Genomic DNA, 55,186 nt, shown 5'->3' with positions numbered 1-55,186 from the left:
CGTGCTGCTCGGCGAGCTCGTCGACGGCACGCCAGATCTTACCGTGGGTCAGCATGGGAAAGACGTTCCTTGCTCGACGTGCCCTCGACAGCGATATGCGGACCGGACTCCCGTGCCACGCCGCGCCCCCCGACCGGATGAAGATATGAATTTGTTCCCCCTTTGTACAGGACTTCAGTCCGCATGCAACCATAAGGCGAACGCAGTTGCCCTTTCGTTCGTCCGGGCCTATGTGCGCGCCGTGCCCGTTCAAAGTCCCCGCGAGGAGCATCGCCCGTGACCGCCGCCACCCTCATCTACAAGATCGCCCCCGCCGAGCTCTGGGCGGCGGCCGAGCAGGCCGGCGCGTTCACCGGCGCGCCGGTGGACGTGGCGGACGGCTACATCCATTTCTCTACCGCCGCGCAGGCGCGCGAGACGGCGGCGAAGCACTTCGCCGGGCAGGCTGACTTGAAGCTGGTGGCGGTGGAGGTGGCGGCGCTCGGCCGGGCGCTGAAATGGGAGCCCTCGCGCGGCGGCGCCCTCTTCCCGCACCTTTATGCGCCGCTGCCGCTCACCGCCGTGAGCTGGGTGCGCGACCTGCCGCTCGGCACGGACGGGGCGCACGTCTTTCCGTCCCTCGACTGAGGCTCACCCGAACGTCCGCCGCACCAGCGCGGGCAGGCGCAGCGCCTGAAAGCCGCCGCGTGCCAGAAGAAAGGCGAGCATCGCGAGCCAAAGGCCGTGATTGCCCAGCGGCCGCAGCGCCAGGAACACGCCGAGATAGACGACGAGGGACGCGAGCATCAGGTTGCGCATGTCGCGCGACCAGAGCGCGCCGATATACACGCCATCGAAGGCATAGGCCGTCACCCCCGCCAATGGCAGCAGCGCGGCATAGAGCAGGTAGATGCGCGCCTCAGCCCGCACCTCCGGGCTGGTGCTCATGGCGTCCACGATGGCCGGGCCGGTGACGAGATAGACTACCCCCGCAAGCGCCGCGAAGACGAACCCCCACACGATGGAGAGCCGCACCCCGACGGAGAAGTCCGATTTGCGCCGCGCGCCCACGGCCGAACCGCAGATCTGCTCGGCGGCGGTGGCGAAGCCATCGAGGAAATAGGCCGCCACCATCACCATGTTCTGGAGCACGGCATTGGCGGCCAGCGTCACGTCCCCGGCCCGCGCGCCCTGCGCGGCGAAGAAGGAGAAGGCGAACATCAGCGCCGCGGTGCGGATCATGATGTCGCGATTGAGCATGACGGTCTGGATGAGGCGCGCCTTGTCGAGCAGCACCGCCTTCGCCACCCCGACCCGCCCGCCGAGCAGGCTGGCGCACACCACGACGCCCGCCACCGCGCCAGCGATCTCGGCCACCAGCGTGCCCGCGGCCGAGCCCGCGACACCCCATCCGGCCCCGAGCACGAGAGCGGCCGAGAGCACCATGTTGAGGGCGTTGATGCCCACCTGCAGCGTCAGAGCCCGGCCGGTGCGGCCGAGGCCCACCAGCCAGCCCAGCACCACATAATTGGCGAGGGTGAAGGGCGCGGCGAAGATGCGGATGGCGTAATAGTCGCGCACCGCCGCATTCACTTCATCGCTTGCCCCGGCCAGCGACAGGGCCGCGCTCTCGATGGGTGTGCGCAGGAGAACGATCAGGAGGCCGAGCGCACCGGCCACCAGCAAGCCGCGCGCCAGCACCGCCCGCTCCTCCACCGCATCGCGCCGCCCCACCGCCTGCGCGGCGAGGCCCACGGTGCCCATGCGCAGGAAGCCGAACATCCAGAACAGCATGTCGAAGATGACGGCGGCGAGCGCCACGCCGCCGAGCAGCGACGCGCTGCCGAGGCGACCCACCACCGCCGCATCCACCACGCCGAGGAGAGGCGTGGTGAGATGCGCCAGCGTCATGGGCAGCGCGATGGCGAGCACGCGGCGGTGGGTGACGCCCCCCGAGACAGCCGCGAGCGACACAGCCTCAGCGCCGGCCGAACACGCGCATCAGAATCCAGAGCGGGATGACGATGACGGCGCCGAGGAGGAAGTAGCGCCACATGCGCTCCACCGCCTCGAAGCTGAAGCTGAACAGGTTGCGGATGAGGCGCTGGAGGCTGTTGAGAATGTTCATCGGGTCGAGCCCGAGGGCGGCGAGAATCACGCCCACCACCACCGAGAGCAGAACGAGGCGCACCAGCACCCAGGCCGGCGAACCGCCGAAGAAGCGCGTGAGCTCGTTGTTCTCGGACATGGGTCCTCTCTCCTCTTGGTCCCGTCCTTTAACATAGCTCAAGGCGCGCCGGGAATGGCGCGGCTAGCAGGGTGGATGCGACACCGGCGGGGATCGACGCCGCCGGCCGGGTCTCTCAAAAGTCATTCCGCAACGGAATTTTCCCGCTCATGGGCACCGCCGCCTTCCTGTTCGCCATCTGGGGCCTGCTGCTGACGCCGGGGCCGACGAATACCCTGCTCGCGCTCTCCGGCGCCTCGGTGGGGCTCGGGCGGTCGATACGGCTGATGCCGGCCGAGCTTGCCGCCTACCTCATGGTGACGGTGCCCCTCGCCACGACCGGCGCGGACCTCCTCGCCGGCGCACCGTGGGCGGCCACCGCCGTGCGTTTGGCGGCGGCGGGCTGGATCGCCTATCTGGCGGCGCGGCTGTGGCGGCTTCCCGCGCCGGGGCAGGCCGGAGGCGAGGTGAGCGTCGCGCGGGTCTTCACCACGACGCTCCTGAACCCCAAGGCCCTCATCATCGGCCTGACCCTGCTGCCGCGCGGGTCGGAGCCCGAGTTCCTGCCGCACCTCGCCTTGTTCGCGGGCTCCGTCCTCGCCGTGGCGGCGATCTGGGCGGGTGGCGGCGCGCTCGCGCAGCACGGGGATGGCGGGCCGCGCCCCCTCTACCGGCGCGCGGCCGCCTTGTGGCTCGCCTTCCTTGCCGCCGCGCTGGTGGGCGCGGCGATCCGGGCCTGAGCCTTACTTCCCGTCGAGGAAGTCCGTCACCAGCGCGATGGTGGCGGCGGGGTTCTCCTCCATGATCCAGTGGCCGCTGCCGGGCACCACGTCGCCTGTCACGTCGGTGGCGGCGAAGCGCATGACCTCGGCCATGGTCAGGCCGAACGAATGCTCGCCGCCGAGCGCCAACACCGGCATGGCGAGCTTGCCCGCCTTGAGGAATTCAACATTGTCGACCGCATCCTGGTCGAAGGCCGCGAACTGGGCAAAGCCCGCATGCATGGCGCCGGGCTGGGCATAGAGCGCCGCGTAATGCTCCCGCGCGGCCTCGGAGAAATGGCTCGGATCGGCGGAGAATTCGTTCCAGAAGCGGTCGAGATAGATGCGCTCGCGCCCGGCGACGAGGCGTTCCATGTCCGGCCCGCCGAAGCGGAAATGCCAGAGCAGCGGGTTCTTGAGAATCTCCTCCCACGGGCCGACGCCCGGCAGCGGCGCGTCGATGAGGACAAACTTCGTCACCCGGTCGCGGTGGAGCGCGGCGAAGGCGAAGCCCACCATGTTGCCGATGTCGTGGGTGACGAGGGCTACCTTGTCGATGCCGAGGGCATCGAGCACGCCGGCCATGTCGGCGCCCTGGGTCTTCTTGTCGTAGCCACCCTCCGGCTTGGCCGAGAGGCCCATGCCGCGCAAGTCCGGCACGATCACGGTATGGGTGGGCGCCAGCGCTTGGGCGAGAGCGCCCCACATGTCGCCGGTCTCGCCATAGCCATGAATGAGCAGCACCGCCGGCCCCTGCCCACCCGTGCGGACATGGAGGGTGGTGCCGTTGGTGTCGATCTCCGCCACGCGGAAATCGGCGGGAAAGGGAACGATCTGGCTTGCTTCGGGGGCAGTCGAAGGCGTTTGGGGCATGGTTTCCTCCCCGCCAGTGGTCGGCGGATGCGCGAGGTGCGCTAAGGGAAACATGCGCTCTTCCGATGACGCCTAGTAGTGGCGTTCTCCGCAAACTTCGCTTTCGGGGCGAAACTTGCCGCAGCGGCGGCCCCGGCGCAGGATGCTGGTGCGCGATGTCATTTCCGCCTGGAAATTTGCCTCGCGGGCCCAAACCTGCTAACAGCCCCAGCTTCACACGGACGGCCATGCCGATCCCGCCGACCGGACCGAGAGCCCGGAGGCCCCCGCCCGACAGCGCGATGCGCCCTCGGGCGTGCTTTGCGTTGGCTTGATGCACCGGCATCGGGTTGCGCGCAGCGCGGGAGATCATAGCGGTCCGGTGTGAACCCTCAACGCATGGGTGCCCATGTTCGACAACCTTTCCGACCGCCTCGGCGGCATACTCGACAAGCTGAAGCGGCGCGGCGCTCTCACCGAGGCCGACGTCGGCGAGGCCATGCGCGAGGTGCGCCGCGCGCTGATCGAGGCGGACGTGGCGCTGGACGTGGTGCGGTCCTTCACCGACCGGGTGCGCCAGCGCGCCGTGGGCGTGGAGGTCATCAAGTCCGTCACCCCCGGCCAGATGGTGGTGAAGATCGTCCACGACGAGCTCGTGGCGACGCTCGGCTCCGACGCCGACCCTATCGACCTCAACGCCCCCGCCCCGGTGCCGATCCTGATGGTCGGCCTGCAGGGCTCGGGCAAGACCACCTCCACAGCCAAGATCGCCAAGCGCCTCACCGAACGCGGCAAGCGCAAGGTGCTGATGGCCTCGCTCGACACCCGCCGTCCGGCGGCCATGGAGCAGCTGGCCACCCTCGGCAAGCAGGTGGAGGTCGCGACCCTTCCCATCGTCGCCGGCCAGTCTGCCGTGCAGATCGCCAAGCGCGCCATCGAGGCGGCCAAGCTCGGCGGCTTCGACGTGGTGATGCTCGATACCGCCGGCCGCGTCACCCTCGATGAGGGGCTGATGGCCGAGGTGGCCGAGGTGAAGGCCGTCACCAAGCCGCACGAAGTGCTGCTGGTCGCCGACAGCCTCACCGGTCAGGACGCGGTGAACACCGCCAAGGCCTTCGACGGCCGCGTGGGCCTCACCGGCATCGTGCTGACCCGTGCGGATGGCGATGGCCGCGGCGGCGCCGCGCTGTCCATGCGCGCCGTCACCGGCAAGCCCATCAAGCTGCTCGGCACCGGCGAAAAGATGGACGCGCTCGAGGATTTCGATCCCCACCGCGTGGCCGGCCGCATCCTGGGCATGGGCGACGTGGTCGCCCTGGTGGAGCGGGCCGCCGAGAATATCGACATCGAGAAGGCGAAGATCACTGCCGAGCGCATGCGCAAGGGCACCTTCGACCTCGACGACCTGCGCGGCCAATTGGAGCAGATGTCCAAGATGGGCGGCCTCGGCGGGCTCATGGGCCTCATGCCCGGCGTCGCCAAGGTGAAGAACCAGATCGCCGCCGCCAATCTCGACGACAAGGTGTTCAAGCGGCAGGTGGCCATCATTAATTCGATGACCCCCAAGGAGCGCCGCGCGCCCAAGCTGCTCGACGCCTCGCGCAAGCGCCGCATCGCCGCCGGCTCCGGCACCAAAGTGGAGGAGATCAACCGCCTCCTGAAGATGCACCGCCAGATGGCCGACGTGATGAAGGCCATGGGCGGCGCCGCCGGCAAGCGCGGCCCGCTCGCCGGCCTCGCCGGCATGATGGGCTTCGGCGGCGGCGGCCCCTCCCCCGAGATGCTGCAGGAGATGGCGGAGAAGATGGGCAAGGGCGGGCCCGGCGGTGCCGGTGGCGGCCTGCCGCCGAATTTCCCCGGCCTGCCCGGCGGCGGCCTGCCGTCCAAATTCCCCGGCGGCCTTCCCGGCCTGCCCAAGGGCTTTCCTGGAGTGGGAGGGCCCGGCAAGAAGAAGTAAAGCCAACGCCCCCTGCCTGCCCGGGCGCCGGCAACAGAAATCAACCCGAATACCAAACGCAAGACACTGACTTAAAAAGGAAGAAGACCATGTCCCTCAAGATCCGTCTCGCCCGCGGCGGCGCCAAGAAGCGTCCCTACTACCGCATCGTCATCGCCGACGCCCGCGCCCCGCGCGATGGCCGCTTCATCGAGAAGATCGGCACCTTCAACCCGCTGCTGGCGAAGGATGCCGCCAACCGCGTGGTGCTCGACACCGAGAAGGCGAAGGCCTGGCTCGAGAAGGGCGCCCAGCCCACCGACCGCGTGGCCCGCTTCCTCGACGCCGCCGGCCTGCTGAAGCGCGAAGCCAAGAACAACCCGAAGAAGGCCGAGCCCGGCCAGAAGGCCCAGGAGCGCGCCAAGGAGAAGGCCGACAAGGCCGCCGCGGCCGCCGGTGGCGAAGCCGCCGAGTGAGGCTTCCCTTTCGGGAGCATGAGGAACGGGGGCGCCTGGCGCCCCCTTTTCTTTTTGGGACAACGGTTCACAACCGCGCCCCGGCACCTATCTAAGCCCCAGCCCCGAAAGCTCGGGCGCGGCGGCACCACCGTGACGCTGCGGGCGGTTTCCCCTGCCCGCCGGCCGGGCTAGAGAAGGGCGACGCATCTTTTGAATCCATTCTGCCCCCTTTGCTGCTTCTGGAGCGCCTGATGTCCGATCCCGTCACCGTCTCGTTCGCCCGGCTCACCGCCGCCGCCAAGGGCGTCCTCGTGGTGCTCACCGACGAAAGCCTCGCCTTCGGCACGCAGGCGCAGAAGCTGGTGAAGGGGGCGGACAAGGCGCTGACCCGCGCGTTCGATGCGGAGAAGTTCAAGGGCAAGGCCTGGAGCGGGCTGGACCTGCTCGCCCCCGCCGGCATCGAGGCGCCGCGCCTCATCGTCATCTCCGTGGGCAAGGCGGCGGACCTCAAGCCCAAGGACTTCCTGAAGCTCGGCGGCCTCATCGCCGGCAAGCTCCCCGCCTCCGCCCGCGAGGCGAGCGTGGTGCTCGACCTGCCCGGCACCAAGATTTCCGCCGATTCCGCCGCCGAGGTGGCGCTGGGCATCTCGCTGCGCAGCTACAGCTTCGACCGCTACAAGACCAAAAAGAAGGACGATGCCGCCGAGCCGGCCGCCCGCGCCGTCACCCTGCTCGTCTCCGACGAGGCCGGCACGAAGCGCGCCTATGCCGCCCGTCAGGCGGTGGGCGACGGCGTGCTGTTCGCCCGCGACCTCGTGAACGAACCCGCCAACGTGCTCGACCCGCCGGAATTCGCCCGTCGCGCCGAGGAGCATCTTTCCGGCGTGGGTGTCGAGATCGAGGTGCTGGACGATGCCGCCCTCGCGGAAGCCGGCCTCAAGGCGCTGCTCGGCGTCGGCCAGGGCTCCATCAAGGAAAGCCGCGTCGTGGTGATGCGCTGGAACGGCGGCCCCAAGGGCGAGGCGCCGGTCGCCTTCATCGGCAAGGGCGTCACCTTCGACACCGGCGGCATCTCCATCAAGCCGGCCGCCGGCATGGAAGACATGAAGGGCGACATGGGCGGCGCCGCCTGCGTCACCGGCCTCATGTATGCCCTCGCCGCCCGCAAGGCGAAGGTGAACGCGGTGGGCCTCATCGGCCTCGTGGAGAACATGCCCGACGGCGCCGCCCAGCGCCCCGGCGACATTGTGACCTCGCTGTCCGGCCAGACCATCGAGATCATCAACACCGATGCCGAGGGCCGGCTCGTGCTGTGCGACGTGCTCTGGTACGCCAAGGAGCGCTTCAAGCCGAAGTTCATGATCGACCTCGCCACCCTCACCGGCGCGATCCTGGTGGCGCTGGGCTCAGAATATGCCGGCCTGTTCTCGAACGACGACGAGCTGTCCCAGCGCCTCACCCAGGCGGGCCAGGAGACCGGCGAGCGGGTGTGGCGCATGCCGCTGGGCCCGGAATACGACAAGCTGATCGATTCCAAATTCGCCGACATGAAGAACACCGGCGGCCGTAACGCCGGCTCCATCACCGCCGCCCAGTTCCTCCACCGCTTCGTGGACAAGACCCCGTGGGCGCACCTCGATGTCGCCGGCACGGCCATGTCCTCGCCAGCGAGCGACATCAACAAGAGCTGGGGCTCGGGCTGGGGCGTGCGCCTGCTCGACCAGCTGGTGAAGGATCACTACGAGGGGTGAGGGCCTAGCTCTTGTCCGTCGCCTCTCTCGGACCTGTCGCTCTCTCATAACCGTCGCCCTCCGGCTTGACCGGAGGGCCCATCTCCCCGCCTGAGCTGCCGCGGGGAGAGAGGGGCAAACGGCACCCTGGGTCCTCCGGTCAAGCCGGAGGACGACGGCGGCTGCAGGCGATGGAATGCGGAAACGGCCCTATTCCGCCGGCCCGGCGTGGGGCGGGTGCTTGGGCTCGGTCAGGCGCACGGCGGCGTAGCCCATCGCGATCACGACGAGCGGCATCACCACATATGCGTAGAACCAGAGGCCGGTCATATCAGTCGTCCAAGCACGCTTCTTGCCATGAAATGTAGCACACCCGCAGCCGCCAGCCAAAAGACGCTGCCGAGGGCGATGAGCACGCCATGGGACGGCCCCGCCGCCCCCATCCCGCCGAGCCCATAGAGCGAGGCCACCGCCGGCCCCAGCGCACCCACCGTCAGGCAGGCGGTCGACGCCCGGTCGAGGGCGTTGGCGGTCAGCTTGGTGCGCTCGTTCTGGATGAGGCTCATGGCCGCCATATGGAAGGCTCCCACGGGCCGGTCAAGCCGGAGCGCGACGCGGTGCGAGCGCGCGTGCTAACCTTGCCCCGATGACCGAAATCCTCTTTTACCACCTAGAGCGCCGCCCGCTGGAGCAGGTGCTGCCGATGCTGCTGGAGAAGTCGCTGGAGCGCGGCTGGCGGTGCGTGGTGCAGTGCGGGTCGGCGGAGCGGCGGGACGCGCTCGATTCCCATCTGTGGACCTATAGCGAAGCCTCCTTCCTGCCTCACGGCACGGAGGCGCAGCCTTTGCCCGAGCGCCAGCCGGTGCTGATCGCCACCTCCGAGGCGAACCCCAATGGCGCGCAGGTGCGTTTTCTCGTCGATGCGGTGCCGCTCGCCGATGCCTCGCCCTATCAGCGCGTGGTCCACCTGTTCGACGGGCGTGACGACGAGCAGGTGGCCAAGGCCCGCGAACGCTGGCGCGAGGCCAAGGCGGTCGCCGGCAACGAACTCACCTACTGGCAGCAGGACGAGAACGGCCGCTGGGTGCGCAAGGCCTGAGGCCGGCAGGGCGCAGGCCGCACGGATAACGGCGCAGGACAGGCGATGGCGGGCCGGGCGCAAGCCGGTTCCGGGCAGAGCTTCGCCTTCGGCGGTGCGGGAAGGTTGACCGCAGGGTCTGTTTCTGTCCTAGTCCCGGCCGTTTCGACCCCTGACGGATCCATGACCGAAGATCGTATGCCGGAGCGTGCCGCCGAGCGCGCGCAAGATCGCTACAACGCCCGCGAAGCCGAGCCGAAGTGGCAGAAGACCTGGGCCGAGCGCGGCATCTTCCGCACGCGCAACGACGACCCGCGTCCGAAATTCTTCGTCATGGAGATGTTCCCCTATCCGTCGGGGCGCATCCACATCGGCCACGGCCGCAACTATGTGATGGGCGACGTGCTCGCGCGCTACAAGCGCATGCAGGGCTTCAACGTGCTGCATCCCATGGGCTGGGACGCCTTCGGCCTGCCGGCAGAGAATGCCGCCATCGAGCGCGGCATCCACCCCAAGGCCTGGACCTACGAGAACATCGCCTCCATGCGCGAGCAGCTCCAGCTGCTCGGCCTGTCGCTCGACTGGAACCGCGAGATCGCCACCTGCGACCCGTCCTATTACGTGGAGCAGCAGCGCATCTTCCTCGATTTCCTGGACAACGGCCTCGCCTATCGCAAGGAAAGCGAGGTCAATTGGGACCCGGTGGACAACACCGTGCTCGCCAACGAGCAGGTCATCGACGGCCGCGGCTGGCGCTCCGGTGCCATCGTGGAGCGGCGCAAGCTCTCGCAGTGGTTCCTGCGCATCACCCAGTTCGCCCAGGAATTGCTCGACGCCATCGACACGCTCGACCGCTGGCCCGACAAGGTGCGCCTCATGCAGCGCAACTGGATTGGCCGCTCGGAAGGGCTCGAAGTGCTGTTCGAGTTCGCCAAGGCCGGCGCCCAGAAGCTCCCGGCCGGCACCAAGGCGGTGAAGGTCTACACCACCCGCCCGGACACCCTGTTCGGCGCCTCCTTCCTCGCGCTCTCACCCGACCATCCCCTGGCCAAGCACCTCGCCGGCACGGACGGGCAGCTCTCCGCCTTCATCGCCGAGTGCAAGCGCGGCGGCACCTCAGCGGAAGAGATCGAGACGCAGGAGAAGAAGGGCTACGCCACGGGCCTCAGTGTCGTCCATCCGCTGGACGCCACGCGCACCGTGCCGGTCTATGTGGCCAACTTCGTGCTGATGGACTACGGCACCGGCGCCATCTTCGGCTGCCCGGCCCACGACCAGCGCGATTTCGACTTCGCCACCAAATACGGCCTCCCCATCACCCCCGTGGTGCTGCCCGAAGGCGCGGACCCCGCCACCTTCTCGGTGGCCGAGGGGCCCTATGACGGCGACGGCACCCTGTTCAATTCCGCCTTTCTCGATGGCATGCGCGTGCCCGAGGCCAAGGAGGCGGTGGCCCGCCAGCTGGAGCGCTTCCGCGTCGAGGGCGAGCCGCAGGGCACGCGGCGGGTCAATTTCCGCCTGCGCGACTGGGGCATCTCGCGCCAGCGCTATTGGGGCTGCCCCATCCCGGTCATCCATTGCGACGACTGCGGCCCGGTGGGCGTGCCCCGCGACCAGCTTCCGGTGGAACTGCCGGACGACGTCACCTTCGACCGTCCCGGCAATCCGCTCGACCGCGCCAAGGCGTGGCGCGACGTGCCATGCCCCAAGTGCGGCAAGCCGGCCCGGCGCGAGACGGACACCATGGACACCTTCGTGGATTCGTCCTGGTACTTCCTGCGCTACGCCTCGGACAACGTAGAGAAGCCGCTCGACAAGGCGGCGGTGAGCCACTGGCTGCCAGTGGACCAGTATATCGGCGGCATCGAGCACGCGATCCTGCACCTGCTCTATTCCCGCTTCTTCACCCGCGCGCTCAAGCATTGCGGCCGGGTGGACCTGGAGGAGCCGTTCGCCGGCCTCTTCACCCAGGGTATGATCGTCCACGAGACGTACAAGGATACCGAGGGCAAGTGGCTCTTCCCCGAGGAGGTGAAGCTCCTCGGCAACGGCAAGGCGGTGCGGATCTCGGACGGCACGCCCGTCACCGTCTCCCCGCCGGAGAAGATGTCCAAGTCCAAGCGCAACGTGGTGGCGCCCGAGGTGGTGGCGGATACCTACGGCGTGGACTGCGCCCGCTGGTTCATGCTCTCCGACACCCCGCCCGAGCGCGACAGCGAGTGGACGCAGGGCGGCATCGAGGGCGCCTGGCGCTTCGTGCAGCGCGTGTGGCGCCTGGTGAACGAGGCGGTGGAGCTGGGCGCCAAGCCGGGCGCAGCTTCCGGCGCCGCGCGCCCGGAGACGTTCAGCGAGCAGGCCCTCGGCCTGCGCCGCGCCGCCCATGGCCTCGTCGCCACGGTGGCCGAGGACATCGAGCGGCTGCGCTTCAACGTGGCCGTGGCCCATGTCCACGAGTTTGCCAACGTGTTCGGCTCGGCCATCGCCGCCGCCCGCTCGGCGCCGGAGGTGCCGGCAGACCTCGCCTTCGCCCTGCGCGAAGCCGCCGAGATGCTGACCGGCGTGGTAGCGCCCATGACGCCGCATCTGGCCGAGGAATGCTGGGTCGCGCTGGGCCACGGGTCTCTGGTGGCAGAGGCCCGCTGGCCGGCCACCGAGGCCGAGCTGCTGCGCCGTGACACGGTCACACTTCCGATCCAGATCAATGGCAAGAAGCGTGACGATATTGTCGTCCCGCGCGCGGCGACCCCCGCCGAGGTCGAGGCCGCCGTGCTCGCCCTGGAAAGCGTCCAGCGGGCACTCGACGGACGCGCGCCGAAGCGTATCATCGTGGTGCCGCAGAGGATCGTGAATGTCGTTGCCTGATCCTGCCCTTCCCATGCGCCCCGCCGGCCTTCTGGCCCGGCTGATGCTCGTGTGCGCCCTGTCCGGGGCGCTCGCTGGCTGCTTCCAGCCGCTCTATGCCGAGAATTCGACCACCGGCGGCCCGGCGCTGATGGACAAGATGCGGGATGTGGAGATCGTCCAGATCCAGGGGCGGCTCGGGAACGACCTGCGCAACGACCTGATCTTCGCGCTCACCGGCGGCGAGGGAAACCCCAAGGGCGCCCCGCTGCAGATGATCATCACGGTGGATTCTTCCACCTCCACGGCGCTCATCAATTCCGCATCGGGCCTGCCCGAGAACCAGATCGTCCGCGTCACCGCCAACTGGCGCATCATCAAGGCGGACGACAAGAAGAAGGCCACGGTGACCGAAGGCGCGGCCACCGGCTCCGCCACCATCGACACCAGCGACCAGCGCTTTGCCAACTACAGCGCGCAGATCGACGCCGAGAAGCGCGCCGCCCGCTCCGTGTCGGACCAGATCAAGGCGCAGCTCGCCGCCTGGTTCATCCGCACCGGCAACGCGCCGCCGGCCCGCTCGGCGAGCTGAGCGGATGGTCGCGGTCCGGCCCGGCGACGCCGACGCGGCGCTCGCCCGGCGCGACCGGTCCAAGAGCGTCGTCCTCATCTTCGGTCCCGACATTGGGCTCGTGCGCGAGCGCGCCGAGGGGCTGGTGCGGCGCGCCGTGCCCGACGCCCATGATCCCTTCGCCTTGGTGCGGCTGGAGGGCGACGAGATCGCCTCCGATCCCCGCCGGCTGATCGACGAGACCTCCACCATCGGCCTGTTCGGCGGCGAGCGGGTGGTGTGGGTGCGCGCCGGCTCCAAGAACATCGTGCCCGCGCTCCAGCCCGTGCTGTCCAGCGGTTCCGACACGCTGGTGGTGGTGGAGGCCGGCGACCTGAAGAAGGGCGCGCCGCTGCGCACGCTCTGTGAGAATGCGCAGAACGCCCTTGCCATCGCCTGCTATGCCGACAGCGAGCGCGACCTCGCCCGCCTCGTGGACCAGATGATGGCCGAAGCGGGCCTCGCCATCGACCGCGATGCGCGCGAACTGCTCGTCTCCCTCATCGGCGGCGACCGGCTGGCCTCGCGTGGGGAGATCGCCAAGCTCATCCTCTACGCCATGGGCACCGAGCGGGTGACGCTGGACGACGTGCGCCTCATCGTCGGCGATGCCTCGGCCCTCGCGCTGGACGACGTGGTGGATTCGGCGCTGGCCGGCGAGACGCGGGAGGCGCTGGCCGCCCTCTCCAAGGCCTTCGGCGCGGCCACGCGGCCGGATGCCGTGCTCGGCGCGCTGCTGCGGGCGCTGACGGCGCTGCATCCCATGACGCTGGCCGTGGCGGGGGGATCGAGCGCCGAGAGCGTGGTGGGCTCCGCCCGCCCGCCGGTGCATTTCTCCCGCAAGCCCAAGCTGGAAAAGGCCCTGCGCGGCCTTGACCCCGACCGCTGCATGAAGGCGCTGCTCGCCGTGGACGACGCGGTGCTTGCCGCCCGCCGCAACGCGACCCTCGCCCCCGCCATCTGCGAGCGCGTGGTGCTGCAAGTGGCCCAGCAGGCGGGGCGACGGCGGTAAAGGGCCGCTCTTTGCAGCGGTCGTTGGGGGCTTGTTCTGGCCACCGTCCCTTGGCGCCGTCATGGCCGGGCTTGTCCCGGCCATCCACGTGGGTCGGCCGGGAATAGGTCTGGGGACGCCTACTCGATCGGCCCGACGTGGATGCCCGGAACCCGCGTGTTCGCGGGTTCCGATCTCGGGAGCGGAAGTCGGCAACAGCCGACTTCCGGCACAAGGCCGGGTATGAGGGCAAGAGGGGCGTGGGAGCCGGCGCGAGACAGACAATGACGGCCGCCCTTCAGGCCATTTTCCGCCATCCGGTCCAGACGCGAGCGGTGCCATAAATCAGGATGGCGGCTTTGTCGCGCGTGCCGCCGTCCACGTCGCCCGTCCTCGCCTGCCCGGAGCGCCGCATGAGCTGGATCCTGCCGGACCGCATCGACAATCACTTCCCCGGTCACCGCGCGGTGGTAGGGGTGTTCGCGGTCATCACCGCCATGACCATCGGGCGCAGCCTGTTCCACATGCTCGCCCCGGATGGCGGGGCGCAGTCGGTGGCGCACATTCCGCTGGACACCTTCTCGCCGGTCCAGGCGGGTCAGGCGGTGATCTTCGTCTTCGCGCTGTGGGGCCTGTCGCAGCTCATCATGGGGGTGCTCTATGTGATCGCCCTGGCGCGCTATCGCGCGCTCATCCCGCTGCTGCTGGTGCTCATCGTCGTGGAATATACAGGCCGCTACCTGCTCGGCCACATGCGGCCGCTGGATGTGACCCACGCCCCGCCGGGCAAGATCCTGGACCACATCATGATCCCGCTCGCCCTCGTGCTGCTGGTCTTCAGCCGCCCCGTGTTCGGCCGGCGCTGAGCGCGCCGGTCAGGCCCTGTCCCGCGCCAGTTCGGCGAAGTGCCCCTTCATCTGCAGCCATCCGAGGGCGGCGAGGCCGGGCAGGCCGGCGACGGCGGTGAGGACGAAGAACAGCGGCCAGCCCGACGCCTCGGCGATGGCGCCGCTGGAGGAGCCGAGCAGGGTGCGACCCACCGCCGTGAGCGCCGTCAGCAGCGCATATTGGGTCGCGGTGTGCTCCCGCGCACCGCACAGGGCCGAGAGATAGGCGACGAAGATCACCGTGCCGATGGCGCTGGTGAAGTTCTCGATGAGGATGACGCCCGTCAGCACCGCCTCGTTCGGGCCCACATAGGCCTGGAGCGTGAAGCCGAGGTTGGAGGTGATCTGCAGGACGCCGGAGATCCACAGGCAGGTCACCAGCGGCCGCTCGCGGGCGATCCAGGCGCCCACGAAGCTGCCGGCGATGGTGCCGCCGAAGCCCACCACCTTCACGATCTCCACGTAGGTCGCCTTCGAGAAGCCGATATCGAGCACGAACGGCCCGGTGAGCACCCCGGCGAAGGCGTCGCAGAATTTGAACAGCATCACGAACAGGAGGATCATCACCGCCTGGTTGCGGCGGAGGAACTCGCCGAACGCGCCCATTGTGGTGGCGACGAGGCGGTGGCCGGTGCCTTCCTCCGGCGCGCGCACCGGCGCCGTCGGCTCCCGCGCGAATAGAGTGGCGCCGACACCGATCAGCACGCAGCCGGCAGCGATCATGTAGCCCCAGAACCAGCTCGTCCCGCGCGGCAGGTTCAGCGCCGTTTCCAGATAGGCGACCAGCGCGATGACGCCGGCGCCGGTGGCCAGCATGGCGATGCGATAGCCGGTGACATAGCCGGCCATGCCGGCCGCCTGCTCGCTGGCGCTTTCCAGCCGCTCCACGCGGAAGGCGTCCACCGCGATGTCCTGCGTCGCCGAGGCGATGGCGACGGCGAGCGCGCAGGCGGCGACGCCGAACGGTGCGGCAATGGGATCCTGAAGCGCCAGCGCGGCGATGGCGGCGATGAGCACGATCTGGCAGGTGAGCAGCCAGCCGCGCCGCCGGCCGAGCAGGCGGGAGAGGAGCGGCACGTCCACCGCGTCCAGCACCGGCGCCCAGAGGAACTTCAGCGTGTAGGGCAGGCCCACGAGGCTGAACAGGCCGATGGCGGTGAGCGTCACCCCCACGTCCTTCATCCACAGCGAGAGCGTGCCGCCCACCAGCGCCAGAGGCAGGCCCGAGGAGAAGCCGAGCAGGCTGACGGAGAGCACATCGCGCTGGGTATAGAGCGCGACCGCCTCGCGGATGGTGCGGCGGCGGGGGGCTTCGGTGCCGTTGGCGCCCAGGCTTTGCTCGGTCATCTCGATCCTTCCGCCGCGCCCGCGTGGGGAGCGTGCCGCCGCGGGATGCTGCGCGCGGCATCCCGGTCCTCGCTCTTCCTTATGAGCGTGACCGGTGAAGAGGTCCCTACCGTGGCAGGATGACCGGGCAGAACGGGCCGGCCCGCGCTCAGGCCTGCGGGTGGCTCCACAGGCCCTGTTCCACCTTGGACACCGCGATCACGGCCTGGGTGCGGCTTTCCACGCCCAGCTTCTGCAGGATGGCGGAGACGTGGGCCTTCACCGTCGCCTCGGAAACCGACAGCTCATAGGCGATCTGCTTGTTGAGCCGGCCCTCGGCCAGCATCATCAGCACCCGCACCTGCTGGGGCGTGAGGGTGGAGAGCCGGGCGATGATGGCGTCGGTCTCGGCGTCGGCCTTGGTGGTCACGCTGGTGTCGGGCGGCAGGAAGGTCTCGCCCTTCAGCACCTGGGCCACCGCATCGCGCATGTTGCCGACGCTCATGCTCTTGGGGATGAAACCGGAGGCGCCGAGATCGAGGCAGCGGCGGATCACCGCCGGCTCCTCGTTGCCGGAGACCACCACCACCGGGATCGCCATGTATTGGGCGCGCAGATAGATGAGGCCGGAAAAGCCCCGCGCGCCCGGCATGGTGAGGTCGAGCAGGATCAGGTCGAACTCGGGGTCGCGCTCAAGGAGCGCGGTCAGGTCATCGAAGGTGCCGACCTCCTCGATCCTGGCATCGGCGCTGCGGCCGAGCACCGCCTCGCGCAGGGCACCGCGGAACAGGGGATGGTCGTCGGCGATGACGAGGCGCAGTCCGTTCCCGGCATCTTCCACCATGCTTCCTCCCCCGCAAGGCTTGTGCCTCTTGTCGCGCGGCCGCCGCAACGCCCGCGCGAATCGATCCCGCGATCATCAATCCGTGGCGAAGCGGTGACAAGCCGATCAGGGAAATTGACCAAGCGTTCCGGTGAAAGTCAAAACCACCTCGCGCCGATGCGGCCGGTCGCGATGCTCCACGAGATAGATTCCCTGCCACGTGCCGAGCCCCGGCCGCCCGCCGCGCACGGGAATGGAGAGGCTGGCGTCGCTCAGCATGGTGCGCACATGGGCCGGCATGTCGTCCGGCCCTTCCGTGTCGTGGACCCAGCGGAAAGTGCGCGGCGCGAGGGTGCGCAAGGCGGTGAGGAGATCGGTCTGCACGTCCGGGTCGGCATTCTCCTGGATGGTGAGGGAGGCCGAGGTGTGCCGGCAGAAGACGGTGAGCACCCCGTCCCCGGCGGCGATCTCGCTGAGAAAGGCGGTGGCCTCGCGGGTGATGTCGGTGAAGCCCTCGCCGGGCGTCTCCACGGAAAGCGTCGCCTCGGCGTGGCGCACGGCCCCGCCGAGGCGCGCCGGGGTGCGGCTGGTGCGCGCCATGGTGATCTCTCCTCCTGCTTGCACGGCTCAAGCCCGCCACGTACGAGTTGGGACCTGTCGCGCCGCGCATTCCGGGCGGTTATTCCCGAACCATCAGGGTCGTTCAATGTCGAAGCTGGTTCTTGATCCCGCCGTGTTCTCCGCTGCGGCCGTCGCGCCCGACACGCGCATGGTCAACGACGCCATCGTGAAGGCCCTCTCCGCGATCCCGGACCGCTGGGCGTCGCCGCTGCCCGACATCCGCGCCGCCCGCCTCGCCGGCAAGGGCGTGTTTCCGCTGGCGCCGGAAAGCCCGCGCGCCTCGGTGGAGACCATCCCCGGCCCGCGTGGCCCGGTGCCGGTGCGCATTTTCATGCCGGACGGCGCGCCGAAGGGCGTCTATCTCCACATCCACGGCGGCGGCTGGACGGTGGGCTCGGCGCGCGAGAACGAGGCGCTGCTCGACCGCATCGCCGCCAATTGCGGCCTCGCCGTCGTTTCGGTGGACTATGCGCTGGCGCCGGAAGAGCCCTATCCCGCCGGCCCGGACGATTGCGAGGCGGCGGCGCTCTGGCTGGTGAAGGAAGGCAAGGCCCGCTTCGGCACCGAGCGCTTCGCCATCGGCGGCGAATCGGGCGGCGCGACCCTCGCCGTCGTCACGCTCCTGCGCCTGCGCGACCGCCACGGCATCGCGCCCTTCTCCGCCGCCGTGCTCACCGCCGGCTGCTACGATTTGCGCCTGACGCCCTCCGCCCGCAACTGGGGTGACCTGCCGCTGGTGCTGAACACGCGGGACATCACCTTCTTCGTCAACAACTACCTGCGCCTTCAGGGCAAGGCGGACGATGCGGACGTCTCGCCCCTCCTCGCCCCCCTCAAGGGCCTGCCCAAGGCGCTGTTCATCGTCGGCAGCCGCGACGCGCTGGTGGACGATACGCTGTTCATGGCCAATGCGTGGGTGGCGGCGGGCAACGACGCCGAGCTGGAGGTCTACCCCGGCGGCTGCCACGTCTTCATCGCCTTCCCCGGCACGATCTCCGACCAGGCGCTGAAGCGCATCGACGGGTATCTGGCGGATTTTTGAGGGGACGTCCTCGCGGTTTTCGACCTTCCCGCTCCTTCCAACCGTCGCCCTCCGGCGTGACCGGAGGGCCCATCTGCCCACCCGCGCTCGCTTCCGATGGCCGGGGCAAACGATGCCATGGGTCCTCCGGTCAAGCCGGAGGACGACGGCGGTTGGCGTCTGTCAGCCCTCTCACGTCTTGCCCCGCTGCGCGGGGACCCTCCCCTGGGCCCCGGATCAGCGCTCCGGCTCCGCCGTCGCTTGTCCGGGGCACGCTCTCCTCACAGCTTCTCCTGCCCGTTGGGCGCGCGGAATTCGTCGATCATTCCCCTGAGGCGGCGATAGAAGCGCTCGGCATAGGCGAAGGCGCGATCCATGTCGGAGGTGTCGGGGCCGGCGTTGGGGCCGGTGCTGGGCGGCAGAGGCGGCAGGGGTGGAAGCTGGGCCGAACGGCGCAGGCTCTCGTTTTCCGCCTGGAGCCGGGCGATCTCCGCCTCATAGGCATCGCGCGAATCCGGCACCGCCTCGCAGGTGAAGGCGGTGCCCCGCTTGGCGCACAAGGAGACGCGGCCGGTCTCCCGGTCGAGCTTCAGCGCGCCGCCCTCCACCGGGGCGAAGGAAAAGCGCGGCGCAACGGTGTCGCCGGGCGGCACCGGCACCTGGAGCGGCCCCTGCGCGAGGGCAGGCGCCGCCAGGAGAGTCGCAGCGAGGGCCGCCGCGAGGGGAAGCCCGGCCGAATGCGCCGGGGCTGCCGGGAAGACCATGCGCGCCTCCAAATCCAGCGTCCGCGTCCCGCGGCCATTCCGCGGCGTCACATCCGCTAGATAAGCACGCCGATCGGGGCCGGAAGGGGGCGGGAGCCTTCAGCCCACGTCCGGACGGTAGGGCGCCCGCCCGGAGGTGAGCGCCTCCTCCAGCAGGTCGATGCGGTCCTGCCCCCAGAACACCTCCCCGTCGAGCACGTAGGACGGCGCGCCGAACACGTCGGCGGCGAGCGCCTTGGCGCGGTTCTCCAGATAGAGCGCGGCGATCTTCTCCTCGCCCGCCGCGGCCACCAGTTCGGCGCCGGGCAGGCCCACGGCGTCGGCGCAGGCGGCGATGACCTCGGGCAGGCCGAGATTTTCCTGCCGCACCCAGACGCCGGAGAAGATGCGCTCCATCAGGTCGCCGGGGGCGTGGCCGGCCTCGATGGCGGCAATGATGGTGTGGTCGGCCAGCGTACCGTCGAACGGCCAGTGGACGGGGTGGACATTCAGCGCAACGCCGCGCTTCTCGCGCCAGCGCTGAAGCTCAAGGATGCGGTAGCGCTGGCGCGGCGGGGCGCGCTTGGACAGCGGCAGCCCGCCGGTCTCGGCGAAGACCGGGCCGAGGGACACCGGGTGGAACCGCACCTCCACCCCGTGGCGCGCGGCGAGGGCCATGACCGGGCGATGGCCGAGGAAGGTCCAGGGGCTCACGCTGGAGAAGAAATAGTCGAGGGTGCGCGGCGCGGCGGTCGGGCTCATTGGGGGCAGGCCTTCTTTGGGGGATCGCCCTTGGGCGGGAGGCGGATGCTAAAGCCTCTTTCCACCGCCTTGAAGCCGCGCACGCGGATCAATCGACCGATCCGGCAGTTGTTGCTTGCGCAGGGCGGCTTGACAGGGACGCGCACGGTGCTTCCCTCTCAGGCGGCCCGGAGACGATCCGGGAGGCGGCATGGGCGACGAACGGGAATCCGAGCTGGTCGGGCTCCAGAGCGAGCTGGCGGGGGTGGCGCTGAAGGCGGCCATGGCGAAGGACCCGCCGAGCGGACCTGAGGCGGCGGCCGCCGCCGGTGGCCGGACAGCGCGGCGAACGGTGCGGATGAACCCCTTGATGTGGATGGCGGTATCGTTTCTGGCCGGCACGGTGGCAGGCTCCCTGCTCCAGCCGGTCCGGTGGGTGCGCAGAGGAAGGGACGTGGGATGAACTTCGACCAGCTTTCGCGGAATCTGAAGATTCTGCTGCGCACCAACACCATCATCGCCGAAATCCACCTGCGCCACATCGCGGCGCGCACGGGCCTGTTCGCCTTCGCCGCCTTGGTGGCGAGCTTTGGCGTGGTGATGCTGGGCGTGGCGCTGTTCCTGGCGCTGGAGCAGTCCATGGGGCCGATCTGGGCAGCCGTGACGGTGGGCGGCGGTGGTCTCGTCCTCGCCCTCATCGTCGCCATCATCGGCGCCTCGCTGAAGCCGTCGCGCGAGCTGGCGCTGGCCAACCAGGTGAGCCAGTCCGCCATGGACGCGGTGGCCGCCGACCTGCGCGCCACCCAGGCCAACGTCGCGTCCTATGCCTCACTGGCCGCCGTGCCCGGCCTTGTGGTGCCGGCGCTGACCCTGCTGACGCGGCTGTTCCGCCGCCGTCCGCGGGCGTAGGCATCAAGGCGGCTTGATTCCGGCCCCCTCGGGCCGGCGAGGGCTGCGGCAGGCAACGGCGGGGGGCGGATGCCCGCGCGTCTGGCCCTGACCACGGTCCGCGCCCCAACCGCGGACCGTGCCGGCCGGTTTGGCCTTGCCACGTGGCAGCCCATCGTCCATCAAACTCCAGGCACAGCAATCTGGAGGGTGGCGATGATGGCGCCGGGTCGCGGGATGAGGGTCGCTTCGGGAGTTGCCGCAACACTCCTCCTGACCACCCTCACAGCCGCGCCGGCGCTTGCGGCCGACGGCGTGCCCAGCCTCAACGGCGCCACGCTGCCGTTGCTCTGGGGCATTCCCTTCGCCGGCATGCTGCTGTCGATCGCCCTCTTCCCGCTGCTCGCGTCCCACTTCTGGCACCACCATTACGGCAAGGTGGCGCTGTTCTGGGCGCTGGCCTTCGCGGTGCCCTTCTCGCTCACCTACGGCCCGTCCGCGACGGCGCATGAGGTGGTGCATACCGCGCTGCTCGAATACATCCCCTTCATCATCCTGCTGTTCGCCCTGTTCACCGTGTCCGGCGGCATCCTCGTCACCGGCAATCTCAAGGGCACGCCGCTGGTGAACACGGTGATCCTCGCCATCGGCACGGTCATCGCCAGCCTCATCGGCACCACCGGCGCCTCCATGGTGCTGATCCGCCCGCTGCTGCGCGCCAACGACAACCGGCGGCACAACGTCCACACGGTGGTGTTCTTCATCTTCCTGGTGTCGAACATCGGCGGCTCGCTGACCCCGCTCGGCGACCCGCCCTTGTTCCTCGGCTTCCTGAAGGGCGTGAACTTCTTCTGGACCACCACCCACCTGCTGCATGACACGGCGGTGATCGTGGCCATCCTGCTCGTCGCCTTCTACCTGCTCGACCGCTTCTTCTATTCCCGCGAGGACGAGATCATCCGCCATCCGCCGGACCCGACTCCCTCCACCGAGGGCCTCGGCCTGCGTGGCGCGCAGAACGTGCCGCTGCTGGGCGGCATCATCGGCGCCATCCTCATCTCGGCCCTGTGGAAACCCGGCATCAATTTCGACGTCTACGGCACCCATGTGGAGCTGCAGTGGGTGGTGCGCGACGTGCTGCTGATCGTGTTCGCGCTGATCTCGCTCGCCATCACCCCGGCGCTGGTGCGCGAGCGCAACGGCTTCGACTGGGAGCCCATCCTGGAAGTGGCGAAGCTCTTCGCCGCCATCTTCCTCACCATCATCCCGGTGATCGCCATCCTCAAGGCCGGCACCAGCGGCGCGCTATCGCCGCTGGTCAACCTCGTCACCGGATCGGACGGGCAGCCGGTGAACGTCTGGTATTTCTGGCTTACCGGCGCGCTCTCCGCCTTCCTCGACAACGCGCCAACCTATCTCGTGTTCTTCAACCTCGCCGGCGGCGATCCCCACCAGCTGATGGGGCCGCTGGCGGTGACGCTGGAAGCCATCTCGGCCGGCGCGGTGTTCATGGGCGCGCTCACCTATATCGGCAACGCGCCGAACTTCATGGTGCTCTCCATCGCCCGCCACCGCGGGGTGAAGATGCCTAGCTTCTTCGGCTACATGGCGTGGTCCTTCACCTTCCTGCTGCCGCCCTTCGCCTTCATCACCTGGCTGTATTTCGTCTGAGGGGTGGCCCGCATGTCAGTCTATCCACGACGCCCGCGCCCCGGACGCATGCAGCGTTAGCGGAATGCGAGCCGGGGCCCAGCGCAAGGGACCGCCGAAGGCGCTTCCTGACCGTACCAACCCTTGGCACTGTCCCGCTGCGCGGGGAATCTTACCCTGGACCCCGGCTCGGCGCTCCGGCTTTCGCCGTCGCTGGTCCGGGGAACGGGCTGGCAGCCGTCAAAGCCCCCTATTCCCCCGCCAGCCGCAGCGGCATGCCGTGGGCGGCTTCCGCCCTTCTGAGCCGCGCTTCCGCCTCGGCGATGTAGCCGCGCGTGAGGGGCACCGCATCCTGCCGGCGGGCGAGCTGAATCTGGAACACGTTCAGGCCCTGGTGGCGGAAGCCCATTTCGCTGGCGGCGAGATAGAATTCCCACATGCGGCAGAAGCGCTCGTCGGTGAGCCGCGCCGCCTCCTCCCAGCGGGCGCGGAAGCGCTGGCGCCAGGCCTTCAGCGTTTCGGCATAATGCAGCCGCAGCAGCTCGATGTCGGTGACGACCAGCCCGCTCTTCTCGATGTGCGGTGTGACCTCCGACAGGGCCGGGATGTAGCCGCCGGGGAAGATGTATTTGGCGATGAACGGGTTGGTGACGCCCGGCGGGTCGGAGCGGCCAATGGCGTGCAGCAGCATCACCCCGTCGTCCTTCAGCAGGCTGTGCGCCTTGCGGAAGAAGGCGCCGTAATGGTCCACGCCCACATGCTCGAACATGCCCACCGAGACGATGCGATCGAACGGCCCCTCCACGTCGCGATAGTCCTGCAGGGCGAATGTCACCTGCCCCGCCATGCCCCGCTCGTCGGCGCGGGCGGTGGCGAGCGTGAGCTGCTCCTGCGAGAGGGTGATGCCTGAGACCTCCGCCCCCACCATCTCGGCGAGATAGAGGGCAAGCCCGCCCCAGCCGGAGCCGATGTCGAGCACCCGGAGCCCCGGCCGGTCCAGCACGAGCTTGGCCGCCACGTGCCGCTTCTTGGCGAGCTGGGCGTCGTCGAGGCTCTGCCCCGCATGCTCGAAATAGGCGCAGCTGTATTGCCGGTCGTGGTCGAGGAAGAGGGAATAGAGCCGCCCGTCGATGTCGTAATGGTGCGCCACGTTGCGGCGCGCCGTCTCGCGCGGATTGAACTGGGCGATGCGCCGCCCGAGCCGCCGCAGCACATGGAACGCCTTGGCCGGCACGCTCGGGTTGAACGCGGCGGGCTGGGACATGAGCAAAGCGAGGAGATCGGCGATGCTGCCGTCCTCCATCACCAGCGTGCCGTCCATATAGGCCTCGCCGAGCCTCAGCTCGGGATCGAGGACGATGCCGCGCTCGGCTTCCGCGCAGGTGAAGCGGACGGCGAGCGGCGTTCGGGGCGGGCCGGCGCGGGGAGAACCGTTCACGGTGAAGCTCTGGCCGGAGGCCGTCGTGACCTTCAGCGCGCCATCGACGATGACGCGTCGCAGCAGTGTTTCCAGCAACCGGTCCATCGGCCGCCTCCACGCTCGCCCGCTCGATCCTTTCCCGCTTCCCGGCAACGCCCGCGCTGGTGCTCGAATACAAGGGGACGGAGCACCAACGCGCGGCGCAAGGATAAGTTCGGGCCACCCCCTGCGACCCGAAGTTCCCTGCCTGAAGCGCCGCAACGGAGAAATGAAACCACCAAGCGTGCGGCACCGCAATACGGCACGCGGCGATTTGACCGGCGGGGGCGGTCCCGCCCCTCCCCCGCCCCTGCCCTGCCCCAAACGAAAACGGCGCCCCGGCGGGTAAGGCCGGGACGCCGTAGGAAACGCTGACGGCCGGCGCCGGGGCGCCGGTGCCGCTGGCCGAAATCAGGCTTCCTCGCCTTCCTCGGCGGCGACTTCGGCGGCCACGGCGGCGCGCTCGATGGCGAGCTCGGCCTCGATCTCGGCGTCCTCGTCACGGGCGGTGCGCACGTCCTCGCCGCGGGCCTGGCGCTCGGCCTCTTCCGCGTTGCGGGCGACGTTGACCTGCACGGTCACCTCGACCTCGGGGTGCAGGCTCACCGGCACGGTGTGCAGGCCCAGGGTCTTGATGGGGTGGTTCAGCACGATCTGGCCGCGGTCCAGGCTGAAGCCGGCGGCGGTGAAGCCCTCGGCGATGTCGCGCGTGGACACCGAGCCGTAGAGCTGGCCGCTCTCGCCCGCCTGACGGATCATGATGACGGCCTGGCCGGCGAGCTTCTCGGCCACTGCCTCGGCGTCCTTGCGACGCTCCAGGTTGCGGGCCTCGAGCTCGATCTTCATGGTCTCGAAGCGGTCCTTGTTCGCCTTGGTGGCGCGCAGGGCCTTGCCGTTGGGCAGCAGGAAGTTGCGGGCGAAGCCGTCCTTGACCTTCACCACTTCGCCCATCTGGCCGAGCTTTGCGACGCGCTCGAGAAGAATGACGTCCATTTTGGTTCTCCTGTCTCTGATCGTTGGATTTGGATGATTTCAGCGGTCGTTCGCGGCGGGCGGGCTTTGCCCGGAGCCCATGCGCGAGCGGAAGTCGAACATGGCGTCGACGAAGCCGAGCACCGCCATCGCGAGGACCGGCCAGCCCAGCACGGCGGTGGTGAGCCACAGCCCCGCGAGGATGAGGAAGCGGGCCGAGTGGCCCATGGTCACGGCATGCACCACGGCGAAGCCCGTGAGGGCATAGGCGCACACCAAAGTCGTGGCCGCGGCGGAAGCGGATAGTCCCACCATCGCCCCGGCCATGGACAAGGCGATCGCCACCGCCAGCACCAGCGAGGTGACCGGCGGCAGGCGGACGGCCGACAGGGTCGGCCACGGACGCCTGAGGCGGCCGGAGATTCGCGCGGCGCGGGCCGCGAGATAGAGGCAGACGAGCTGCGAGACCATGGACATCACCGCCGCCATGCCCGGCAGCAGGCGCGCCACGAGGGCACCCACGGCGGTGGGATCGGTCGGCTGCGCCCCCGGCAGCACCTGGCCGGAGAGCAGCGCCTCGAACGCGGCGATCACCGCCCGGCGGTAGCTCTCGTAATCACCGGCGACGGCGAACAGGGCGATGATGACGGCGAGGGTCGAGACGGCGGCGGAGAGCAGCACCAGCCCGCCCACCGGGAACCACACCAGCCCGTCGCGGCCGGCCGGATCGGGCCGTGCGAGCATGGCCGCATAGGACAAGGCGAAGGCCGGTCCGCCGATGCTGACCGCGTAGGTGAGGACGAGGCTGCCGCCGAAGGCGAGACCGATCCCCGCCGCGCCCACGAGAACCGCCACCAGCGCCGAGAGCGGCGAGAAGGCGATGCCGGCGATCATCACCGGAAGGGGCGAGAGATAGAACAGGGGCACGGCCAGCGCCGATCCCGCCGCGGCTCCGGCGGCAAGAAGGGCGGATGCGAGGCCGGCAGCCACGCCTGTGAGAAGAAGGTACACCATCTCGACAAGCTGTCCCGCGGGTGCGGTTAGAGGCGGGATTTCCGCCCCAGCAGACGTTCCGGGGGTCATTCCCCGAAGCGCGTCTTTCAAAAAAGTTCGCCCTCCCGGAGGAGGGCGAACCGGATCAAAGGATCACGCGATCAGCGGATCACGAAGGGCAGCAGGCCCAGGAACCGCGCGCGCTTGATGGCGGCGGACAGCTCGCGCTGCTTCTTGGCGGAAACCGCCGTGATGCGCGAGGGCACGATCTTGCCGCGCTCGGAGATGTAGCGCTGCAGGAGACGCACATCCTTGTAGTCGATCTTCGGCGCGTTCGGGCCGGAGAAGGGGCAGGTCTTGCGACGGCGGAAGAAGGGACGGCGCTGACCGCCGCCGGCGCCACCGGACGATGCGAAAGCCATCAGTTCTCCTCCTCGGCCTGCACTTCTTCAGTCGGACGCGGACGGCGCGGGCGATCCTCGCGGCCGCCGAAGCGGTCACCACGATCACCGCGGTCGCCACGCTCTCCGCGCTCGCCACGATCGTCCCGGTCACGCTTCTGGAGCATGGCGGAGGGACCCTCCTCGTGCTCCTCGACGCGCAGGGTGAGGACGCGCAGGACGTCCTCGTCGATGCGCTGCTGGCGCTCCAGCTCCTGCACCGCCGCCGCGGGGGCGTCGATGTTGAGCAGGGTGAAGTGGGCCTTGCGGTTCTTGTTGATGCGATAGGTGAGGGACTTCACGCCCCAGTACTCGGTCTTGCCGACCGAGCCGCCATTCGCCTCGATGACACCCTTGAATCGGGTGGTGAGTTCCTCGACCTGCTGCGCCGTAACGTCCTGGCGCGCGAGGAACACGTGCTCGTAGAGCGGCATGTGTTCACTGCCTTTCGGTTTCACTCTTCTGTCCACCGGCGCCAAGCCCTTCTTGCCTTTCGGAAAGGCGCGAAGCTCGGAAGGCGGGGACACGGGACGACGGGCTCTCGCCCTGCCCTCCTCGACCTTGGCCAACCCCGTGGGATGGGCCGCGGCAAAAGAAGACCGTCCGTTCAGCCCCCGGCCGGGTGCGACGGAAGCGGGGCGTATAGCAGGTTTCGAGGGAAAGGCAAGGCGGAGAGGGGGAACCCGTCAAGGTTCGCAGGACCAGCGACGGCGCAGCCGGAGCGCCGAGCCGGGGTCCTGCGTAAACCGCTCTCCCCGTCGCCCTCCGGCTTGACCGGAGGGCCTAACTGCCCACCCGAGCACGCTTCCGATGGCTGGGACAAACGGCGCCATGGGTCCTCCGGTCAAGCGGAGGACGACGATGGTGGCGGAGCACGAAGGGGGTGGGAGGATGACTGTCCCGCCCCAGCCCCTCAATACAGCCCGACGCTGGCCGGCGGGCGGGGCGCGGTGGAGGCGGGCTTGGCGCTCACGGGCTTGGCCGTCGCGGTGGCCGCCGGCTTCGTGCCGGTGGAGCCGGTGGTGTTGGCGGCGGCAGCCGTGCCCTGGGGCTTCGGCTTCTTCTTCGGCGCCGGGTTGAGCGAAGCGACCTTGGGCTCGGGCATCGCCTTGTTCATGGCGATGAGCTGGGAGACGGTGACGAACTTGTAGCCCTTGGCCAGAAGGTCATCGAGCGTCTTCGGCATGGCATCCACCGTGGTGGGGTGGATGTCATGGGAGAGGATGATCGCGCCGGGATGCACGTTCTTCAGGATGCGGTCGTGGATGACCGTCGGGTTGCGGTCCTTCCAGTCCAGCGGGTCCACGGACCAGTAGATGAAGGTGGAGCCGAACTTCTCGCGCAGATGCGCGCGCAGCGCCGGGGTCATGGCGCCGTAGGGCGGGCGCACATTGTGGACCTTGAGGCCGGTGATCTGCTCGATGGCGGCGTTGGTGTCGCCGATCTGCTTGTCGGCGGCGGCCACGGGGATCTTGGGCAGCTGGGGATGATCCCAGGAATGGTTCGCCACCTCGTGCCCCTGGGCGATCATCTGCTTGATGATGTTGGGCGAGGCCACGGCGCGGCTGCCGAGCACGAAGAAGGTGGCCTTGATGCCCCGCTGCTCCAGCATCTTCAGAAGACGCGGCGTGGTCTCGGGATTGGGGCCGTCGTCGAAGGTCATGGCGATGTAGGGGCCATCGACCGTCGCCGAGGAATAGGCGATGAGATTGTGCGGGTTCGTGCCGTTGGCCTCGGCCGCGGGGGCGGCCATGCCGGTGCTCGACGACAGGCCCGCCGGGGCCGGCTCCATCATGGAGGAGGGCACGGGCCCGGTCATCAGCGCCGGCTTCGGCGGGGTGAAGGTGGCGGTGGGCGGCGCGGAAGGCGCGGTGCCGGACGGCGTCAGCGTCTGCGCGCAGGCAGGGACGATGACGGTGGCGGAGAGGAGAGCGGCGGCAAGAAGCGCCGGAAATCCCCGGATGGCCTTCACTTCAGGCTTCACGGCGGAACCACTTTCTGATGCGGACGTACTCAACGGCGCCCAATGTCCATCGCTCGTTATGGATAAATTGTGAAGCGGGCGTGGCCAACCCCCAGTTTCCTTATCGTAAGGTCGGGTTGACACACAGAGGGTGAGTCGCCTTACCGCTGGCCTTGCCTTGACTCGCCCACAATCCCGGTGTCTCTCCGCTCCCCAATTTCCAGCCGGAGGGCCGCCCAATGACCGAAGGGTCGCGCACAACACCCCAGACCGCCTTCATTTTCCCCGGTCAGGGCAGCCAGGCCGTGGGCATGGGCAAGGCCCTGGCCGACAATTTCCCCGCCGCAAAGGCCGTGTTCGAGGAGGTGGACGCCGCCCTCGGAGACAGCCTGACCAAGGTGATGTGGGAAGGCCCCTCCGACGCGCTGACCCTGACCGCCAACGCCCAGCCGGCGCTGATGGCGGTATCCATTGCCGCGCTCCGGGTTCTCGAATCGGAAGCGGGGCTTGATCTCGCCCGCGAGGCGGCCTTCGTCGCCGGCCATTCGCTGGGCGAATATTCGGCCCTCGCCGCGGCCGGCGCCCTCACCGTCACCGAGGCGGCGCGGCTCCTGCGCATCCGCGGCCGCGCCATGCAGGATGCGGTGCCGGTGGGCGAAGGCGCCATGGCCGCCCTGCTCGGCCTCGACTACGACCAGGCCGTCGCGGTAGCGGCGGAAGCCGCCGGCGACGACGTGTGCGAGGCGGCCAACGACAATGCCCCCGGGCAGGTGGTGGTCTCCGGCACCAAGGCCGCCGTGGAGCGCGCCATCGCCATCGCGAAGGAGCGCGGCGCGCTGAAGGCGGTGCTGCTGCCGGTGTCCGCCCCCTTCCATTGCCGCCTCATGGGCCCCGCCGCCGAGGCCATGGAAGTGGCCCTCTCCGGCTCCACCGTGATGACGCCGCGCGTGCCGCTGGTCGCCAACGTGCGCGCCTCTCCGGTCACCGACCCCGCCGAGATCGTCCGCCTTCTGGTGGAGCAGGTGACGGGCACCGTGCGCTGGCGCGAAAGCGTGATCTACATGGCCGGCGCGGGCGTCACCCGCGTGGTCGAGGTGGGCGCCGGCAAGGTGCTCTGCGGTCTCGTGAAGCGCATCGACAAGCAGATCGCGGCCAGCGCCGTGGGCACGCCCGAGGACGTGGCGGCCTTCATCGCCGCCCGCAACGCGGCCGCTTCCGCCGCCTGACATGGTCTCACCGATGGGCGCCCTCCCCGGAAAAAATCCGGGCGAGGGCGTCCGCGCGTCGGGACACCACCCGGCCAAGCCGATACAACCGGCGGCGCAAAAGCCGCGACACCCGAAAGAAACTGGGGGCTGACATGTTCGATTTGACCGGCAAGACCGCGCTCGTGACCGGCGCCACCGGCGGCATCGGCGGCGCCATCGCCAAGGCGCTGCACGCCCAGGGCGCCACCGTCGCCGTCTCCGGCACCCGGCGCGAGGCGCTCGATGCCATCGCCGCCGAGATGGGCGGCGAGCGCGTCATCGTGCTGCCCTGCAACCTCGGCAACACGGAAGAGGTGGAAAAGCTCATCCCCTCCGCCGAGGAGGCGCTGGGCGGGCATGTGGACATCCTCGTCAACAATGCCGGCATCACCCGCGACAACATCTTCATGCGCCTCAGCGACGAGGCGTGGGACCAGGTGATCGCGGTGAACCTCACCGCCGCCTTCCGCCTGTCGCGCGCCGCCGTGCGCACCATGATGCGCCGCCGCTCCGGCCGCATCATCTCCATCACCTCCATCGTCGGCGTCACCGGCAATGCGGGCCAGGGCAATTATGCCGCCGCCAAGGCCGGCATGATCGGCATGTCCAAGTCGCTGGCGCAGGAAGTCGCCTCGCGCGGCGTGACCGTGAACTGCATCGCCCCCGGCTTCATCGCCACGCCGATGACCGACGCGCTCAACGAGAAGCAGCGCGAGGGCATCCTCAAGGCCGTGCCGGCCAACAAGCTCGGCACCCCCGAGGACATCGCCGCCGCCTGCGTCTACCTCGCCTCCAACGAGGCCGCCTACGTCACCGGCCAGACGCTGCATGTGAACGGCGGCATGGCGATGATCTGACGCCTTCCGATACCGTTTTTCGGCGTCCGCCCGGCTCCTTCAACCGGGCGGACGTTGTAAGCGGGACGGGAACTATTCTATCCTGCGTGTGCGTGCGGGGGGACGGGAGGCACGCATGAGGATAGAGCGTGTGAGCGCGGGCTCCGAGCCTGCGCCGGGTCTGTCACTGCGGCAGAAGCCGCGCAATATTCTATCGCGCTTCTGGAGCCGCATCCTCGATCTCACGCTGGTCCTGTGGGTGGTGCGGGTTCCGCTTCTGAGCGTGCTCCTCGGCCTCGCCATGATGGCCGGGGTGACGCAGGCGCAGGACGTGATGCTCGACGTCGCCATGGCCGGTGCGCCCGTCGGCGCCGCGGCCGGCCTCTCGCGGGCGATTCTTTCCCTTGTCCTCGCCGTCTTCCTGCTGTGGGCCATGCCGGTCCACTATGCCGCGCGCCTGCTGGTGGAGACCGACAACGGCCTTGCGGTTCTGGTGGCCCGGCGCAATGCCGCGGCCGGCCGGCGCGGTGTCGCCGGGCGCGACCGGCTGACGGCAGCCATGGTGCGGGAGGTGCCGCGCCTCATCGGCGTCATGCCCTTCCTGATCTTCGCCATCGGGGCGGACGCGGCCATCTCGAACCTGCCGACGCTCGCCGACCGCCCGGCCATCGAGGCCGCCCACCAGCAGCTCGTGGTGCTCGTCTGGGCGATGGTGGCGGCGGTGCCGCTCTTCTATCTCTATTGCGTGCTGCGCGGGCGGCTGACCCAGGTCGGTGTGCTGGCCGCCTTCGACCGCGCGCTGGGGCACTGGCTGAAGCCGGTGTTCGGCCTCCTCGGCATCGCGCCCCGGCGGGACGACGCGGACGGCCAGCTCCACGCCACCGGCCGCCTCGTGCTCCTGTTCTACGCCTTGCTGGTGGTGGCGGTGCTGGTGGCGAGCCCGCACTGGCTGGCGGCGCGGCTGCCGCTCGCCTATGCGGTGCCGCTGATCTTCGGCGGGTGGGTGCCGATCCTCGCCTATCTGTCCTCGGTCGGACGGCGCTTCCACGTGCCGATCCTGACCGGCCTGTTCCTCGCCGGCGCCATCGGCGTCTACGTGTTCGGCGACAACCACGCGGTGCGCACCGTGACCGCCGACGAGCCGGCCTATCGGCGCACCAGCCTCGTCCAGGCCGTCCACCTGTGGATGCGGGCCAATGGCTGCGCCGAACAGCCCTCGTCCTGTCCGCGCCCCATCATCGTCACCGCCGCCGGCGGAGCGAGCCGGGCGGGCTTCTTCATCGCCAGCGTGATCGGCCATTTCCTCGACTACGACCAGCAGAAGCAGGCCTTCAGCTTCACCCGCGCGGACGGCTCCAAGGTCAGCCGCGCGGCGCGGGACGACGGGCGCTTCACCCCCGCCATCCAGAGCGCGCTCGACGGAAAGGACATCGCCACCCGCCTGTTCGCCATCTCGGGCGTCTCGGGCGGCTCCCACGGGGCGGCGGTGGTGGCGGCCGCGTTGTCGGCCCGCACCGGCAAGGCGCCCCCCTGCCCGGCCGAGGCGCCGGCCCACTGGTTCGGCGGCGCCATCAACGGCTGGCGCGACTGCCTGGAGAGCATGACGGCGGACGATTTCCTCACCGCCACCTTCTTCGGCCTCGCCTTCCACGATCAGGTGCAGCTGTTCCTGCGCGATCGCGCCGCGCTGCTGGAGGAGGCCTGGGAGGCGAGCTTCGCCCGCCATGTGGGCGCGGCCGGCGCCCAGGCCGGCCCCGGCGCCGCCCGCCGCCTCTCCGAGCCGTTCCTCGGCGCCCCGCGCGATCCCGAGCACTGGGTGCCCTATCTGGTGCTCAACGGCACGTCGGTGGAGACCGGCCAGCGCATCATCACCACCGACCTCCTGCCGACCTACGCGGCGGCGAGCCGCTGCCCGAGCGGCGGCCCCAATGCCGAATGCCCCATCTTCACCCACGCCATCGACTTCCACAGCCTCGTGCGCTCGGACCTCGACGTGCGGCTCTCCACGGCGGCCACCAACTCCGCCCGCTTCCCGGTGATCTCGCCGCCGGGCTCCATCTACCAGGTGGACACGGACGTGGTGGACCGCATCGTGGACGGCGGCTACTTCGAGAATTTCGGCGCCGAGAGCGCGCTCGAGCTGGCGCAGGCCATCGTGGACGTGGAGCCGGCGCTGGCGCCCTTCATCCTCGTCGTCTCCAACGATCCCCAGAGCGTCCTCACCGAGGAGCGCACCGCCCGCGGCGTGGTGGTGCCGGATGCGGCCGACCACAGCCTCCTGCCCGAGGTCGCAGGCCCGCTCGGCGCCATCGGCGCGGTGCGCAGCGGTCGCGGCCGTCTCGCCGTCGCCCATGCCGCCGCCTGGCTCGATACGCGCTTCGGGGGGCGCTGCCCGGTCAGCCTCGTGCAGATCAAGGTCTGGCCCGAGGACAGCGCCGGCCACTGCCCGGTGGGCACCGCGACGCCGGAAAAGATCCGGCAGGTCTCCATGAGCTGGTGGCTCTCCAAGCCGGTGCAGATGAACCTGCACGAGCAATTGGAACCCACCCCCGACCGCTGCAACAACCGCACGGCGGTGGAGCAGGTCTGGGCCGCCCTCGCCACCCGCTCGGAAGCCTGCACCGGCCCCACGCCTTGAGGGGTGGGCGCGACGTCGGGCGCTGGCACCCGTCCGCCGAACCGCCCTCGCGCCGCGGACGCATGCAGCGCCAGCGGAATGCGCGCCGGGGTCCCGCGCAACAAACCGCCGCAGGCGCTTCGTGATCCCACCGTTCTTGGGCATTGCCCGCTGCGCGGGAGTCCTGCGCTGGGCCCCGGATCAGCGCTCCACCTGCGGTGTCGCTTGTCCGGGGAACGGGGTGCCTTTGGCGCCCCCCGCGAGGGGATGCCGCGCCGGCGGGAAATCCCGTAAACTGCTCCCGTTTCATTCGCCGCCGGCCAGACCGGCATTGATATTTCAAGACTTGGAGGCAGCCCGCCATGGCGCGCGCCCGTACCGCCTATCTCAACCGGGCCGATGTGCCCGACCGCGCCGCCCTGCAGGCGGCGCTCGATGCCTTCAAGCTCAAGCTGGTGCTGGACGACGGCTATGTGCCGCTGGAAACCTCCGGCTACCTTCCCTGCACCCTCCAGGGCGAGGATGCCGGCTTCACCCTCAGGTTTCGCGACGTGGGGGAGGACGGCGGAAAGTCCCCGGCCCTCGCCCCGGCGTTGGGCGGGCGCGACGTGGCCGCCGACATCAAGTGGACCGGCGACATCCGCGAGGAGGTGAGCGCCATGGCGGTGCTCGCCGCCCTCGCCGGCTCGTTCGGCGCCGTGGTCCACGACCCGGAGAAGGATGCGCTCATCGAACCGAAGAAGCTCCTCGCCCGCGCCCGGGAGGGCGCCGAGGAACTTTGAGGGCGCCTAGTGCGCGACGCTCTTCGACAGGAGATTGATGACGATGACGCCGGCGATGATGAGCCCCAGGCCGATCAGCGCCGGCAGGTCGAGCTTCTGGCCGTAATAGACCCAGGCGAATCCGGTGACGAGCACGATGCCGACCCCGGACCAGATGGCATAGGCGATGCCCACCGGCAGGGTGCGCAGGGTGAGCGACAGGCAGAAGAAGGCGACGCAATAGCCCACCACCACGATGGCGGACGGGCCAAGCTTGGTGAAGCCTTCCGCCTGCTTCAGCGCCGAGGTGGCGATGACCTCGGCGACGATGGCGATGAGAAGATAGACGTAGCTCATGTGACCGGCCCCGCTGACCTGCGCCAAAGCCGCGGTATTCCGCAGCCCCCCGCGCAGAAGAGGCGCCGGCCCGGCCGCTGTCAACGTGGGGAAAGCCCGCCCCATCCCGGGCCGCCGCCCCACCCGCCACCGCGCCCCGGGCGCTTGCCGGCCTGCCGCCTCCTGCCCCGCCGCCCCCACCCCAACCGCCGTCGCCCTCCGGCGTGACCGGAGGGCCCATTCCTCCACCGGCCCCCGCGTGCAGAGACCGGGACAAACGGCGCCATGGATCCTCCGGTTGAACCGGAGGACGACGGCGGGCGCGCAGAACCACCCGCGCGTCCCGGACGCATGCAGCGCAGCGGAATGCGAGCCGGGACCCAGCGCAAAGACCGCCGAAGGCGCTGCCGAACGCCAGCGCTCCCAGGCATCGCCCGCTACGCGGAGTCTTGCGCTGGCCCCCGGATCAGCGCTCCACCTTCGGTGTCGCTTGTCCGGGGAACACCCGCCATCGACGCCCCCGCTATCGACCGCCCCGCCGCCTCCACCCCAACCGCCGTCGCCCTCCGGCCTGACCGGAGGGCCCATCCCCCCACCGGCGCCCGTGCGCGAGGACCGGGACAAACGCCGCCATGGGTCCGCCGGTTGAACCGGAGGACGACGGCGGGCGCCATGAACCACCCGCGCGTCCCGGACCCATGCAGCGCAGCGGAATGCGAGCCGGGACCCAGCGCAAAGGACCGCCGAAGGCGCTGCCGAACGCCAGCGGTCCCAGGCATCGCCGCTACGCGGAATCTTGCGCTGGCCCCCGGATCAGCGCTCCACCTTCGGTGTCGCTTGTCCGGGGAACACCCCCGCCATCAACGCCCTCGCCGTGACGCCTCCAGCCCCGCCGCTTCCAGCGACGGCCCCGCGCCGCTATGGTCGCCCTTCCCTCCGCAGCACGACGGCGCCCGTGACCGAGCCCTTCACCCCCCGCGATCCCGCGTTTGAGACCAAGGTGCGCGACAGCTTCGCCCGCCAGCCCTTCATGACCCTCATCGGCGCCACCCTCGGCGCGGTGGCGCCGGGGCGGGTGGAGATCGTGCTGCCCCATGCGGAAAAGGTGACCCAGCAGCACGGCTATTTCCACGGCGGCTCCATCGGCGCCATCGCCGACACGGCCGGCGGCTATGCCGCCTTCAGCCTGTTTCCGCCGGACTCGACCGTGCTGACGGTGGAGTACAAGATCAACATCATGGCCCCCGGCAAGGGCGAGCGGCTCATCGCCGTGGGCGAGGTGACGCGGGCGGGGCGCACCCTGACCGTGGCGAAGATCGAGGTCTATGCCGAGGCGGGCGGCATCCGCACCCATTGCGCCACCGCCACCCAGACCCTCATGTGCCTCGCCGGTCGCAGCGACGACCGCGTCTCCTGATGCTATTCGCCGCCCCCCTGCTGCCGGGCCGGCTGGTCCGGCGCTACAAGCGCTTCCTCGCCGACGTGGTGCTGGACGACGGCACCGAGACCACGGCGCATGTGGCGAACTCCGGCGCCATGCTGGGGCTCGATACCCCCGGCAGCCGCGTGCTGCTTTCCCGCTCCCTCAACCCCGCGCGCAAGCTCGCCCTGAGCTGGGAGCTGGTGGAGGCGGATTTCGGCGCCGGGCCGGAATGGGTGGGGGTGAACACCATGCACCCCAACCTGCTGGTGGCCGAGGCCATCGCCGCCGGGCAGGTGCCGCCCCTCTCCGGCTATGCCCGGATGCGGCGGGAGGTGAAATACGGCAAGTCCAGCCGGGTCGACATCAAGCTGGAGGACGACGCCCGCCCCGACTGCCTCGTGGAGGTGAAGAACGTCCACCTCATGCGCGCGCCCGGCAAGGCCGAGTTCCCCGACTGCGTGACCGCCCGCGGCGCGAAGCATCTGGAGGAACTGGCCGGCGAGGTCGCGGCGGGGCGGCGGGCGGTGATGGTCTACATCAGCCAGATCGGCTCCGCCGATTCGATCGCCCTCGCCCGTGATCTCGACCCCTTCTATGGGCGCGCCTTCGACCGGGCGCGGGAAGTCGGTGTGGAGGCCATCGGCCTCGTCTGCCGGATCACGCCTGAAGGTATTGGGGTGGTAAGCGAGGTGCCCATGCTGGGGTGAGAGGCCGGTTCGGGAGCTGACACCATTGGACAGGCACCGAACCCCGGGTGAAAACGTGGTGAAACCCGATTCGGAAACCTGGGGTGAATCGCCGATGGTCGTCCCGTTCAGCCTCTCCCGCCGCGGAACCCTGAAGCTCGCCGCCACCCTCGCCGGGGCGATGATGGCCGATGCCCTGCTGCCGGCCATCGCCGCCGACGACCCCGACCTCGCCGAGATTAAGGCTTTGAAACCAGGCACTTACGTCTGGTATCCGGAGCGCGCGCCGGACGGCTTCGTCGCCATCGTGGTGAATCTGACGGACCAATTGTGCTTCGTCTACCGAAACGGTGTCCGGATAGGGGCATCTACCGTCTCCACCGGCAAGGACGGGCACGAGACCCCTACCGGGGTATTCACCATCCTCGGCAAGGACGTGGACCACCACTCCTCGCTTTATAACGATGCATCAATGCCTTACACGGAGCGCCTGACCTGGTCCGGCGTCGCGCTGCACGCGGGTGGCCTCCCCGGATACCCCTCCTCCCACGGCTGCGTGCACCTGCCGCTGGAATTCTCCAAACTGGTCTTCGGCATCACCCACCTGGGCACCCCGGTCATCATCGCCGACCGCCATTCGGCGCCAGAAGATGTTTTGCATCCGGGACTTATCATGAGCGAGGGTCTGGAGCAGCAGCTCGCCACCTCCGCCACCGGGCAAGGAGCCCCGCAGGATGCGACGGCCACCCCGGAGCCGGTCTCCATGGTGGTCAGCCGGGCCGACGGCACCATCACCGTGCTGAAGGGCGCGCAGACCGCCGTGCAGGGTCCGGTGAGCATCCGCGATCCGCAGAACCCCTTGGGAAACCTCGTCTATGTGCTCATGAGCAAGGACGGGAACGCCCCCCGCTGGAGCGCTGTTTCCTACGAGGGCCGCGGCGTCGCCCCGGGCCAGGCGCAGGATGCATTGGCCCGAATCAGCGTCGATCCCTCCATCAACAAACAGGTGGCGGCGCTGGTGACGCCCGGGACGACCCTGTTCCTGACCGACCTCCCCGCCCATCCGGGCACCCGGAGCGACGGGGGATTTGTTGTTTTGGCACAGAAGGTTACGAGCTGATGCGCCGGCTCGCCGCCGCGGCGATCCTCGCCCTTCTCGGCACGGCCGCCCACGCCCAGCCGGCAGCCAAGCCCGCGGCTGCGGTTCCCGCCAAGGAACTGTTCGGCCGCGCCACCCAGCCGGCTCCCATGGCCGCGCGCAGCATCGGCTTCTATTCCAAGGGCTGCCTCGCCGGCGGCGAAGCCTTGCCGGTCAACGGTCCGAACTGGCAGGTCATGCGCCTGTCCCGCAACCGCAACTGGGGCCACCCGGACCTCGTCGCCTTCCTCGAGCGCTTCTCCGCGAAGGTGCCACAAGTGTCTGGCTGGCAAGGCATTCTCGTCGGCGACATGGCCCAGCCGCGCGGCGGCCCCATGCTCACCGGCCACGCCTCCCACCAGATCGGCCTCGACGCCGACATCTGGCTCACTCCCAGCCCCGGCCGCGAACTCACCCGCGAGGAGCGCGAGAAGCTCTCCGCCTCCATGATGGTCCGCGCCGACCGCAAGGACATCGACCCCGCCAACTGGCGCCCGGACACCTGGAAAGTCATCCGCGCCGCCGCCGTCGAGCCGCGGGTCGAGCGCATTTTCGTCAATGCCGCCATCAAGAAAGCCCTGTGCCGGGAGGCAACGGGCGACCGCTCCTTCCTCGCCAAGGTGCGGCCCTATTGGGGGCACGACTACCACATGCACATCCGCCTCACCTGCCCCGCCTCCAGTCCCGACTGCCGGCCGCAGGAAGCCCCGCCGACCGGCGAAGGCTGCGGATCGGAGCTGGACTGGTGGTTCACCGACGCGGTGCTGCACCCCAAGCCCGAAAAGGAACCCTCCAAGCCCAAGCCGCCCCTCACCCTCGCCGATCTCCCGGATGCCTGCGCCGTCGTGCTCGACGCGCGCTGAAGGATCATTCGGGCTCGCGAGAACGTGCTCGGCTACGGTGCCGGCCTTCGGCTGGTGCCGCTACGATCCCCGGCGCATCATGGCCGTGCAGGCCGGAATGGCCGCGAATCCTGGGAGGGCGCAATGCTGAAACGTCTGGGCGTCGGGGCCATCGTCCTCATGGCGGGTCTCTGCCCCGCTGCGGCCGAGAAATGGGACCTCTCCACCATGACCTGCCAGCAGTTCCTGCAGGCGGACAAGGATACGATCACCATCATCCTCACGTGGCTGGATGCCTACTACAAGGACGACGACGCCCCCCCGGTGATCGACACGGACAAGTTCATGAAGAATGCCGAAAAGCTCGCCGCTTTCTGCGCGAAGTCGCCAAGCCTCGGTCTCATTACGGCATCGGACGAAGTGTTCGACTGAGCGCGGAACCTGCCGCTCCAGTCCCGTCTTGAAAGGTTGCCCGCTGTTGCGGCCGCCCCGGCCCACCGGGCGGCGAAAGGGAGGTTCGCGTGTCCGATCTGTCTGATCTTTTTCCCGGATTTGCCTCGCACTACGTGGACACGAAGGCTGGCCGCATCTTCCTGCGGCAGGGAGGAACGGGCACCCCCCTGCTGCTGCTCCACGGCTTCCCCGAGAGCCATGTGATGTGGCACCGGGTGGCGCCGAAGCTCGCCGAACAGCACACCCTCGTCATCCCCGACCTGCCCGGCTACGGCTGGAGCGCGGCACCAGAAGGCGGGGCAGATCATTTCCCCTATTCCAAGCGCGCCATGGCCGCCGCCATGGTGGAGGTGATGGAAAGCCTCGGCTTCGCCCATTTTTCCGTCATGGGCCATGACAGGGGCGCGCGAGCCGCCTACCGGCTGGGGCTGGACCATCCGGGCCGGCTCGACCGGCTGGTCCTGCTCGACATCGTGCCAACCTACGTGATGTGGCACCGCATGGACCGGGCCCGCGCACTGCAGGTCTATCACTGGGCGATGCTGGCCCAGCCCAAGCCCCTGCCCGAGAAGCTGGTGGGCGGGAACCCCGCATGGTTCCTCGATTGGACCATGGCGAGCTGGACGGCGCACAAGGACATTTCGGCCTTCGATCCGCGCGCCATGTCTGCCTATCGCGCAGCCATTTCGTCCCCGGATCGCCTCCACGCCATGTGCGAGGACTATCGAGCCGGCGCCACCATCGATCTCGCCCACGATGAGGCGGACATCGCCGCCGCGCGCACCCTCTCCTGCCCGACGCTCGCGTTATGGGGCGCAGCTGGCATTCCGAGCAGAGGTGCGAGCCCACTGGAGGCTTGGAAGGCGTTCGCGCCCCAGGTGGAAGGCCAGGCGATCGAGGCCGGCCATTTCCTGGCGGAGGAGGCGCCGAAGGCGACGCTTGATGTGGCGATGCCGTTTTTGGCCCAGGGACGGCCGTAGACCGGCTACCGGCGTTCCTGGAAGAAGGCCCGCAGAACCTCAGCCGCCTGCCGCTCGGCGATGCCGCCATAGACCTCGGGCGCGTGGTGGCAGGTGGGCTGCGAGAAGAAGCGCGGGCCGTGTTCCACGGCACCGCCCTTGGGGTCCGGCGCGCCGAAATAGAGGCGCCGGATGCGGGCGAAGGAGAGCGCCGCCGCGCACATGGCACAGGGTTCCAGCGTCACGTAGAGATCGCAGTTCATCAGCCGCTCGGACTTGAGCTGCGCGCCCGCCGCGCGAACCACCAGCATCTCCGCATGGGCCGTGGGGTCGTTCAGCTCGCGCGTGCGGTTGCCGTTGCGGGCGATAACCTCCGAGCCGCGCACGAGAACCGCGCCTACCGGAACCTCGCCCCGCTCGGCCGCCGCGCGCGCCTCATTGAGCGCCATCTGCATGAAGGTTCCGGACATGGTGCCTTTAGCCGCCCCCGATCTCACCCGACTCATCGCCGCGCTCGCCGCGCAGCCTGCGCTGTGCTAACTCCCCCTCATGCCGCGCACATCACCGCCCCGCAAGGACAAGAACCGCGTTCCGCGCCAGAAGCGCGAACTTCCCGCCGCCCCCCAGAAGGAGGCAGAGCGCGTCGCCAAGGTCGTCGCCCGCGCCGGCCTCGGCTCGCGCCGCGAGATCGAGGAATGGATCGAGGCCGGCCGCGTGGCCGTCAACGGCGAGGTGCTCACCAGCCCCGCCGTCACCGTCACGCCCGCCGACGCAATCACCATCGACGGGGAGCCGCTGCCGGAGCGCGAGCGCACCCGCCTCTTCCTTTACCACAAGCCCAAGGGCGTCGTGACCACCAACCGCGACCCGGAAGGCCGCACGACACTGTTCGAAATCCTGCCCAAGGGCCTGCCGCGCCTCGTCAGCGTGGGCCGGCTCGACCTCAATTCCGAGGGCCTGCTTCTCCTCACCAACGACGGCGGCCTCGCCCGCGTGCTGGAGCTGCCGGAGACCGGCTGGCTGCGCCGCTACCGCGTGCGCGCCAATGGCGAGATCGACCAGGCGAAGCTCGACACGCTCCTCAAAGGCATCACCGTGGACGGTGTGGAGTACGGCCCCATCGAGGCCGAGCTCGACCGCGTGCAGGGCGCCAATGCCTGGATCACCGTGTCCCTGCGTGAAGGCAAGAACCGCGAAATCCGCAACGTGCTGGGCGCGCTCGGCCTCGCCGTGAACCGGCTGATCCGCGTGTCCTACGGGCCCTTCCAGCTGGGCGAGATTCCCGAGGGCAGCGTCGAGGAAGTGCGCACCCGCGTGCTGCGCGACCAGATCGGTGCCGACCTCGCCGCCGCCGCCGGTGCCGATTTTGCCGGACCGCTGGTGGAACGGGAGATCGAGGAAGTCCCGGTGCGCCCGGCCTACCGTCCCGCGGGACGCAAGCAGGCTGCGGCCGACAAGGCCGGGGGGCTGAAGACGCCGGCCCGCCGCGCCAGCCGCGAGCGTGAGGAGTTCGACGCGCCGGTGGAGGACGTCATCCGCCCTGCCGCCCCGCGCGTGCGCCGTCGCGCCAGCGAGGAGCACGGCACCGAGCGGGTGGGCACCGTCGCCGACCGCAAGGGCCGCTCCGTGAAGGTCGAGCGTGTACGCGCGCCGAAGGACGAGGCGCCGCGCCGGGCCCGTCCCGCCGCTGGTGAGGGCGAAGGGCGTCCCTTCCGCCGCAGCCGGGACGAGGGCGCGGCCGAGCGTCCGCGCCGCGAGGGGCGCCCCTCCTTCCGCGATGACGCCTCCCGTGGGCGCGGCCCGCGCGAGGAGAAGGAAGATTTCCGTCGCCGTCCCACCCGCTCCGGCGGCGGTGACGAGCGTCCGCGCCGCTACGAGGACGACGGCGGCTTCAAGCGCTCCGGCCCCCGCCGCGAGGGCGAGCGCCCGCAGGGCGACCGCCCGTTCCGCTCGCGTCCGGAAGGGCGAGGCGGCGATTTCGGGGATCGGCCGTCTCGCAGCCGCAGCTTCGGCAGTGACCGGACGGAGGGCGAGCGCCCGGCGCGCTCGCGGCCCCGGCCGGAAGGGCGCGGTGGCGATTTCGGCGACAAGCCCGCCCGTTCCCGCAGCTTTAGCGGCGACCGGCCCGAGGGCGAACGCCCCGCCCGCGCCCGGACCCGGCCGGAAGGACGTGGCGGTGACTATGGCGACAAGCCTGCACGCAGCCGCAGCTTCGGTGGTGACCGGACGGAGGGCGAACGCCCGGCGCGCGCCCGGCCGCGCCCGGAGGGTCGCGGTGACTTCGGCGACCGGCCGCCGCGTGAGCGCAGCTATGGCGACAAGCCAGCCGGCCGTACCCGTTCATTCGAGGATCGTCCCGGTGGTGGCAAGCCCGCCGGCCGGCCGGGCGGGTTCGGCGCGAAGGGCGGCGGCAAGCCCGGTGGCCGGCCTTCTGGCGGAAAGCCGGGGGGCAAGCCCGGCGCGGGACGCTCCGGCCCCGGCAAGCCGGGCGGTCCGCGCGGCAAACGCTGACGCGGGCATGTGACTTATGCGCATCGTGGGGGGCCGACTCAAGGGACGGGCGCTGAAAGGCCCGTCCTCCAGCCTCACGCGGCCGACCTCCGACCGGCTGCGTGAAAGCCTGTTCAACGTGCTTGCGCACGCCTACGGCGATCCGTGTGACGGCGCGCGCGTGCTGGACCTGTTCGCCGGCACCGGCGCGCTGGGCATAGAGGCACTGTCCCGTGGAGCGCGCTTCGCGCTGTTCGTGGAAGAGGCGGCGGAGGCGCGCGGGCTAATCCGCGACAATGTGGAGGCGCTGGGCCTCACCGGCGTCACCAAGGTGTTCCGCCGCGATGCCACCCGCCCCGGTCCCATGGGGCCGGGCGACCCCTATGGCCTCGTCTTCTGCGACCCCCCCTATGGAAAGGGCCTCGCGGTTCAGGCCATCACTGCGGCGATGGAGGGCGGCTGGCTCGCCGCCGATGCTCTGCTCATCATCGAGGAGCGCACCGGCCTGTTCGTGACGCCGGAAGGCTTCCGCGAGATCGAGCGGCGCGCCTATGACGAGAGCGAACTGATCTTCCTGGAACGGGACTGACCCTTCCCTCACCGCTCGCTGCGGACGATGACCTCCATCAGCTCCGCCACCTTGCGACGCTGGTCCTCCGCGTCGCCCGAGCGGATCGCATGCTCGACGCAATGCCCCACGTGATCCTTCAGCACCTCCTCCTCCACCCGCCGCAAGGCGGCCCGGACCGCCGAGAGCTGGGTGATAATGTCGATGCAGTAGCGGTCCTCCTCCACCATGCGGGAGAGGCCGCGCACCTGGCCCTCAATGCGGCTCAGGCGCTTCTGGACTTGCTCTTTGGTCGGGCTGCGCATGCCTTGCCATATACCCCCTATGGGTATATTGGACAAGAGACGATACCCCCAGGGGGTTTATTGCCGCCTTGAACATGAGCCAGCGCAAGGCCACCTGCCCAGATGCGGCCTAACGCTGGCAAACGGATTTGCGGAGCCGCCATGGCACACGACCACTCATCACACGACCATTCCTCGCACGGCGGCGATTGCTGCGGTGGCAAGGCCCCGCCCCCGCTCGACCTGTCGGGTGCCGCCAGGCCGGCGCTGCCCGAGACGGTGAAGGATCCGGTCTGCGGCATGGACGTGAAGACCGACCCGGCCGCCGGCAAGCCCACGACGGAGCATGGGGGGCGCACCTATTTCTTCTGCGGCAACGGCTGCAAGACCAAGTTCGAGGCGGCGCCCGAGACGTATCTCGCGCCGGTGAAAGACCCGGTGTGCGGCATGATGGTGTCGCCCGGCACGGCCAAGTACTCCGCCCGCCACGAGAAGAAGCCCTATTTCTTCTGTTCCTCGTCCTGCGAGACCAAGTTCAAGGCCGATCCCGTGCGCTACGTGGGCGGCAGCGCCCCGCCGCCGCCTGTCGAAGTGCCGGCGGGCACCATCTACACCTGCCCCATGGACCCGGAGATCCGGCAGATCGGCCCCGGCATCTGCCCCATCTGCGGCATGGCGCTGGAGCCGGAGGTCGTCACCCTCGACGAGGGGCCGAACCACGAGCTGGTGGACATGACCCGCCGCTTCTGGATCGGCCTCGCGCTCACCCTCCCCGTTTTCGTGCTGGAGATGGGCGGCCATCTTTTCGGCTGGTCCCCGTTGCCCCAGCAGATCTCGAACTATGTGCAGTTCGCCCTTGCGACACCTGTCGTGCTGTGGGTGGGCTGGCCCTTCCTTCAGCGCGGCTGGCTGTCTCTGAAGACGCGGCATCTCAACATGTTCACCCTCATCGCCATGGGCACGGGGGTGGCCTATCTCTATTCGCTGGTCGGCACCTTCGCGCCAGGGCTGTTCCCGCATGACTTCCACGCGCATGGCGGTGGCGTGCCGGTCTATTTCGAGGCGGCGGCAGTCATCACCGTCCTGGTCGCGCTCGGGCAGGTGCTTGAGCTGCGCGCCCGCGATCAGACCTCCAGCGCCATCAAGGCCCTGCTCTCTCTCGCCCCCAAGACCGCCCTGCGCATCCGGCCCGATGGCACCGATGAGACCATCGACCTCGGCCTCGTCGCCCCCGGCGACGTCCTGCGCGTGCGCCCCGGCGAAAAGGTGCCGGTGGACGGCACGGTGGCGGATGGCCGCGCCGTGGTGGACGAAAGCCTCGTCACCGGCGAGTCGCTGCCCGTCTCCCGCGAGCCGGGCGAGAAGGTGATCGGCGGCACGGTCAACGCTTCCGGCGTCTTCACCATGCAGGCGGAGAAGGTCGGGCGCGACACCCTGCTCTCACAGATCGTGCAGATGGTGGCGCAGGCGCAGCGTTCCCGCGCACCGATCCAACGGCTGGCGGATCAGGTTTCCGGCTGGTTCGTGCCGCTGGTGTTCGGCGCCGCCGTCGTCGCCTTCGCCGTGTGGATGGCGGTCGGCCCCGAGCCCCGGCTCACCTTCGCGCTGATGGCGGCGGTGAGCGTGCTCATCATCGCCTGCCCCTGCGCCCTCGGCCTCGCCACCCCCATGTCGGTGATGGTGGGCGTCGGCCGCGGTGCCCAGCTCGGCGTGCTGGTCCGCAACGCCGAGGCTCTGGAGCGCATGGAGAAGGTGGACGTGGTGGTGGTGGACAAGACCGGCACCCTCACCGTCGGCAAGCCCAAGGTGATCGCCGTGCGCGCCTTCAACGGCCGCAGCGAGGATGAAGTCCTGCGCCTGGCCGCCGCGCTGGAGCGGGCGAGCGAACACCCGCTCGGCGCCGCCATCGTCCACGAGGCGGCGGCACGCGAGCTTGTCACCTCCGAGCCATCCGCTGTCGAGAGCCCGGCGGGCAAGGGCATCGTCGGACAGGTGGAAGGCCACGCGATCGCCGTCGGCCACGCCGCCTTCATGAGTGAAATCGGGGTCCATACCGACCATCAGACCGCGATCGCCGAGAGCTTCCGCCGCGAGGGGGCAACGGCGGTGTTCGTCGCCATCGACGGCAAGGCCGCCGGCCTCGTTGCCATCGCCGATCCGGTGAAGGACACGACCGAAGCCGCGCTGAAGCGCCTCCAGCAGGACGGCGTGCGCGTGGTCATGCTCACCGGCGACAACCGCACCACGGCGCTGGCTGTCGCCAAACGCCTTGGCATCATCGAGGTAGAGGCGGAAGTCCTGCCGGCGCGCAAGGCCGAGGTGGTCGAGCGCCTGCGCAAGGAAGGGCACGTCGTGGCCATGGCCGGCGACGGCGTGAACGATGCCCCGGCCCTCGCCGTAGCGGACGTAGGCATCGCCATGGGCACGGGCACGGATATCGCCATGGAAAGTGCCGGCATCACCCTGCTGAAGGGCGATCTGGCCGGCATCGCCCATGCCAGGGCTTTGTCCCGCGCGACCATGGCGAACATCCGGCGCAACCTGCTGTTCGCCTTCCTTTACAATGCGGCGGGCGTGCCGATTGCGGCGGGCGTGCTCTATCCCAGCCTTGGCCTGCTCCTGTCGCCCATGGTGGCGGCAGCCGCCATGGCGCTCTCGTCCGTCAGCGTCATCGCCAACGCCCTGCTGCTGCGGACCTTCACGCCGCGCTGAGGCGCGGCTTTACAGGCATCGCCCCCGGACGGAAGATCGATCCGGGGGCATCCATGGACCTTTCGGCGGCAGGCATTTCGGAGCGGATCGGCCGGGCGGGCGCCGTCGCGCGCGGCGTTGGGTCCGCATTGCTCGGCCTGGCTCTGCCGCCCACCTGCATCGCCTGCGGAAGCATCACGGGCGCGGCGGGGGGATTGTGCGGGCCCTGCTGGGGCCAGCTCTCCTTCATCAGCCGGCCCTATTGCGAGCGGACCGGCGCGCCGTTCAGCCATGATCCAGACCGCGTGTTCGGAGATGGCTGGATCTCGGCCGAAGCCCTCGCCGACCCTCCGGCCTATGATCGCGCCCGCGCGGCCGTGACCTTCGACGACGTGGCCCGCGGCCTCGTCCACAAGCTGAAATATGCCGACCGCCTCGACCTCGCCGCGCCCTTGGCCCGGCTGATGCTGCAGGCCGGCACAGACCTCACGGCCACGGCCGAGATCATCGTGCCCGTGCCGCTCCATCCCTTCAGGCTCTGGCGGCGCAAGTTCAATCAGGCGGCGCTGCTCGCGCGGCATGTGGCGGCGGCCACAGCGCTGCCGGTCGATGCGGGCGCGCTGGTGCGGCAGCGCCGGACCCCCTCGCAGACCGCGCTGGGGCGCAGCGCGCGCCGCGCAAATGTCGCCGGGGCTTTTGCGGTGCCGCATGCTGCAGCGCATCGGATCGAGGGGCGGCGCGTTCTGCTTGTGGACGACGTCTATACCACGGGCGCGACGCTTGATGCTTGCGCGCAGGTGCTCCGGCGCGCAGGCGCCACGGGCATTGACGCCCTCACGTTTGCGCGGGTTGTCGAATTCGGCTGACCCCTTATGATGCGACGCTTTCGTGACGGCACGCCCCCTGCGCCGTCCCACCAGTCGTGACATCATGAAGCCCATCGAAATCTATACCAAGAGCTGGTGCCCCTACTGCCATTCCGCTAAGGAATTGCTGCGGCGCAAAGGCTTGACCTTCACCGAGATCGACGTGACTACCGACGCCGAAGGCCAGCAAGAGATGATCCGCCGGGCTGGCGGGCGCACGTCCGTCCCGCAGATATTCATCGGCGAGACCCATGTGGGCGGCTGCGACGACCTGTATGCTCTGGAGGAAGCCGGACGGCTGGACGCCCTGGCGGCCTGACGCCGGGCACGGCACATCTGGCGCGGGGGCGCGCAAGCGGCGGCCCCCCGTGCATTCCCGTCAGGAAGGGCCTATCTGTCTGAAATCGCGCCGCGCCGGGCGCGATGCGGCGTTTCCGGCTCCGGCGGCAGCGAGAGATCAAGCCCCATGACCACCTCGGAACCGAACCCGGCCAAGCCTGCTCCCGCCGTGCGGGCCGGCAATACCCTCCGCGTCGGCCTGGTCCAGTTGCGCAGTGGCCGTGAACCTGCAGCGAACCTCGATGCCGCCGCCGCCCTCATCCGCGAGGCGGCGCGGGACGGCGCCCGCTATGTCCAGACGCCCGAAGTCACAAACATCATGGAGTTGGACCGCAAGGTCCTGTTCGAGAAGCTGCAGGAAGAGGGCAACGACGCGACTCTCGCCGCCCTGCGCCAGCTGACCCGCGAACTGGGCATCACGCTGCATATCGGCTCCCTTGCCCTGAAGGTCTCCGATTCCAAGGCCGTGAACCGCGGCTTCGTCATCGATGCGGATGGCGAGATCACCGGCCGCTACGACAAGATCCACATGTTCGACGTGGACCTCGGCAATGGCGAGAGCTATCGCGAGTCCAATGCCTACCGGCCGGGCGAGCGGGCCGTTCTGACCGACGTGGACGACATCCGCGTCGGCATGACCATCTGCTACGATCTGCGCTTTCCCGCGCTCTACCGGGCCCTCGCCGAGGGCGGCGCCAAGGTGCTCACCGTGCCCTCCGCGTTCACCCGACCGACCGGGGAAGCCCACTGGCACGTGCTGCTGCGCGCCCGCGCCATCGAGAATGGTGCCTACATTCTCGCCGCCGCCCAGGGTGGCCGGCACGAAAACGGCCGCGACACCTACGGCCATTCGCTGGTTGTCGACCCCTGGGGCCGCGTCATCGCCGAGGGCGGTACCGACCCGGGCGTGATCCTCGCCGAGATCGACATGGCCGAAGTCGCCGCGGCGCGCGCCCGCATTCCTTCCCTTGCCAACGGCCGCCGGTTCGAGGTCGCCGAGCCGGGACAGATCGGCCACCTTCACGTGGTGCGTGCCTCCTCATGATCCGCTACACCCTCAAGTGCGACGATGGCCACGAGTTCGAAAGCTGGTTCCCTTCCTCGGCCAGCTACGACACCCAGCACGCGCGTGGCCTCGTCACCTGCCCGACCTGCAACTCGGCGAAGGTTGAGAAAGCCGTAATGGCCCCTTCCGTCGCGCGTACCGACAAGGGGACCTCAGCGAAGGAGCCGGCCGCGGAAGCCACGAGCGCGCCGGCCGCCGAAGTCTCCCCCGCAGAGGCAACGCCCGTCGCCATGATGGCGCGGCCCGACAGCGAACTGCGCACGCTCATGCGCCAGTTGCGGGACCACATCGTCGCGAACTCGGATGACGTGGGAGACAATTTCGCCGATCTCGCCCGCAAGATGCACGACGGCGAGATCGAGCACCGCCCCATTCGCGGCGAAGCGACGGCGGAAGAGGTGAAGGCCCTGCACGAGGATGAGGTGGAGGTGTTCCCCCTGCCCGTGCTGCCGGAAGACCGGAATTGAGGCTCAGGCCTCGCGCTCGGCGACCATGAAATAATTCACCGAGAGATCCTCCGTCAGGCGGAAATCGCCGGAGAACGGCTCGTAGGCGAGCCCCACCTTTTCCCGCGCGGCGAAGCCGGCTGCAGCGAGCGTCGCCTCAAGCTCCTCCGGCGTCACGAACTTCTCCCAGCGATGGGTGCCGGGCGGCAGCCAGCGCAGAATGTATTCGGCGCCGACGATGGCGAGGGCAAAGCTCTTGGACGTGCGGTTCAACGTCGAGAGCAGCAGCAGGCCGCCCTCCGTCACCAGACGGCCGGCGGTGCGCACGAACAGGCCGACATCGGCCACATGTTCCACCACTTCCAGCGCCACCACCACGTCGAAGCGCGCCCCACGCTCGGCCAGCGCCTCGGCGGTCTCGGCCTCATAGGTCACGGCAAGGCCCGATAGCGCGGCGTGGGCGCGGGCGATGTCCACGTTGCCGGGGGCCGGATCGATGCCGGTCACATCGGCACCCATGCGGGCGAGGGGCTCGCTGAGGAGGCCTCCGCCACAGCCGATGTCGACGAGGGACAGCCCCTTCAACGGGCGAAGCGACCGGGCGTCCCGGGAGAAGTGGCGCACCAGAGTGTCGCGCAGAAAGGCAAGGCGTGCAGGGTTCATGGCGTGCAGCGGCGCCATCTTGCCCTTCACGTCCCACCACTGGGCACCGAGCGCATCGAAACGCGCGACCTCTTCCGGATCGACCGTGGCGTTCATCTGCGGCATCACGGCCTCCTCTGCGTCGGGCGACATGCCCCACACTTAGGCGCCGCACCCGACGCGGGCAAGGCCGCGCCGGCGGCTCAACTCAGCGCACCATGCCGACGATGTCCTTCACGTCGCGAATGGTCTGGTCGGCGATCACCCGCGCGCGGTCGGCGCCGTCAACGAGAATCGCGTCGATGGCGGCTTGATCGGCCATCAGGCGCTGCATCTCGGTGCCAATAGGGCCGAGCTTTGCCACGGCGAGGTCCACCAGCGCGGCCTTGAAGACCGAGAACTGGGCGTTGCCGTAGTCCGCCAGCACCTGCGCCTTGGCAGTGTCCGACAGGGCGGCGAAGATCCCGACGAGGTTGTCCGCCTCCGGCCGACCCTTCAGCCCCTCTTCCTCTGAGGGCAGCGGTTCCGGATCCGTCTTCGCCCTGCGCACCTTGCCGGCGATGGCGTCGGCATCATCGGTGAGGTTGATGCGGGAGAAGTCCGATGGCTCCGACTTCGACATCTTCTTGGAGCCGTCGCGCAGGCTCATCACGCGCGTCGCCGGCCCGGCGATGAGCGGTTCTGTGATGGGGAAATAGCCTTCGCCATGGCCGTTGGCGGCGATGGAGGGCGCGAAGTCCGTGTTGAACTTCTGGGCGATATCGCGAGTCAGCTCCAGATGCTGCTTCTGGTCGTCGCCCACTGGCACATGGGTGGCGCGATAGAGCAGGATGTCGGCGGCCATCAGGGTCGGATAGGCGAACAGGCCCACGGATGCGTTCTCGCGGTCCTTGCCGGCCTTCTCCTTGAACTGCGTCATGCGGTTCAGCCAACCCATGCGGGCGACGCAGTTGAACACCCAGGCGAGTTCGGCATGGCCGGACACCTGGCTCTGGTTGAACACGATGTGGGCCTTGGGGTCGATGCCGCAGGCGATGAAGGCGGCCGTGACCTCGCGGGTGTGGCGCTTCAGCTCTTCCGGGTCCTGCCAGACGGTGATGGCGTGGAGGTCGACCACGCAATAGATGCACTCGTGGCTCTTCTGCAGTTCCACGAAGCGCTTGATGGCGCCGAGATAATTGCCGAGATGCAGGTTGCCCGTGGGCTGCACGCCGGAAAATACGCGTTCTGCGACCGCCGCCATGGCGAACTCCCCAAAGAGCGGCGCGCCGCTCGACCAGAACACGGGCAACGGCCCGCGAAAGTGAATGCGGCGCGTCATGCCACCTGGGGCGGCACGGCGCAAGGGCGCGGCCCGCAACGCTGCTGCCCGGCTCAGACGCGCCCCAGCCAGGCCTTCGAGACGGCCGCCTTCACGGCGAGCGCCCCGGCGCCGTAGACAAGTCCGCCGCTGAGAACCAGAGCGATCAGCCGCGCGATGCCAGAAAGCATTCCAATCGGCGCGGGCCACGCTGCGGCGAACACGCCCACAGCGAAACCCATGGCGAGGCTCGCCGCCGCGAGGCCCGCCGACGAGAGCAGTACGGGGAGCGAGAACCGCAGAGCGCCGCGGACAATGAGGACGCCCCCCAAGCCCAGGATGGACGCGACGGAGGACAGCGCCACGGCCCCCGCCGCGGCCAAGGGGCCGTAGACGGTTCCGAGCCCTGCAGCAGCGACAACGCAGATGAGCAGCGAGCCGAACGCGATTCGCTCCGCCGCCTTTATCTGCCCGGACGTGGAGGCGGCGGCGGAGAGAATGCGCTCCAGCCCCTGCGCCGGCAGCGAGAGCGAGAGCACGGCCAACAGGGCCGCGGTGAGCCGTGCGTCTTCGCTATCGAAGCTGCCCCGCTGGAACAGCGTGACGACGATGGGCTCGGCGAGAACGGCAAGCCCGACAGCCGCTGGCAGGGCAAAGGCAAGCGCCGCCAGCACCGCCCGGCCGGCATCGTCCGCGGCCTCGGCCTCCCCCCTCCGGAGCAGCGCCGGCACGAGGACGGCACCGGCGCTGGCGCCGACGAGACCGAGGGGAAGGTCCATCAGCCGCTGTGCGTAGTTCAGCGCCGCCACCGCTCCGGGGCTGGCGGACACGGCTGCCACCACGATGATGAAGCGGAGCTGGCTCAGCCCGGCAAAGAGAAGCGCGGGCGATGCCGCCCGCAGGACCCCAAGCGCCGCCCGGAGATCCTGAGGCCTCAGCACACGGAACAGTGGCAGCGTCGGGCAAGCCCTGGCCGCCCTCCGCATGATGGCGAACTGGGCGGCGCCTGCGCCCACCTGCGCCGCGGCGATGGCGAAAGCGGCCGTGTCGCTCTCCATCAGCCCCTTGGCGAGCAATGCGCCGATGACCACCAGCACCGTGACATTGGCCGCTGCCGGAGCCAAGGCGGGCAGCAGCACGCGATGGGCTTCATTGGCGATGCCGCCGTAGATCGCCGCGAGCCCCGCGAGCGGGAGATAGAGAACCACCACCCGACCGCAGAGGACGGCGACGTCCGCCCGTTGCCCGCCCGCCTCGAAGCCCGGCGCCATCAGACCGATCACCTGCGGCATGAAGAGCGCGACGACGGCCGCGAAGACCAGAAGGAAGCCGCAGAGCAGCAGCAGGGTCGCGCCCGCCAGACGGCCGGCCGCCGCATCGTCTGCTCCCGCGGCTTCGCGTGTTCGGGCGAGCGCCGGAATGAAGGCGAGATTGAAGGCGCCTTCCGCCAGCAGCCGGCGCGCCAGCAACGGGAGCGCCATGGCCGCGGCCAGCGCATCAGCCACCGGCCCGACGCCGAGCACGGCGGCTGTGGCCGCATCCCGCGCAAAGCCCAACACGCGGGACGCGAGGGTTGCCGCCGAAACAATGGAAGTGCGGGCGAGGAGGGACATGAGCCCTGCCTATGACTCGCGCCGCCGGTTGTGTCGATGGATTCTGCGCAGAACCCGCCCTCCGAGTCCTGCCTGGGAGCGCACAGCAAAGGAGGGGGCCCGACACAAACGAAAAACGCCCGCTTGCGCGGGCGTTTTCCTGTCCTACAGACCTCAGGCCTGGGGCTGAGGCTCGATGGAGCCGCCGGCGCCGCCGGGACGGGGGCGCTTGGTGGTGGGGATGGCCGAGCCGCGCGGGTTGGACGGTTCGATCACGCTCTCCCGGTTCGGCGTCTTGCCATCGAGGAGGTCGACGATCTCGTCACCCGAGAGGGTCTCGTATTCGAGAAGGCCACGGGCCAACGTCTCGAGGTCATCGTACTTCTCGGAGAGAATGCGCTTGGCCTCGGAGTAGCCCTCGTCCACCAGCCGCCGGACCTCCTTGTCGATGGTCTGGGCGGTGGCTTCGGACACGTTCTGATGGCGCTGCATGGACATGCCGAGGAACACGTCCTCGTTGTTCTCGCCATAGGCCACCTGGCCGAGTAGGTCGGAGAAGCCCCAGCGCGTCACCATCATCTTCGCGAGGCGGGTTGCCTGCTCGATGTCGGAGGCGGCGCCGGACGTCACCTTGTCGTGGCCGAACACGAGTTCCTCGGCGACGCGTCCGCCCATCATGATGGCGAGGCGCGAGGTCATCTGCTCATAGCTCATGGAGAGCTTGTCGCGCTCCGGAAGCTGCATGACCATGCCGAGCGCGCGACCACGCGGAATGATGGTGGCCTTATGGACCGGGTCCGTCGCCGGCACGTTGAGTGCGACGATGGCGTGACCGCCCTCGTGATAGGCGGTGAGCATCTTCTCTTCCTCGGTCATCACGAGGGAGCGACGCTCGGCGCCCATCATCACCTTGTCCTTGGCGTCTTCGAACTCGGACATGGTGACCATGCGCTTGTTGCGCCGGGCCGCCATCAGCGCCGCCTCGTTGCAGAGGTTGGCGAGGTCCGCGCCCGAGAAGCCGGGGGTGCCGCGGGCGATGGTCTTGAGGTTCACGTCGGGCGCGACGGGAATCTTGCGCGCATGCACCTTCAGGATCTGCTCGCGGCCGACCACGTCCGGGTTCGGCACGATGACCTGACGGTCGAAACGGCCGGGACGCAGCAGCGCCGGGTCGAGCACATCCGGACGGTTGGTCGCGGCGATGAGGATGATGCCCTCGTTCGCCTCGAAGCCGTCCATCTCCACCAGCAGCTGGTTGAGGGTCTGCTCGCGCTCGTCATTGCCGCCGCCGAGGCCGGCACCGCGGTGGCGGCCCACCGCGTCGATTTCGTCGATGAAGATGATGCACGGCGCATTCTTCTTCGCCTGCTCGAACATGTCGCGCACGCGGCTGGCACCGACGCCCACGAACATTTCCACGAAGTCCGAGCCCGAGATGGTGAAGAACGGCACGTTGGCCTCACCCGCGATGGCGCGGGCGAGCAGCGTCTTGCCGGTGCCGGGGGGGCCGACGAGCAGCACGCCACGCGGGATGCGGCCACCGAGGCGCTGGAACTTCTGCGGGTCACGCAGAAATTCCACGATCTCGGTGAGGTCGCTCTTGGCCTCGTCGATGCCGGCCACGTCGTCGAAGGTCACGCGACCGTGCGCCTCGGTGAGGAGCTTGGCGCGGCTCTTGCCGAAGCCCATGGCCTTGCCGCCGGCGCCCTGCATCTGGCGCGACAGGAAGATCCACACGCCGATCAGCGCCAGGAAGGGCAGCCACGAGAGCAGCAGGCTCACGAACCACGGAACATTGTCCGACGGCGCACGCGCGGTGATCTGCACGCCCTTGCCATACAGGCGCTGCACCAGCGAGGGGTCGTTCGGCGCGTAGGTCTGGAAGGAGCCGGAGCGGTCGGAATAGGTGCCGGTGATGTTCGGCCCCTCGATCACGACCTCGCGCACCTTACCAGCGTCCACATCAGTGAGGAGCTGAGAGAAGGAGATTTCGTTCGCGTTGGTGCGCTGGCCCGGGCTGTTGAACAGCGAGAACAGCGCCAGCAGCAACAGGACGATGATCACCCAAAGGGCGAAATTGCGTAAATTGGCGTTCATTGAACCCTCGTGGGGACAGAAGGGCGGTCCCGTCTCGACGCCTCACCATACGGAAGGGATACCTCCGCACGCACCGCCGCCGCTGGAACCTCCCGCACCGTCCAGCGCCTAATTTAGGAGCGAGGCCCCGTCTTGCCAAGGACAGCCGCCTTCTCCGCACTTGAATTCGTCGCGATCCCTTGGGCGGAGCGCCGGGGTGGTGCGGTCGATACGAGCACCTTTCCCCTTCGGACGGCCACACTTGCACCTGCCAGGGTGCGGCGAAATGGAGCAGGCGGCAGCGCCAGCGCGGCCAGAAGCGCCTCCAGCAAAAGCTCGAGCTTGGCCAGCTCCACTGGCCCTTCCCTGCCCTGCGCCGCGACGCAGCGGCCCAGCAGCCGCAGGGCGATTTCCTCCGGCACAGCCGCGAACCGGGCACCGTCCATCGAAATGCCCGCAGCTCCGGCGGTAATGAGCTCCGCCTCCGCCCGGTCGGTCACCACCTCAAGCGCCAGATCCGCACGGGCGAGGCGCCTCGCGAGACGGGCAAGACGGCGCGCATCGAGGCCTTCGCGCTCCAACGCCGGAGCCAGCGCCCTCAGGCGCGGACGGGCAAAGCGTGCGTCGAGGTTCGATGGGTCGCTCGCATAGGGGATGCCCGCGCTGTCGAGAGACGCGACGAGACGCGCCTTCGGCAGGTCGAGGAAAGGCCGCAGCAGTGCGAGGTCACCGCGGTCCGTCCTGGCGCTCATGCCCGAAAGGCCGGTCAGGCCGGACCCCCGCGCCATCCGGAACAGAACCGTCTCGGCCTGGTCGTCGCGTGTATGCGCAAGGACGAGTGCGGACGCGCCCACCCGGCGCGCCTCGGCGGCGAGCAGCGCATAGCGCGCGTCGCGGGCCGCTTCCTGGAGGCCACGATCAGGTTTTTCCCCCTGCCAGCGAAGCGTCCGATGGGGCACCTTCAATCCGGCAGCCAACAGCGCGACCTGGGCGGCCTCGTCGGCTGCCGCGGGCCTCAAGCCATGATCGACCGTCGCCGCAAAGAGCCGCGGACCACCCGGGCGCCGGGCGCACCAGCGGGCGGCAAGATGGAGCAGAGCGGTGGAATCGGGCCCGCCGGAAACGGCGAGGAGGACGGCGGAGTAGCTGGCAAGGCTGGAAAAGAGAGCGTCGAGCTCGTTGTCGGAAACCGTGCCGGATTCGGGAGAGAGGCGCGCGGCCGCGCCGTCTTCTGAATCCATCGATCCGGATGACCCGCGCGGGTGGTCTGCGGATTCCGGTGCCATCGGCCTCAGCAGCCGACCCGCTTCTGCTCGCGTTCCACGGCCTGACGGACGGAGGAGGCGGTGCGGGGATATTTGCGGTCCACCTCCTGGAAGGTGGCGCAAGCGGTCTCCTTCTCGCCGAGGCCGGCGAGGGACTGGCCGAGCCGCAGCAGAGCCTCGGGGGCACGCGCAGAGTTCTGGTACTTGGTGGAGACTTCCAGGAAGGAAGCGGCGGCGTCGGAATAATTCTGCCGCAGGAACAGGCTCTCGCCG

56 protein-coding genes (2 of these 56 running past the window's edge) are annotated in these 55,186 nt (G+C 69.4%); 31 read left to right on the top strand and 25 right to left on the bottom strand.

Annotated features, from left to right (window positions below; translation table 11 throughout):
* On the bottom strand, positions 1 to 55 hold the start of the coding sequence (locus tag ACT535_RS20790) for a S24 family peptidase (RefSeq protein ID WP_476365854.1). The gene continues 623 nt to the left of window position 1, outside the view; 55 of the gene's 678 nt are visible here — the first part of the coding sequence; its start codon is at positions 53 to 55; its stop codon lies off the left edge, out of view.
* Between the two features lie 221 nt (positions 56 to 276).
* Here ACT535_RS20790 and ACT535_RS20785 point away from each other — a divergent pair, with 221 nt between their 5' ends.
* On the top strand, positions 277 to 627 hold the full coding sequence (locus tag ACT535_RS20785; protein WP_476365853.1) for a DUF952 domain-containing protein: 351 nt from the start codon (positions 277 to 279) through the stop codon (positions 625 to 627).
* Positions 628 to 630: 3 nt separating this feature from the next.
* Here ACT535_RS20785 and ACT535_RS20780 read toward each other — a convergent pair whose 3' ends face one another.
* Positions 631 to 1,953, bottom strand: coding sequence for an MATE family efflux transporter (locus ACT535_RS20780; RefSeq protein WP_476365852.1), 1,323 nt, complete (start codon positions 1,951 to 1,953; stop codon positions 631 to 633).
* A gap of 4 nt (positions 1,954 to 1,957) precedes the next feature.
* Positions 1,958 to 2,227: a DUF6460 domain-containing protein gene (locus ACT535_RS20775; RefSeq protein WP_168456425.1), complete on the bottom strand. Its 270-nt coding sequence runs from the start codon at positions 2,225 to 2,227 to the stop codon at positions 1,958 to 1,960.
* Positions 2,228 to 2,376: 149 nt separating this feature from the next.
* On the opposite strand from ACT535_RS20775, the gene ACT535_RS20770 reads away from it, so the two are divergent.
* Complete coding sequence (locus tag ACT535_RS20770) at positions 2,377 to 2,946, top strand: LysE family translocator (protein ID WP_168456424.1); 570 nt, start codon at positions 2,377 to 2,379, stop codon at positions 2,944 to 2,946.
* Between the two features lie 3 nt (positions 2,947 to 2,949).
* On the opposite strand, the gene ACT535_RS20765 is transcribed toward ACT535_RS20770, so the two are convergent.
* Complete coding sequence (locus tag ACT535_RS20765) at positions 2,950 to 3,840, bottom strand: alpha/beta fold hydrolase (RefSeq protein WP_168456423.1); 891 nt, start codon at positions 3,838 to 3,840, stop codon at positions 2,950 to 2,952.
* 388 nt (positions 3,841 to 4,228) lie between these two features.
* Here ACT535_RS20765 and ffh point away from each other — a divergent pair, with 388 nt between their 5' ends.
* From ffh to ACT535_RS20750, 3 genes are all read left to right on the top strand, one after another.
* Complete coding sequence (gene ffh, locus ACT535_RS20760) at positions 4,229 to 5,776, top strand: signal recognition particle protein (RefSeq protein ID WP_168457012.1); 1,548 nt, start codon at positions 4,229 to 4,231, stop codon at positions 5,774 to 5,776.
* 89 nt (positions 5,777 to 5,865) lie between these two features.
* A complete protein-coding gene (rpsP, locus tag ACT535_RS20755) occupies positions 5,866 to 6,231 on the top strand; it encodes a 30S ribosomal protein S16 (RefSeq protein ID WP_168456422.1) in 366 nt (121 codons plus the stop codon).
* Between the two features lie 233 nt (positions 6,232 to 6,464).
* Complete coding sequence (locus ACT535_RS20750) at positions 6,465 to 7,964, top strand: leucyl aminopeptidase (RefSeq protein WP_476365851.1); 1,500 nt, start codon at positions 6,465 to 6,467, stop codon at positions 7,962 to 7,964.
* A 305-nt stretch (positions 7,965 to 8,269) separates the two neighbouring features.
* Here ACT535_RS20750 and ACT535_RS20745 read toward each other — a convergent pair whose 3' ends face one another.
* The gene (locus ACT535_RS20745; protein ID WP_476365850.1) at positions 8,270 to 8,518 is read right to left on the bottom strand and encodes a hypothetical protein; all 249 of its coding nucleotides are present in this window, start codon (positions 8,516 to 8,518) and stop codon (positions 8,270 to 8,272) included.
* Between the two features lie 71 nt (positions 8,519 to 8,589).
* Here ACT535_RS20745 and ACT535_RS20740 point away from each other — a divergent pair, with 71 nt between their 5' ends.
* The 5 genes from ACT535_RS20740 (at position 8,590) to ACT535_RS20720 (ending at position 14,329) form a co-directional block, all read left to right on the top strand.
* Complete coding sequence (locus ACT535_RS20740) at positions 8,590 to 9,042, top strand: DNA polymerase III subunit chi (protein WP_168456420.1); 453 nt, start codon at positions 8,590 to 8,592, stop codon at positions 9,040 to 9,042.
* 162 nt (positions 9,043 to 9,204) lie between these two features.
* Positions 9,205 to 11,883: a leucine--tRNA ligase gene (gene leuS / locus ACT535_RS20735; RefSeq protein WP_476365849.1), complete on the top strand. Its 2,679-nt coding sequence runs from the start codon at positions 9,205 to 9,207 to the stop codon at positions 11,881 to 11,883.
* A complete protein-coding gene (gene lptE / locus ACT535_RS20730) occupies positions 11,870 to 12,454 on the top strand; it encodes an LPS assembly lipoprotein LptE (RefSeq protein WP_168456418.1) in 585 nt (194 codons plus the stop codon). The genes leuS and lptE overlap by 14 nt, the downstream gene beginning before the upstream one ends.
* 4 nt (positions 12,455 to 12,458) lie before the next feature.
* The gene (gene holA, locus ACT535_RS20725; RefSeq protein ID WP_168456417.1) at positions 12,459 to 13,484 is read left to right on the top strand and encodes a DNA polymerase III subunit delta; all 1,026 of its coding nucleotides are present in this window, start codon (positions 12,459 to 12,461) and stop codon (positions 13,482 to 13,484) included.
* 392 nt (positions 13,485 to 13,876) lie between these two features.
* Positions 13,877 to 14,329 carry a hypothetical protein gene (locus ACT535_RS20720; protein ID WP_476365848.1) on the top strand — a complete coding sequence of 151 codons (453 nt, stop codon included), beginning with the start codon at positions 13,877 to 13,879 and terminating at the stop codon, positions 14,327 to 14,329.
* 9 nt (positions 14,330 to 14,338) lie between these two features.
* Here ACT535_RS20720 and ACT535_RS20715 read toward each other — a convergent pair whose 3' ends face one another.
* From ACT535_RS20715 to ACT535_RS20705, 3 genes are all read right to left on the bottom strand, one after another.
* Complete coding sequence (locus ACT535_RS20715) at positions 14,339 to 15,697, bottom strand: AmpG family muropeptide MFS transporter (protein WP_476365847.1); 1,359 nt, start codon at positions 15,695 to 15,697, stop codon at positions 14,339 to 14,341.
* 148 nt (positions 15,698 to 15,845) lie between these two features.
* Positions 15,846 to 16,520 (bottom strand): response regulator transcription factor, encoded by a 675-nt coding sequence (locus ACT535_RS20710; protein WP_168456414.1) that lies wholly within the window; start codon positions 16,518 to 16,520, stop codon positions 15,846 to 15,848.
* 105 nt (positions 16,521 to 16,625) lie between these two features.
* A complete protein-coding gene (locus tag ACT535_RS20705) occupies positions 16,626 to 17,099 on the bottom strand; it encodes a secondary thiamine-phosphate synthase enzyme YjbQ (protein ID WP_476365846.1) in 474 nt (157 codons plus the stop codon).
* A 106-nt stretch (positions 17,100 to 17,205) separates the two neighbouring features.
* Here ACT535_RS20705 and ACT535_RS20700 point away from each other — a divergent pair, with 106 nt between their 5' ends.
* Positions 17,206 to 18,162: an alpha/beta hydrolase gene (locus ACT535_RS20700; protein ID WP_476365845.1), complete on the top strand. Its 957-nt coding sequence runs from the start codon at positions 17,206 to 17,208 to the stop codon at positions 18,160 to 18,162.
* Positions 18,163 to 18,422: 260 nt separating this feature from the next.
* Here the strand turns inward: ACT535_RS20700 and ACT535_RS20695 are convergent, their stop codons facing one another.
* Together ACT535_RS20695 and ACT535_RS20690 are read right to left on the bottom strand one after the other, a co-directional pair.
* The gene (locus ACT535_RS20695) at positions 18,423 to 18,905 is read right to left on the bottom strand and encodes a hypothetical protein (RefSeq protein WP_476365844.1); all 483 of its coding nucleotides are present in this window, start codon (positions 18,903 to 18,905) and stop codon (positions 18,423 to 18,425) included.
* 99 nt (positions 18,906 to 19,004) lie between these two features.
* Positions 19,005 to 19,646, bottom strand: coding sequence for a DsbA family protein (locus ACT535_RS20690; RefSeq protein ID WP_476365843.1), 642 nt, complete (start codon positions 19,644 to 19,646; stop codon positions 19,005 to 19,007).
* A 190-nt stretch (positions 19,647 to 19,836) separates the two neighbouring features.
* On the opposite strand from ACT535_RS20690, the gene ACT535_RS20685 reads away from it, so the two are divergent.
* The 3 genes from ACT535_RS20685 (at position 19,837) to ACT535_RS20675 (ending at position 22,184) form a co-directional block, all read left to right on the top strand.
* On the top strand, positions 19,837 to 20,088 hold the full coding sequence (locus tag ACT535_RS20685; RefSeq protein ID WP_476365842.1) for a hypothetical protein: 252 nt from the start codon (positions 19,837 to 19,839) through the stop codon (positions 20,086 to 20,088).
* Positions 20,085 to 20,534 carry a phage holin family protein gene (locus ACT535_RS20680; RefSeq protein WP_168456408.1) on the top strand — a complete coding sequence of 150 codons (450 nt, stop codon included), beginning with the start codon at positions 20,085 to 20,087 and terminating at the stop codon, positions 20,532 to 20,534. Before ACT535_RS20685 ends, ACT535_RS20680 begins: the two co-directional genes overlap by 4 nt.
* A gap of 216 nt (positions 20,535 to 20,750) precedes the next feature.
* A complete protein-coding gene (locus ACT535_RS20675) occupies positions 20,751 to 22,184 on the top strand; it encodes a sodium:proton antiporter (protein ID WP_476365841.1) in 1,434 nt (477 codons plus the stop codon).
* Between the two features lie 229 nt (positions 22,185 to 22,413).
* On the opposite strand, the gene ACT535_RS20670 is transcribed toward ACT535_RS20675, so the two are convergent.
* From ACT535_RS20670 to ACT535_RS20645, 6 genes are all read right to left on the bottom strand, one after another.
* Positions 22,414 to 23,688 carry a class I SAM-dependent methyltransferase gene (locus tag ACT535_RS20670; RefSeq protein WP_476365840.1) on the bottom strand — a complete coding sequence of 425 codons (1,275 nt, stop codon included), beginning with the start codon at positions 23,686 to 23,688 and terminating at the stop codon, positions 22,414 to 22,416.
* 345 nt (positions 23,689 to 24,033) lie between these two features.
* A complete protein-coding gene (rplI, locus tag ACT535_RS20665; protein WP_168456405.1) occupies positions 24,034 to 24,615 on the bottom strand; it encodes a 50S ribosomal protein L9 in 582 nt (193 codons plus the stop codon).
* A 39-nt stretch (positions 24,616 to 24,654) separates the two neighbouring features.
* The gene (locus ACT535_RS20660) at positions 24,655 to 25,608 is read right to left on the bottom strand and encodes a DUF2232 domain-containing protein (protein WP_476365839.1); all 954 of its coding nucleotides are present in this window, start codon (positions 25,606 to 25,608) and stop codon (positions 24,655 to 24,657) included.
* A 140-nt stretch (positions 25,609 to 25,748) separates the two neighbouring features.
* The gene (rpsR, locus tag ACT535_RS20655) at positions 25,749 to 26,009 is read right to left on the bottom strand and encodes a 30S ribosomal protein S18 (RefSeq protein ID WP_168456403.1); all 261 of its coding nucleotides are present in this window, start codon (positions 26,007 to 26,009) and stop codon (positions 25,749 to 25,751) included.
* Entirely contained in the window at positions 26,009 to 26,461 is a 453-nt protein-coding gene (gene rpsF / locus ACT535_RS20650) for a 30S ribosomal protein S6 (RefSeq protein WP_476327483.1), read from the bottom strand. Before rpsF ends, rpsR begins: the two co-directional genes overlap by 1 nt.
* Positions 26,462 to 26,940: 479 nt before the next feature.
* Positions 26,941 to 28,011, bottom strand: coding sequence for a polysaccharide deacetylase family protein (locus ACT535_RS20645; protein ID WP_476365838.1), 1,071 nt, complete (start codon positions 28,009 to 28,011; stop codon positions 26,941 to 26,943).
* Between the two features lie 218 nt (positions 28,012 to 28,229).
* Here ACT535_RS20645 and fabD point away from each other — a divergent pair, with 218 nt between their 5' ends.
* From fabD to ACT535_RS20625, 4 genes are all read left to right on the top strand, one after another.
* On the top strand, positions 28,230 to 29,216 hold the full coding sequence (fabD, locus tag ACT535_RS20640) for an ACP S-malonyltransferase (RefSeq protein ID WP_168456400.1): 987 nt from the start codon (positions 28,230 to 28,232) through the stop codon (positions 29,214 to 29,216).
* A gap of 134 nt (positions 29,217 to 29,350) precedes the next feature.
* Positions 29,351 to 30,094, top strand: a complete 744-nt coding sequence (gene fabG, locus ACT535_RS20635; RefSeq protein ID WP_168456399.1) for a 3-oxoacyl-[acyl-carrier-protein] reductase — start codon at positions 29,351 to 29,353, stop codon at positions 30,092 to 30,094.
* A 115-nt stretch (positions 30,095 to 30,209) separates the two neighbouring features.
* Complete coding sequence (locus ACT535_RS20630; RefSeq protein ID WP_476365837.1) at positions 30,210 to 32,711, top strand: hypothetical protein; 2,502 nt, start codon at positions 30,210 to 30,212, stop codon at positions 32,709 to 32,711.
* A 341-nt stretch (positions 32,712 to 33,052) separates the two neighbouring features.
* Positions 33,053 to 33,472 carry a hypothetical protein gene (locus tag ACT535_RS20625; protein WP_476365836.1) on the top strand — a complete coding sequence of 140 codons (420 nt, stop codon included), beginning with the start codon at positions 33,053 to 33,055 and terminating at the stop codon, positions 33,470 to 33,472.
* Between the two features lie 6 nt (positions 33,473 to 33,478).
* Here the strand turns inward: ACT535_RS20625 and ACT535_RS20620 are convergent, their stop codons facing one another.
* Positions 33,479 to 33,808, bottom strand: a complete 330-nt coding sequence (locus tag ACT535_RS20620) for an SMR family transporter (RefSeq protein ID WP_168456396.1) — start codon at positions 33,806 to 33,808, stop codon at positions 33,479 to 33,481.
* 934 nt (positions 33,809 to 34,742) lie between these two features.
* Here ACT535_RS20620 and ACT535_RS20615 point away from each other — a divergent pair.
* From ACT535_RS20615 to ACT535_RS20590, 6 genes are all read left to right on the top strand, one after another.
* A complete protein-coding gene (locus tag ACT535_RS20615; protein WP_476365835.1) occupies positions 34,743 to 35,204 on the top strand; it encodes a PaaI family thioesterase in 462 nt (153 codons plus the stop codon).
* Positions 35,204 to 35,917, top strand: a complete 714-nt coding sequence (gene sfsA, locus ACT535_RS20610; RefSeq protein WP_476365834.1) for a DNA/RNA nuclease SfsA — start codon at positions 35,204 to 35,206, stop codon at positions 35,915 to 35,917. Before ACT535_RS20615 ends, sfsA begins: the two co-directional genes overlap by 1 nt.
* 94 nt (positions 35,918 to 36,011) lie before the next feature.
* Positions 36,012 to 37,016, top strand: a complete 1,005-nt coding sequence (locus tag ACT535_RS20605) for a L,D-transpeptidase (protein ID WP_476365833.1) — start codon at positions 36,012 to 36,014, stop codon at positions 37,014 to 37,016.
* A complete protein-coding gene (gene mepA / locus ACT535_RS20600; protein WP_168456392.1) occupies positions 37,016 to 37,897 on the top strand; it encodes a penicillin-insensitive murein endopeptidase in 882 nt (293 codons plus the stop codon). The genes ACT535_RS20605 and mepA overlap by 1 nt, the downstream gene beginning before the upstream one ends.
* Before the next feature lie 123 nt (positions 37,898 to 38,020).
* Positions 38,021 to 38,308 carry an HdeA/HdeB family chaperone gene (locus tag ACT535_RS20595; protein ID WP_476365832.1) on the top strand — a complete coding sequence of 96 codons (288 nt, stop codon included), beginning with the start codon at positions 38,021 to 38,023 and terminating at the stop codon, positions 38,306 to 38,308.
* Positions 38,309 to 38,397: 89 nt separating this feature from the next.
* Entirely contained in the window at positions 38,398 to 39,309 is a 912-nt protein-coding gene (locus ACT535_RS20590) for an alpha/beta fold hydrolase (protein WP_476365831.1), read from the top strand.
* Positions 39,310 to 39,314: 5 nt separating this feature from the next.
* On the opposite strand, the gene ACT535_RS20585 is transcribed toward ACT535_RS20590, so the two are convergent.
* Positions 39,315 to 39,758, bottom strand: coding sequence for a nucleoside deaminase (locus ACT535_RS20585; protein ID WP_168456389.1), 444 nt, complete (start codon positions 39,756 to 39,758; stop codon positions 39,315 to 39,317).
* Between the two features lie 79 nt (positions 39,759 to 39,837).
* Between ACT535_RS20585 and ACT535_RS20580 the strand changes: the two genes are divergently transcribed.
* Both ACT535_RS20580 and rsmD read left to right on the top strand, forming a co-directional pair.
* Positions 39,838 to 41,799: a pseudouridine synthase gene (locus ACT535_RS20580; protein ID WP_476365830.1), complete on the top strand. Its 1,962-nt coding sequence runs from the start codon at positions 39,838 to 39,840 to the stop codon at positions 41,797 to 41,799.
* Positions 41,800 to 41,815: 16 nt separating this feature from the next.
* Entirely contained in the window at positions 41,816 to 42,367 is a 552-nt protein-coding gene (gene rsmD, locus ACT535_RS20575) for a 16S rRNA (guanine(966)-N(2))-methyltransferase RsmD (protein ID WP_476365829.1), read from the top strand.
* A gap of 8 nt (positions 42,368 to 42,375) precedes the next feature.
* On the opposite strand, the gene ACT535_RS20570 is transcribed toward rsmD, so the two are convergent.
* Positions 42,376 to 42,651, bottom strand: a complete 276-nt coding sequence (locus ACT535_RS20570) for a metal-sensitive transcriptional regulator (RefSeq protein WP_024279715.1) — start codon at positions 42,649 to 42,651, stop codon at positions 42,376 to 42,378.
* A 141-nt stretch (positions 42,652 to 42,792) separates the two neighbouring features.
* Between ACT535_RS20570 and ACT535_RS20565 the strand changes: the two genes are divergently transcribed.
* The 5 genes from ACT535_RS20565 (at position 42,793) to ACT535_RS20545 (ending at position 48,059) form a co-directional block, all read left to right on the top strand.
* Entirely contained in the window at positions 42,793 to 45,342 is a 2,550-nt protein-coding gene (locus tag ACT535_RS20565) for a heavy metal translocating P-type ATPase (RefSeq protein ID WP_476365828.1), read from the top strand.
* 53 nt (positions 45,343 to 45,395) lie between these two features.
* Positions 45,396 to 46,187, top strand: a complete 792-nt coding sequence (locus ACT535_RS20560; RefSeq protein ID WP_476365827.1) for a ComF family protein — start codon at positions 45,396 to 45,398, stop codon at positions 46,185 to 46,187.
* A 64-nt stretch (positions 46,188 to 46,251) separates the two neighbouring features.
* Positions 46,252 to 46,506, top strand: coding sequence for a glutaredoxin 3 (grxC, locus tag ACT535_RS20555; protein ID WP_168456384.1), 255 nt, complete (start codon positions 46,252 to 46,254; stop codon positions 46,504 to 46,506).
* A 147-nt stretch (positions 46,507 to 46,653) separates the two neighbouring features.
* The gene (locus tag ACT535_RS20550; RefSeq protein ID WP_476365826.1) at positions 46,654 to 47,571 is read left to right on the top strand and encodes a carbon-nitrogen hydrolase family protein; all 918 of its coding nucleotides are present in this window, start codon (positions 46,654 to 46,656) and stop codon (positions 47,569 to 47,571) included.
* A complete protein-coding gene (locus tag ACT535_RS20545; RefSeq protein WP_476365825.1) occupies positions 47,568 to 48,059 on the top strand; it encodes a DUF1178 family protein in 492 nt (163 codons plus the stop codon). Before ACT535_RS20550 ends, ACT535_RS20545 begins: the two co-directional genes overlap by 4 nt.
* A gap of 3 nt (positions 48,060 to 48,062) precedes the next feature.
* On the opposite strand, the gene ubiG is transcribed toward ACT535_RS20545, so the two are convergent.
* The 6 genes from ubiG to ybgF form a co-directional block, all read right to left on the bottom strand.
* Positions 48,063 to 48,806 (bottom strand): bifunctional 2-polyprenyl-6-hydroxyphenol methylase/3-demethylubiquinol 3-O-methyltransferase UbiG, encoded by a 744-nt coding sequence (ubiG, locus tag ACT535_RS20540; protein ID WP_476365965.1) that lies wholly within the window; start codon positions 48,804 to 48,806, stop codon positions 48,063 to 48,065.
* An 82-nt stretch (positions 48,807 to 48,888) separates the two neighbouring features.
* Entirely contained in the window at positions 48,889 to 49,923 is a 1,035-nt protein-coding gene (trpS, locus tag ACT535_RS20535; protein WP_168456380.1) for a tryptophan--tRNA ligase, read from the bottom strand.
* A gap of 131 nt (positions 49,924 to 50,054) precedes the next feature.
* Positions 50,055 to 51,593, bottom strand: coding sequence for a murein biosynthesis integral membrane protein MurJ (murJ, locus tag ACT535_RS20530; RefSeq protein WP_476365824.1), 1,539 nt, complete (start codon positions 51,591 to 51,593; stop codon positions 50,055 to 50,057).
* A 153-nt stretch (positions 51,594 to 51,746) separates the two neighbouring features.
* A complete protein-coding gene (gene ftsH / locus ACT535_RS20525; protein ID WP_476365823.1) occupies positions 51,747 to 53,669 on the bottom strand; it encodes an ATP-dependent zinc metalloprotease FtsH in 1,923 nt (640 codons plus the stop codon).
* Between the two features lie 113 nt (positions 53,670 to 53,782).
* Positions 53,783 to 54,889: a tRNA lysidine(34) synthetase TilS gene (gene tilS, locus ACT535_RS20520; protein WP_476365822.1), complete on the bottom strand. Its 1,107-nt coding sequence runs from the start codon at positions 54,887 to 54,889 to the stop codon at positions 53,783 to 53,785.
* 50 nt (positions 54,890 to 54,939) lie between these two features.
* On the bottom strand, positions 54,940 to 55,186 hold the final stretch of the coding sequence (gene ybgF, locus ACT535_RS20515) for a tol-pal system protein YbgF (protein WP_476365821.1). 707 nt of this gene lie beyond the right edge of the window; only the last 247 of its 954 coding nucleotides appear in the window; its start codon lies off the right edge, out of view; it ends in the stop codon at positions 54,940 to 54,942.

The organism is Xanthobacter sp. DMC12 (assembly GCF_056314105.1).
Note: the sequence above shows the minus strand (reverse complement) of the source record. Positions and strands in the feature narration are given on the sequence as shown.

Coding starts and splice junctions, on each gene's coding strand:
- ACT535_RS20775 (WP_168456425.1), bottom strand. CDS start 2,227: ATGTCCGAGAACAACGAGCTCACGCGCTTCTTCGGCGGTTCGCCGGCC.
- ACT535_RS20770 (WP_168456424.1), top strand. CDS start 2,377: ATGGGCACCGCCGCCTTCCTGTTCGCCATCTGGGGCCTGCTGCTGACG.
- ACT535_RS20765 (WP_168456423.1), bottom strand. CDS start 3,840: ATGCCCCAAACGCCTTCGACTGCCCCCGAAGCAAGCCAGATCGTTCCC.
- ffh (WP_168457012.1), top strand. CDS start 4,229: ATGTTCGACAACCTTTCCGACCGCCTCGGCGGCATACTCGACAAGCTG.
- rpsP (WP_168456422.1), top strand. CDS start 5,866: ATGTCCCTCAAGATCCGTCTCGCCCGCGGCGGCGCCAAGAAGCGTCCC.
- ACT535_RS20750 (WP_476365851.1), top strand. CDS start 6,465: ATGTCCGATCCCGTCACCGTCTCGTTCGCCCGGCTCACCGCCGCCGCC.
- ACT535_RS20745 (WP_476365850.1), bottom strand. CDS start 8,518: ATGGCGGCCATGAGCCTCATCCAGAACGAGCGCACCAAGCTGACCGCC.
- ACT535_RS20740 (WP_168456420.1), top strand. CDS start 8,590: ATGACCGAAATCCTCTTTTACCACCTAGAGCGCCGCCCGCTGGAGCAG.
- leuS (WP_476365849.1), top strand. CDS start 9,205: ATGACCGAAGATCGTATGCCGGAGCGTGCCGCCGAGCGCGCGCAAGAT.
- lptE (WP_168456418.1), top strand. CDS start 11,870: ATGTCGTTGCCTGATCCTGCCCTTCCCATGCGCCCCGCCGGCCTTCTG.
- holA (WP_168456417.1), top strand. CDS start 12,459: ATGGTCGCGGTCCGGCCCGGCGACGCCGACGCGGCGCTCGCCCGGCGC.
- ACT535_RS20720 (WP_476365848.1), top strand. CDS start 13,877: ATGAGCTGGATCCTGCCGGACCGCATCGACAATCACTTCCCCGGTCAC.
- ACT535_RS20715 (WP_476365847.1), bottom strand. CDS start 15,697: ATGACCGAGCAAAGCCTGGGCGCCAACGGCACCGAAGCCCCCCGCCGC.
- ACT535_RS20710 (WP_168456414.1), bottom strand. CDS start 16,520: ATGGTGGAAGATGCCGGGAACGGACTGCGCCTCGTCATCGCCGACGAC.
- ACT535_RS20705 (WP_476365846.1), bottom strand. CDS start 17,099: ATGGCGCGCACCAGCCGCACCCCGGCGCGCCTCGGCGGGGCCGTGCGC.
- ACT535_RS20700 (WP_476365845.1), top strand. CDS start 17,206: ATGTCGAAGCTGGTTCTTGATCCCGCCGTGTTCTCCGCTGCGGCCGTC.
- ACT535_RS20695 (WP_476365844.1), bottom strand. CDS start 18,905: ATGGTCTTCCCGGCAGCCCCGGCGCATTCGGCCGGGCTTCCCCTCGCG.
- ACT535_RS20690 (WP_476365843.1), bottom strand. CDS start 19,646: ATGAGCCCGACCGCCGCGCCGCGCACCCTCGACTATTTCTTCTCCAGC.
- ACT535_RS20685 (WP_476365842.1), top strand. CDS start 19,837: ATGGGCGACGAACGGGAATCCGAGCTGGTCGGGCTCCAGAGCGAGCTG.
- ACT535_RS20680 (WP_168456408.1), top strand. CDS start 20,085: ATGAACTTCGACCAGCTTTCGCGGAATCTGAAGATTCTGCTGCGCACC.
- ACT535_RS20675 (WP_476365841.1), top strand. CDS start 20,751: ATGAGGGTCGCTTCGGGAGTTGCCGCAACACTCCTCCTGACCACCCTC.
- ACT535_RS20670 (WP_476365840.1), bottom strand. CDS start 23,688: ATGGACCGGTTGCTGGAAACACTGCTGCGACGCGTCATCGTCGATGGC.
- rplI (WP_168456405.1), bottom strand. CDS start 24,615: ATGGACGTCATTCTTCTCGAGCGCGTCGCAAAGCTCGGCCAGATGGGC.
- ACT535_RS20660 (WP_476365839.1), bottom strand. CDS start 25,608: ATGGTGTACCTTCTTCTCACAGGCGTGGCTGCCGGCCTCGCATCCGCC.
- rpsR (WP_168456403.1), bottom strand. CDS start 26,009: ATGGCTTTCGCATCGTCCGGTGGCGCCGGCGGCGGTCAGCGCCGTCCC.
- rpsF (WP_476327483.1), bottom strand. CDS start 26,461: ATGCCGCTCTACGAGCACGTGTTCCTCGCGCGCCAGGACGTTACGGCG.
- fabD (WP_168456400.1), top strand. CDS start 28,230: ATGACCGAAGGGTCGCGCACAACACCCCAGACCGCCTTCATTTTCCCC.
- fabG (WP_168456399.1), top strand. CDS start 29,351: ATGTTCGATTTGACCGGCAAGACCGCGCTCGTGACCGGCGCCACCGGC.
- ACT535_RS20630 (WP_476365837.1), top strand. CDS start 30,210: ATGAGGATAGAGCGTGTGAGCGCGGGCTCCGAGCCTGCGCCGGGTCTG.
- ACT535_RS20625 (WP_476365836.1), top strand. CDS start 33,053: ATGGCGCGCGCCCGTACCGCCTATCTCAACCGGGCCGATGTGCCCGAC.
- ACT535_RS20620 (WP_168456396.1), bottom strand. CDS start 33,808: ATGAGCTACGTCTATCTTCTCATCGCCATCGTCGCCGAGGTCATCGCC.
- sfsA (WP_476365834.1), top strand. CDS start 35,204: ATGCTATTCGCCGCCCCCCTGCTGCCGGGCCGGCTGGTCCGGCGCTAC.
- ACT535_RS20605 (WP_476365833.1), top strand. CDS start 36,012: ATGGTCGTCCCGTTCAGCCTCTCCCGCCGCGGAACCCTGAAGCTCGCC.
- mepA (WP_168456392.1), top strand. CDS start 37,016: ATGCGCCGGCTCGCCGCCGCGGCGATCCTCGCCCTTCTCGGCACGGCC.
- ACT535_RS20595 (WP_476365832.1), top strand. CDS start 38,021: ATGCTGAAACGTCTGGGCGTCGGGGCCATCGTCCTCATGGCGGGTCTC.
- ACT535_RS20585 (WP_168456389.1), bottom strand. CDS start 39,758: ATGTCCGGAACCTTCATGCAGATGGCGCTCAATGAGGCGCGCGCGGCG.
- ACT535_RS20580 (WP_476365830.1), top strand. CDS start 39,838: ATGCCGCGCACATCACCGCCCCGCAAGGACAAGAACCGCGTTCCGCGC.
- rsmD (WP_476365829.1), top strand. CDS start 41,816: ATGCGCATCGTGGGGGGCCGACTCAAGGGACGGGCGCTGAAAGGCCCG.
- ACT535_RS20570 (WP_024279715.1), bottom strand. CDS start 42,651: ATGCGCAGCCCGACCAAAGAGCAAGTCCAGAAGCGCCTGAGCCGCATT.
- ACT535_RS20565 (WP_476365828.1), top strand. CDS start 42,793: ATGGCACACGACCACTCATCACACGACCATTCCTCGCACGGCGGCGAT.
- ACT535_RS20560 (WP_476365827.1), top strand. CDS start 45,396: ATGGACCTTTCGGCGGCAGGCATTTCGGAGCGGATCGGCCGGGCGGGC.
- grxC (WP_168456384.1), top strand. CDS start 46,252: ATGAAGCCCATCGAAATCTATACCAAGAGCTGGTGCCCCTACTGCCAT.
- ACT535_RS20550 (WP_476365826.1), top strand. CDS start 46,654: ATGACCACCTCGGAACCGAACCCGGCCAAGCCTGCTCCCGCCGTGCGG.
- ACT535_RS20545 (WP_476365825.1), top strand. CDS start 47,568: ATGATCCGCTACACCCTCAAGTGCGACGATGGCCACGAGTTCGAAAGC.
- ubiG (WP_476365965.1), bottom strand. CDS start 48,806: ATGCCGCAGATGAACGCCACGGTCGATCCGGAAGAGGTCGCGCGTTTC.
- trpS (WP_168456380.1), bottom strand. CDS start 49,923: ATGGCGGCGGTCGCAGAACGCGTATTTTCCGGCGTGCAGCCCACGGGC.
- murJ (WP_476365824.1), bottom strand. CDS start 51,593: ATGTCCCTCCTCGCCCGCACTTCCATTGTTTCGGCGGCAACCCTCGCG.
- ftsH (WP_476365823.1), bottom strand. CDS start 53,669: ATGAACGCCAATTTACGCAATTTCGCCCTTTGGGTGATCATCGTCCTG.
- tilS (WP_476365822.1), bottom strand. CDS start 54,889: ATGGATTCAGAAGACGGCGCGGCCGCGCGCCTCTCTCCCGAATCCGGC.